The organism is Pseudomonas sp. FW215-R2 (assembly GCF_058789255.1).
This window is the reverse complement of record NZ_JBYTBO010000002.1, coordinates 283,561-339,326: the sequence shown is the minus strand read 5'-3', so window position 1 is coordinate 339,326 and position 55,766 is coordinate 283,561. Positions and strand designations below refer to the sequence as shown.

Below are 55,766 nucleotides of genomic sequence, written 5' to 3'. Positions count from 1 at the left end.
ACCGCCTCGTACTACTACGGCGAACTGAAAGAGTTCTACTCGCAGAACTTCCTGGGTCTGGTACACAACTGGGCAATCGGTCCAGGCGTACTGAAAAGCGACCTGCGTTACTACCGCAGCCGTGACAACGGCAACAACGGCGACACTCCTGCCTACTACACCAGCGGTTTCTACGGCGGCAAAACCGTCAAGGGCAAGGTCGACAACGATCTGTACAGCTACCTGGCTCTGTACTCGGTTCAAGGTCACACTTTCGGTGCTGGCTATCAGTACACCAAGGGTGACAGCGACTTCCCTTGGCTGAACCAGGGTGACGGCTCGTCCAACAGCACCATCACCGACATGCAGATCCAGAAGTTTGCCCGTGCCGGCGAACGTACCTGGCAAGCTCGCTACGCTTATGACTTCGCGAAAGTCGGCGTGCCTGGCCTGACCGCCGGTGTGATCTACCTGCGTGGCGATAACATCGACACTCCGGTCGGCGAAAAAACCGAGTGGGAACGTGACATCACCGTTGGCTACGTGATTCCGGAAGGCCCGCTGAAGAACCTCGGCGTTGCCTGGAAGAACGCCATGTGGCGTACCGATCTGGCGAGCACTCGCTCCCAGGACGAAAACCGCTTGATCGTCAGCTACTCGATCCCGCTGCTGTAATAGCGCTCAAGTAACCGACGTAAAAAAGCCCCGTCCGGCATCGCGCCGGACGGGGCTTTTGTGTTTTCGGGTCAGGCCCACCCCCGTAGACCTTTCCCGACATTTCCCTCTTTGCAGCAACTCAAGGCCTTCTCGAACCTTGGGGCCGATGTTCGGCGCGTTGCCGGCAGGCGTCCAGTGAACAGATGTTTAATATTCTTAAACGATATAAATATCTCGTTATTTATTCTTTTTCAGGTAGGCAAATCCCGAGCTACAGTTGAGGTCTCCAACAACTCATCAGGAGCAGCACCATGAGCCTCAGACTCGGCGATATCGCCCCCGATTTCGAACAGGATTCCAGCGCCGGCAAGATTCGTTTTCACGAGTGGCTGGGCGATAGCTGGGGCGTGCTGTTTTCCCACCCGGCGGACTTCACCCCGGTCTGCACCACCGAGCTGGGCTTCACCGCCAAGCTCAAGGATGAGTTCACCAAACGCGGCGTGAAGGCCATTGCCCTGTCGGTCGATCCGGTGGACTCGCACCACAAGTGGATCGAGGACATCAACGAAACCCAGCACACCATTGTCAACTTCCCGATCCTGGCCGATGCCGATCGCAAGGTGTCCGATCTCTATGACCTGATCCACCCGAACGCCAGCGATACTCTGACTGTGCGTTCGCTGTTCGTGATCGATCCGAACAAGAAGATCCGCCTGACCATCACCTACCCGGCGAGCACCGGGCGCAACTTCCACGAGATCCTGCGGGTGATCGATTCGCTGCAGCTTACCGACAACTACAAGGTGGCCACCCCGGCCAACTGGCAGGACGGTGATGAAGTGGTGATCGTGCCCTCGCTCAAGGATGAAGACGAAATCAAGCAACGCTTTCCGAAGGGCTACCGCGCGGTGAAGCCGTACCTGCGCCTCACGCCACAGCCGAACAAGTGATCTGACCGGGCACATCTCGTTGCAGATCGTTCCCACGCTCCGCGTGGGAATGCCGCCCGTGACGCTCTGCGTCACAGTGGACGCGGAGCGTCCATGGATTCATTCCCACGCAGAGCGTGGGAACGATCATCAGTGCTAGGGGGCGATCAGCAAAAACCACGATGCAGGGTTTCAGGCCGTTTTCACGGCCTGTTTTTTTGCCCGGAAGAACGTGAAACGTATATCTCCATAAAGAATAACCAAATGAATAAATATGATTTATGGATATATGAATCAGCTGGTAAGGTCAGTGTCATTGAAGCGAGATCGCAACCCGCGAATCGCCGGTAACGCTCAAGGAATTGTCTGAATGCTGGTCGTCTCACTCGGTGGCAGTCCCAGTCAACGCTCCCGTTCCGGGGTGTTGCTGGAGCGCTCGCAACGCTGGTTGCAGCAGCAAGGGGTGGAAGTGGTGAGTTATCAGGTGCGGGACTTCCCGGCCGAAGACCTGCTCCACGCCCGCTTCGACAGCCCGAAGGTGCTCGACCTGCTGCAACAGATTGAAAACGCCGATGGCCTGCTGATCGCGACTCCGGTCTACAAGGCGTCGTTCTCCGGCGCACTGAAGACCGTACTGGATCTGCTGCCCGAGCGCGCCCTGAACCACAAGATTGTCTTGCCGATGGCCACGGGCGGCAGCATCGCCCACATGCTGGTCGTCGATTACGCACTCAAACCAGTGCTGTCGGCGTTGAAGGCCCAGGAAATGCTGCAAGGGATTTTTGCCGAGGACAGCCAGATCGCCTACGGCGAAGGCAGTGCCGCGGCGCAGTTGGCGCCGGCTCTGGAGCAGCGACTGCATGAAGCGCTGGACCAGTTTGTCAGCGCCATGGCCCGTCGGCCGAAGCCGCTGGAGCCGGGGTTGTTGAACGAACGTTTGTTGAGTGCTCGCTGGAGCATTTGAGCCACATCGAAACTTGAAGTACTGGCCTTACTCGCCCGCCAACGGGCAAGCAGGTGCAGCCAAAACCCAACAGCAAAAAGGAGAGCGCTATGCGCACTGTATTTTTGCGTCGTGGTCTGGTCGCTCTGTTTGCTGCGGCTGTGTCCTTCGGCGCCATCACTCAAGCTCAAGCCGAGACGCTTCGTATCGGTTATCAGAAATACGGCACGCTGGTGCTGCTCAAAGCCAAGGGCACCCTGGAAAAACGCCTCGCTGCCCAAGGCGTCGACGTGCAATGGACTGAATTCCCCGGCGGCCCGCAACTGCTGGAAGGCCTGAACGTTGGCTCGATCGACTTCGGCGTCACCGGCGAAACCCCGCCGGTCTTCGCTCAGGCGGCCGGTGCCGACCTGCTCTACGTCGCTTACGAGCCGCCAGCGCCGAACAGCGAAGCGATCCTCGTGCCGAAAGATTCGCCAATCAAATCGGTGGCGGATCTGAAGGGCAAGAAAGTCGCCCTGAACAAAGGCTCCAACGTCCACTACCTGTTGGTGCGTGCGCTGGAAGACGCCGGCCTCAAGTACACCGACATTCAAACCGTATTCCTGCCGCCGGCCGATGCCCGCGCTGCGTTCGAACGTGGCAGCGTCGACGCCTGGGTCATCTGGGATCCGTACCAGGCCGCCGCCGAGAAGCAACTGCAAGCGCACACCCTGCGTGACGGTAAAGGCATCGTCGACAACCACCAGTTCTATCTGGCGACCAAACCCTACGCACAGAAAAATCCCGAGGTGATCAAGACCCTGGTGGAAGAAGTGCGCGCCGTCGGCGAATGGTCCAAGGCCAATCCTGAAGACGTGACTCAACAGGTGTCGCCGCTGCTCGGTCTGCCGGCAGACATCACCCTGACCTCGGTGAAGCGCCAGGGCTACGGCGCGCTGTTCCTGACCCCGGAAGTGGTCGCCGCGCAACAGAAAATCGCCGACACCTTCTACCAGCTCAAGCTGATTCCCAAGCCGTTGAGCATCAAGGATGTGATCTGGACACCACCGGCCGCTGTGGCCCAAAGCTCGGCGACCCAAGCTCAGTAAATCGAATTCCCAAGGAGACCACTCCATGAGCCTCAACATCTTCTGGTTCCTGCCTACCCACGGTGACGGCCATTACCTTGGCACCGCCGAAGGCGCCCGCGCCGTCGACCACGGCTATCTGCAACAGGTCGCGCAAGCGGCGGATCGACTGGGTTTCGGCGGCGTGCTGATTCCTACCGGCCGCTCCTGCGAGGATTCATGGCTGGTGGCGGCGTCGTTGATTCCAGTGACCCAGCGCCTGAAGTTTCTGGTCGCCCTGCGCCCCGGGATCATTTCCCCGACGGTGGCAGCGCGTCAGGCCGCGACCCTGGATCGGTTGTCTGGTGGTCGTGCGCTGTTCAACCTGGTGACCGGTGGCGATCCGGAAGAGTTGGCCGGCGACGGTCTGTTCCTCGATCACGAAGCGCGCTATCAGGCCTCGGTGGAGTTCACCCGGATCTGGCGTCGTGTACTGGAAGGCGAAACCGTGGATTACGACGGCGAGCACATCAGCGTGAAGGGCGCCAAATTGCTCTATCCGCCGATCCAGCAACCGCGTCCGCCGTTGTACTTCGGTGGCTCTTCGGAAGCGGCGCAGGATCTGGCCGCCGAGCAAGTGGAAATGGTCCTGACCTGGGGCGAGCCGCCAGCAGCGGTGGCTGAGAAGATCGAACAGGTTCGCGCCAAGGCCGCCAAACTCGGGCGCACCGTGCGCTTCGGCATCCGTCTGCATGTGATCGTGCGGGAAACCAACGCCGAAGCCTGGCAGGCAGCGGATCGCCTGATCTCGCATCTGGACGACGACACCATCAAACGTGCCCAGGCCTCGCTGGCACGCTTCGATTCGGTCGGCCAGCAACGCATGGCCGCGCTGCACGGTGGCAGCCGTGACAACCTCGAAGTCAGCCCGAACCTGTGGGCCGGCGTCGGTCTGGTGCGCGGCGGTGCCGGTACGGCGCTGGTCGGCGACGGTCCGACCGTGGCGGCGCGCGTGAAGGAATACGCGGCGCTGGGCATCGATACCTTCATCTTCTCCGGTTACCCGCACCTCGAAGAGTCGTATCGGGTGGCCGAGCTGCTGTTCCCGCACCTCGACGTCGAACGTCCTGAACTGCCGAAAAGCGCCGGTTACGTCAGCCCGTTCGGCGAAATGGTGGCCAACGACATCCTTCCCAAAGCCGCGTCCCAGAGCTGAGGCGCCGCCATGAAGAAATTTATCCACAGCCTCGCGCCCTGGGCGTTGCCGGTGTTGTTGCTGGCGGTGTGGCAGTTGTCGGTGTCGGCCGGTTGGTTGTCGACGCGGATTCTGCCGGCGCCGGTGGCGGTGATCGAGGCCGGCGTGAGCCTGGTGCGTAGCGGCGAAATCTGGACGCATCTGGCAATCAGTGGCTGGCGCGCGGCGCTGGGCTTCACCATCGGTGGCAGCATCGGCCTGGTGCTGGGCTTCATCACCGGCCTGTCGAAGTGGGGCGAACGCCTGCTCGACAGCTCAGTGCAGATGATCCGCAACGTGCCGCATCTGGCGCTGATTCCGTTGGTGATCCTGTGGTTCGGCATCGACGAGTCGGCGAAGATTTTCCTGGTGGCGCTGGGGACGCTGTTCCCGATCTACCTCAACACCTATCACGGCATCCGCAACGTCGATCCGGCGCTGGTGGAAATGGCCCGCAGTTATGGCTTGTCCGGTTTCAGCCTGTTCTGGCAGGTGATTCTGCCGGGGGCGTTGCCTTCGATTCTGGTCGGCGTGCGTTTTGCGCTGGGCTTCATGTGGCTGACGCTGATCGTGGCGGAAACCATCTCCGCCAGCTCGGGCATCGGTTACCTGGCGATGAATGCCCGTGAGTTTTTGCAGACCGACGTGGTGGTGCTGGCGATTCTGCTTTACGCGGTGCTCGGCAAACTGGCCGACCTCGCAGCCCGTGGACTTGAGCGTGTGTGGCTGCGCTGGCATCCGGCGTATCAAGTGGCGAAAGGAGGTGCGGCATGACCGCTCAACAACCTCCACGCCTGCTGCGCGGCATTCCGCTGGCGGTGCGCAATCTGCAAAAGACCTTCGGTTCGCGGCAGGTGCTGCGGGGTATCGACCTGCACATTCCGGCGGGACAGTTCGTCGCCGTGGTCGGACGCAGCGGATGCGGCAAAAGCACGTTGCTGCGCTTGCTTGCTGGTCTTGATCAACCCACCGGCGGCGACCTGCTGGCCGGTGCTGCACCGCTGAGCGACGCGCAGGAAGACACCCGATTGATGTTCCAGGAAGCACGGTTGCTGCCATGGAAAAAGATCATCGACAACGTCGGTCTCGGCCTTAAAGGCAACTGGCGTCCGCAAGCCCTGGAAGCGCTGGATGCGGTCGGTCTCGCCGATCGCGCCAATGAATGGCCGGCGGCCTTGTCCGGCGGGCAGAAGCAGCGTGTGGCGCTGGCTCGAGCGCTGATCCATCAACCGCGCCTGTTGCTGCTCGACGAACCGCTGGGCGCACTGGATGCACTGACCCGGATCGAGATGCAGCAACTGATCGAACGTCTCTGGCAACAGCATGGTTTCACCGTGTTGCTGGTGACCCACGATGTCAGCGAAGCGGTGGCGATTGCCGATCGGGTGATTCTGATCGAGGACGGCGAAGTCGGTCTCGATCTGCAGGTGGAGCTGCCGCGCCCTCGGGTGCGTGGCTCCCATCGACTGGCAGCGCTGGAAACCGAAGTACTCAACCGTGTGTTGTCCCTGCCCGGCGAGCCGCCGGCGCCGGAACCCGTTTCACCCTTGCCTACGCAACTGCGTTGGGCTCAATAACTCAAGCAAACGACAGGAATCAATGCCATGACTATCAAAGCCATCAACGTACGCAACCAGTTCAAAGGCGCGATCAAGGAGATCGTTCTCGGCGACGTGCTGTCGGAAATCGACGTGCAGACCGCCTCCGGCATCGTCACGTCGGTGATCACCACCCGTTCGGTCAAGGAGCTGGAACTGGAGGTCGGCAGCGAAGTGATCGCCTTCGTGAAATCCACCGAGGTGTCCATCGCCAAGTTGTAAGCCTGTGAGTAAAAAACAACCCCGAAGGGTGTGAGCCCTTCGGGGTTTTTTGTGTCTGTCGTGCGGCGCTAGAGAACCCGCTTGGGCAGGTACGGCGGCAGATACAGCCCGATATAGGCATCGAACACGCGCATCCCTTCCTCGGCCATGCGTGGCGTGATTTGCCCGTGCTGCTGCACCGAGCGGGCGTAGACGCGGTCGCCCAGTTCCATCGCCAGTGCGAACACGTCGACGTCATCCGGCAGCTTCGGCAGTTCGAAGTGATGATCGAACAGCTTGTGCATCAGGTCGCCCAGTTCCAGATCGTGCTGGCGGTCGGCCTGGGTGACTTCGGTGAGGCCGTGTTGCGCGAGGATCAGTTGCCGGGCGGCGGCGTCTTCGTCGTAGATCTCCAGCATCCGTTGCTCGACCAGTCGTGACAGGTCGCGCCAGTCGCGCAGGGCGTCGTGGTCGATCGGCGCTTGCAGGCAGGCGCGGAAGGCTGCATGGACATCCGCCGTCAGACCTTCCAGCAAGGCCGGGACGCTGGCGAAGAAATGGTAGACCGAGGAGGGTGGGATCTGCGCGCGCTCGGCGACGCTGTAGACCGACAGGCTCGCCACGCCCTCGGCGGCCAGCAGCGTGCGCGCGGCGTCGAGTATCGAATCGATCCGCGCCTGGCTGCGGGCACGGGGTTTGCGGACGGGGGCGGGACGCGTCATGAAAGTCTCCTGCGGGGCATCGGGCATTGTACGCAGAGCTTGGCCATGTGCCACAGGGGCCAATAAAAAACGCCGCGGGCTGAGAAGCCAACGGCGTTTTCTTTTTGCTGCAATCCGCTTAAACGGTATGCAGGTACCAGTTGTACTCAAGGTCGGAGATGGAGTGTTCGAACTCCTCCAGCTCGCTTTCCTTACAGGCGACGAAGATATCGATGTATTTAGGATCGATGTACTTGGCCATCACCTCGCTGTCGTCCAGCTCGCGCAGGGCATCGCGCAAGTTGTTCGGCAGGCTCTGCTCGTTCTGCTCGTAGCTGTTGCCTTCGACCGGAGCGCCCGGTTCGATCTTGTTGACCAGACCGTGGTGCACGCCCGCCAGGACCGAAGCCATCAGCAGGTACGGGTTGGCGTCGGCGCCGGCAACGCGGTGTTCCAGACGGACCGCGTCGGCGGAGCCGGTCGGTACGCGCAGGGCCACGGTGCGGTTGTCCAGGCCCCAGCTCGGCGAGTTCGGCACGTAGAACTGTGCGCCGAAACGACGGTAGGAGTTGACGTTCGGGCAGAGGAAAGCCATCTGCGCGGGCAGGGTCTCGAGCACACCGCCGATCGCGTGACGCAGTGCGGCGTTCTGCTCGGGATCCTCGCTGGCAAAAATGTTTTTGCCTTGTTTATCCAGAATCGAAATGTGGACGTGCAGACCGTTGCCGGCCTGACCCGGGTACGGCTTGGCCATGAAGGTGGTGTCCATTTCATGGTCGTAGGCGATGTTCTTGATCAGACGCTTGAGCAGCACCGCGTAGTCGCACGCCTTGATCGGGTCGGCGACGTGGTGCAGGTTCACTTCGAACTGCGCCGGGGCACTTTCCTTGACGATGGCGTCGGCCGGGATGCCTTGCTCTTTTGCACCTTCCAGAATGTCCTGGAGGCAGTCGACGTATTCGTCGAGGTCGTCGATCAGGTAAACCTGGGTCGAATGCGGGCGTTTGCCGGAGATCGGCGAGCGTGGCGGCTGAGGGCGGCCGTTCACGTTTTCCTGGTCGATCAGGTAGAACTCGAGTTCGAATGCGGCGCAGATGGTCAAGCCCAGCTCGTCAAACTTTGCAACAACTTGACGGAGCACTTCGCGCGGATCGGCGAAGAAAGGGTCACCTTCGAGTTCGTGCATGGTCATCAACAGTTGCGCGGTAGGGCGCTTCTGCCATGGCTCGTTGCACAGGGTGTCGGGGATTGGATAGCAGATACGGTCGGCGTCGCCGATGTCCAGGCCCAGACCGGTGCTTTCCACCGTCGAACCATTGATATCCAGAGCAAATAGAGAGGCCGGCAGGTTGATGCCTTTCTCGTAAACCTTGTGGAGGCTGGTGCGTTCGATGCGCTTGCCGCGCACCACACCATTCATATCCGCAATCAGAAGGTCAACGTACAGAACCTCAGGATGTTCCTTAAGGAACGCGTTCGCTTCGTTAAGCTGAACGGCACGCGGGGGTACCGACATGATGCAACACCTTTGTTGTTAAAAATATCAATCATTGATCTTTTCTGGTTTCAGTCAACCCGAACGGCCTGCCGAAGTCAAGCGAGGCCTTTTTTGCCCTGAAAAAGCGCCATGAGGGCATTTATGGGGCACTTTGGGGCACTTTTTTATCCATGGAGGACGCGCCACCCGCAGGCTTGAGCAGGCCGTGTTGTATTTTTTACGGGGGTGTTGTGTAAAAAAATGAACAAGGCTAAGCTCGGGTCAAACCCATAACAGCAATAATACCGGGGTGCTTCATGTCTCGCCTGCCGTTAATCGGCGTCACCGACTGCTCCTTGCAGTCCGGTCTGCATGCTTATCACATCAGTGGCGACACGTCCGTCCGCAGCGCAGCCAGCAAGGCTCGCAGCCTGCCAGCGGTGTCTCTGTCCACGGCAGATCAGGCGACAGCGTCCGATATTCTGGACGCATGCGGGGGCATCCTCTTTAGCGGTTCTCCTTTCAATATAGATCTCTTTCCTTCTTCCGGCCTGCACCGCGCCCGTCGCCGTGCCCGTGATTCTGCACGCCCGGGATGTGCACAGGAAATGCAACGCCAGCGTAAAGGGCAGGTAAGCTCCTCCTTCATTGTCTATGCGCGGTGCCAGGCGTAAGCCGGTACTGCGCGCAAGCAAGCCCCCTTAACGCGACGCCCCGTGCGTCAAACTTGCCTGACACGCGTCAGGAGACTCAGCCCAGAGGCATTTATGAGTAACAACCTCGACCAGCTCACCGATTGGTTGAAAGACCACAAGATCACAGAAGTCGAATGCATGATCGGCGACTTGACCGGTATCACCCGGGGCAAGATCTCGCCGACCAACAAGTTCATCGCCGAAAAAGGCATGCGCCTGCCAGAGAGCGTTCTGTTGCAGACCGTGACCGGCGACTACGTCGAAGACGACATCTATTACGAACTGCTCGACCCGGCCGACATCGACATGATCTGCCGCCCCGACCAGAACGCCGTGTACCTGGTGCCATGGGCCATCGAGCCGACCGCCCAGGTGATCCACGACACCTACGACAAGCAAGGCAACCCGATCGAGCTGTCGCCGCGCAACGTCCTCAAGAAAGTCCTGAAACTCTATGCCGACAAGGGCTGGCAGCCGATCGTGGCGCCGGAAATGGAGTTCTACCTGACCAAGCGCAGCGACGACCCCGACTATCCGTTGCAGCCGCCAGTCGGCCGTTCCGGGCGTCCGGAAATCGGTCGTCAGTCGTTCTCCATCGAAGCGGCGAACGAATTCGATCCGCTGTTCGAAGACGTCTACGACTGGTGCGAATTGCAGGAGCTGGACCTCGACACGCTGATCCACGAGGACGGCACCGCGCAGATGGAAATCAACTTCCGTCACGGCGATGCCTTGTCCCTCGCCGACCAGATCCTGGTGTTCAAACGCACCATGCGTGAGGCCGCCCTCAAGCACAACGTGGCCGCCACCTTCATGGCCAAGCCGATGACCGGTGAGCCGGGCAGTGCGATGCACTTGCACCAGAGCATCATCGACATCGAGACCGGCAAGAACGTGTTCTCCAATGAAGACGGGACCATGAGCCAGTTGTTCCTGCACCACATCGGTGGCCTGCAGAAACTGATCCCGGAATTGCTGCCGCTGTTCGCACCGAACGTCAACTCGTTCCGCCGCTTCCTGCCGGACACCTCCGCGCCAGTAAACGTGGAGTGGGGCGAAGAAAACCGCACCGTGGGCCTGCGCGTACCGGATGCCGGCCCGCAGAACCGTCGGGTGGAAAACCGCCTGCCGGGCGCCGACGCCAACCCGTACCTGGCGATTGCCGCGAGCCTGCTCTGCGGCTACATCGGCATGGTCGAGGGCCTCAACCCGAGCGCGCCGGTCGTGGGTCGTGGCTACGAGCGCCGCAACCTGCGCCTGCCGCTGACCATCGAAGACGCGCTGGAGCGTATGGAAAACAGCGCAACCATCGAGAAATACCTGGGCAAGACTTTCATCACCGGCTACGTCGCGGTCAAGCGGGCCGAGCATGAAAACTTCAAGCGCGTGATCAGTTCCTGGGAGCGTGAGTACCTGCTCTTCGCCGTCTGATACGCCGGGCGCGGTGGCCAGCCGCCGCGCCTTCACCGATAACAAGGAGAATTGGCATGACCAGCAACAACCCGCAAACCCGTGAGTGGCAAGCCCTCAGCAGCGATCACCACCTGGCCCCGTTCAGCGACTTCAAGCAGCTGAAAGAAAAGGGTCCACGGATCATCACCAACGCCAAGGGCGTGTACCTGTGGGACAGCGAGGGCAACAAGATCCTCGATGGCATGGCGGGTCTGTGGTGTGTGGCGATCGGTTATGGGCGCGATGAACTGGCCGATGCGGCCGCCAAGCAAATGCGCGAACTGCCTTACTACAACCTGTTCTTCCAGACCGCGCACCCACCGGCACTGGAACTGGCCAAGGCCATCGCCGACGTGGCGCCGGAAGGCATGAACCATGTGTTCTTCACCGGTTCCGGCTCCGAAGGCAACGACACTATGCTGCGCATGGTTCGCCACTACTGGGCGATCAAGGGCCAGCCGAACAAGAAAGTCATCATCAGCCGCAAGAACGGCTACCACGGTTCCACTGTGGCCGGCGCCAGCCTGGGCGGCATGACGTATATGCACGAGCAGGGCGACTTGCCGATTCCGGGCATCGTCCATATCGCCCAGCCGTACTGGTTCGCCGAAGGCGGCGACATGACCCCGGAAGAATTCGGGATCTGGGCAGCCAATCAGCTGGAAGAGAAGATTCTGGAAGTCGGCGTCGACAACGTCGGTGCCTTCATTGCCGAGCCGATCCAGGGTGCCGGCGGCGTGATCATTCCGCCTGACACCTACTGGCCGCGCATCAAGGAAATCCTCGCCAAGTACGACATCCTGTTCGTGGCGGACGAAGTGATCTGCGGTTTCGGTCGTACCGGCCAATGGTTCGGCAGCGATTTCTACGATCTCAAGCCCCACATGATGACCATCGCCAAAGGCCTGACGTCCGGCTACATCCCGATGGGTGGCCTGATCGTGCGCGACGAAGTGGTGGCGGTGCTCAACGAGGGCGGCGATTTCAACCACGGCTTCACCTACTCCGGTCACCCGGTGGCAGCGGCGGTGGGTCTGGAAAACATCCGGATTCTGCGCGAAGAGAAAATCATCGAACGCGCCCATGAAGAAACGGCACCGTATTTGCAGAAACGTCTGCGCGAGCTGAACGATCACCCGTTGGTGGGGGAAGTGCGCGGAGTCGGTCTGCTGGGGGCCATCGAGCTGGTGCAGGACAAGGCCACTCGCAAGCGTTACGAAGGCAAGGGTGTGGGCATGATCTGCCGCCAGTTCTGCTTCGACAACGGGCTGATCATGCGCGCCGTGGGCGACACCATGATCATCGCGCCGCCGCTGGTGATCAGCAAGGCGGAGATCGATGAGCTGGTGACCAAGGCGCGCAAGTGCCTGGACCTGACCCTCAGTGCATTGCAGGGCTAAGTGCTAGGCTCTGAGCGATGGAGCTGTTGCGCTGTCGCTCGGAGCTGTCAGAAAGGCTGGTCTTTTCTTGAAAGACCGCCTCGTATCTTGCCAGACTAGCCGCGGTTCCAGTTGTCCGGGTTCGGCCGCTGAACAAAGTGGTTCAAAAAAGAAAAATTTGGAGCATGACGCATGAAGGCATTAGGTAAAAAGCTTGCTGGCAAGACTCTTCTGGCCCTGTCCGTCGCGGGCATGATGGCGGGCGCGGTTCACGCGGACGACAAAGTGCTGCACGTCTACAACTGGTCCGACTACATTGCTCCGGACACCATCGCGAACTTCGAGAAAGAGTCGGGGATCAAGGTCGTCTATGACGTGTTCGACTCCAACGAAACCCTGGAAGCCAAGCTGCTGGCGGGCAAGTCCGGCTACGACGTGGTCGTGCCGTCGAACAACTTCCTGGCCAAGCAGATCAAGGCCGGTGTCTACCAGGAGCTGGATCAGTCCAAGCTGCCTAACTGGAAGAACCTGAACCAGGACCTGCTCAAGGCCGTGTCGGTCAGCGACCCGGGCAACAAGCACGCCTTCCCGTACATGTGGGGTTCGATCGGCATCGGCTACAATCCGGAGAAGGTCAAGGCTGCGCTGGGCGTCGACAAGATCGATTCCTGGGACGTACTGCTGAAGCCGGAAAACATCGCCAAGCTCAAGGGCTGCGGCGTGAGCTTCCTCGATTCGCCGACCGAAATGCTCCCGGTCGCGTTGCACTACCTGGGCCTGCCAACCGACTCCCAGAAAAAAGAAGACATCAAGAAAGCCGAGGACCTGTTCCTCAAGATTCGTCCTTCGATCACCTACTTCCACTCGTCCAAGTACATCTCGGACCTGGCCAACGGCAACATCTGCGTAGCGGTCGGCTACTCGGGTGACGTGCAGCAGGCCAAGTCCCGTGCCGCCGAGGCCGGTGACAAGGTGAAAGTCAGCTATGCGATTCCGAAAGAAGGCGCTGGCAGCTTCTTCGACATGGTCGCCATTCCGAAGGATGCCGAAAACGTTGAAGGCGCCTACAAGTTCATGACCTTCCTGCAGAAGCCTGAAGTCATGGCCGGCATCACCAACGCCGTACGATTCCCGAACGGTAACGCCGCTGCAACGGCACTGGTGGAAAAAGACATCACCAGCGATCCAGGCATCTACCCGCCAGCCGACGTGCAGGCCAAGCTGTATGCCATCGCCGATCTGCCGGCGGCGACCCAGCGTGAAATGACTCGCAGCTGGACCAAGATCAAATCCGGTAAATAAGCCGGTTTGACGCAGCAACCGCTGGCCGTCGCGTTCGCAAGGACGGCCAGCGGTGCAATTAAATGACAGAAAGTTTTGCTGGAACGGTTTTTCGAGGGTAAGTTGCGCGCCGGTTTTGTTGCCGGGCAACCGTGACTGTCATGCAGCGCGGGGCAACTTGGGCCCAACTAAATTAGAGGACCTCCACTTGCCTATTTTTTCTTCTTTGCGCAATGCCCTGCTGGCCGCTGCCGGCCTGACGTTCGCTGTCGGTGCCCAAGCCGCCGGTACTGTGCATATTTATAACTGGTCGGATTACATCGGCGAGACCACCCTGGCCGATTTCCAGAAAGAAACCGGGATCAAGCCGGTCTACGACGTGTTCGACTCCAACGAGACCCTGGAAGGCAAACTGCTTGCCGGGCGTACCGGTTACGACGTGGTCGTGCCGTCGAACCACTTCCTTGGCAAGCAGATCAAGGCGGGCGCGTTCCAGAAGCTCGACAAGGCGCAGCTGCCGAACTATTCCAACCTCGACCCGGTGCTGCTCAAGCGTCTGGAACAGAACGATCCGGGCAACCTGTACGCCGTGCCGTACCTGTGGGGCACCAACGGCATCGGCTACAACGTCGATAAAGTGAAAGCCGTGCTCGGCGTCGACAAGATCGACTCCTGGAGCGTGCTGTTCGAGCCCGAGAACATCAAGAAACTGCACAGCTGCGGCGTGGCGTTCCTCGATTCGGCCGATGAAATGATGCCGACCGTGCTCAACTACATGGGCCTGAACGCCAACAGCACCGATCCCAAGGACTACGAGAAGGCCACGGCCAAGTTGCTGGCGGTGCGTCCTTACGTGACCTACTTCCACTCCTCGAAATACATCGGCGATCTGGCCAACGGCGACATCTGCGTGGCCATCGGTTTCTCCGGCGACATCTTCCAGGCCAAGCACCGTGCCGAAGAAGCCAAGAAAGGCGTGAACATCGCCTACGCCATCCCGAAAGAGGGCGGCGCGCTCTGGTTCGACATGCTGGCGATTCCGAAGGACTCGTCCAACGTCAAGGAAGCCCACGCCTTCATCAACTATTTGCTGAAACCTGAGGTGATCGCCCAGGTCAGTGATTACGTCGGTTACGCCAACCCCAATCCGGGTTCGGACAAGCTGATGGAGCAGTCCATTCGCACCGACGAAGCGGTTTATCCACCGCAGGCCGTTCTCGACAAGACTTACGTGTCGATCGAGTTGCCGCCGAATATTCAGCGTTTGATGACCCGCAGCTGGACCAAGGTCAAGTCGGGTAAATAGCTTCAACGTACAAACTATCCTGGGTTCGTCTTGCGTGGGCGAACTGCACTCTTTTTTTCTGGGAGTTTCGTAAATGGCAGTTGCCTCCGGCGCCTATAAGAAAGCCCTCGAGGGCGACCAGACACCTAAGCAGGTGCTGGTTAAAATCGACCGGGTCACGAAGAAGTTCGACGAGACGGTTGCCGTGGACGATGTGTCCCTGGAAATCAAGAAGGGCGAGATCTTCGCCCTGCTCGGCGGTTCGGGATCGGGCAAATCCACTCTGCTGCGGATGCTGGCAGGGTTTGAACGGCCCACGGAGGGGCGCATTTTCCTCGACGGCGTCGACATCACCGACATGCCGCCGTACGAGCGACCGATCAACATGATGTTCCAGTCGTACGCTCTGTTCCCGCACATGACCGTGGCGCAGAACATCGCGTTCGGCCTGCAACAGGACAAGATCCCCAAGGCCGAGATCGACGCCCGCGTGGCCGAGATGCTCAAGCTGGTGCAGATGAGCCAGTATGCCAAGCGCAAGCCGCACCAGTTGTCCGGCGGCCAGCGTCAGCGTGTGGCGCTGGCGCGTTCGCTGGCCAAGCGGCCGAAGCTGTTGCTGCTCGACGAACCGATGGGCGCACTGGACAAGAAACTGCGTTCGCAGATGCAGCTGGAACTGGTGGAAATCATCGAGCGCGTGGGTGTGACCTGCGTGATGGTGACCCACGACCAGGAAGAGGCCATGACCATGGCCGAGCGCATCGCGATCATGCACCTGGGCTGGATCGCCCAGATCGGCAGCCCGATCGACATCTACGAAACCCCGACCAGCCGCCTGGTCTGCGAATTCATCGGCAACGTGAACATCTTCGAAGGTGAAGTGATCGACGACGCCGAAGGCCACGCGACCATCACCTGCAAGGACCTCGACCGGCAGATCTACGTCGGCCACGGCATCAGCACCTCGGTGCAGGACAAGTCCGTGACCTACGCGATCCGCCCGGAAAAACTGCTGGTCACCGCCGAAATGCCGACCTGCGAATACAACTGGTCCAGCGGCAAGGTGCACGACATCGCCTACCTCGGCGGCCACTCGGTGTTCTACGTCGAATTGCCGAGCGGCAAACTGGTGCAGTCGTTCGTGGCCAACGCCGAGCGTCGTGGCGCACGTCCGACCTGGGGCGATCAGGTGTACGTGTACTGGGAAGATGACAGCGGCGTGGTACTTCGCTCATGAACATGCGCAAATTCAAACGCCGGCTCAATCGAATAATTCCCGGTGGCCGCCAACTGGTCATCGGGGTTCCGTTCATCTGGCTGTTCCTGTTCTTCATGCTGCCGTTCTTCATCGTTCTGAAGATCAGCTTTGCCGAAGCAGACGTGGCCATCCCGCCGTACACCGAGATCTACAGCTTCGTTGACCAGAAGCTGCAAGTGCTGCTGAACCTGGGCAACTACGCGATGCTCGGCGACGACGAACTCTACATCTCGGCGTACCTCGGTTCGCTGAAGATGGCGTTCTTCAGCACGCTGTTGTGCCTGCTGATCGGCTACCCGATGGCCTATGCCATCGCCAGTGCCCGCAAGGAAGTGCAGACGGTGCTGGTGCTGCTGATCATGATGCCGACCTGGACCGCGATCCTGATCCGCGTCTATGCGTGGATGGGCATCCTCAGCAACAACGGCCTGCTCAACGGTTTCCTGATGAGCATGGGCTTCATCGACGAGCCGCTGCAGATCCTCAACACCAACCTCGCGGTGTACATCGGCATCGTCTACTCGTACCTGCCGTTCATGATCCTGCCGCTGTACGCCAACCTGGTGAAGCACGACAACAGCTTGCTGGAAGCGGCGTCCGATCTGGGTTCGAGCACCTTTAACAGCTTCTGGAAAATCACTATTCCGCTGTCCAAGAACGGGATCATCGCCGGCTGCATGCTGGTGTTCATCCCGGTGGTGGGCGAGTTCGTGATCCCGGAACTGCTCGGCGGTCCGGAAACCCTGATGATCGGTAAAGTGCTCTGGCAAGAGTTCTTCAATAACCGTGACTGGCCGGTGGCGTCCGCCCTGGCGGTGGTGATGCTGGCGATCCTGATCGTGCCGATCATCCTGTTCAACCGCAGTCAGGCCAAGGAAATGGAGGGTAAAGAATGAAGCGCTTCCGTTTCTCCAGCCTGATGCTGGTGCTCGGCCTGTTGTTCATCTATCTGCCGATGCTGATCCTGGTGATCTACTCGTTCAACGCCTCGAAACTGGTGACGGTGTGGGGCGGCTGGTCGATCAAGTGGTACGTCGGCCTGCTCGACAACACCCAACTGATGGGCTCGGTGGTGCGCTCGCTGGAAATCGCCTGCTACACCGCCGTCGCGGCAGTGGCGCTGGGCACGCTGGCGGCGTTCGTCCTGACCCGTATCACGCGCTTCAAGGGCCGTACGCTGTTCGGCGGCCTGGTCACTGCGCCGCTGGTAATGCCTGAGGTGATCACCGGTCTGTCGCTGTTGCTGCTGTTCGTGGCCATGGCGCAGATGATCGGCTGGCCACAGGAGCGTGGCATCGTCACCATCTGGATCGCTCACACCACGTTCTGTGCGGCGTATGTGGCGGTGGTGGTGTCGGCGCGTCTGCGTGAGCTGGATCTGTCCATCGAAGAAGCAGCGATGGACCTGGGCGCACGGCCGTGGAAGGTGTTCTTCCTGATCACCATCCCGATGATCGCGCCGTCGCTGGCGGCGGGCGGCATGATGTCGTTCGCCCTGTCGCTGGACGACCTGGTGCTGGCGAGCTTCGTCTCCGGCCCGGGTTCGACGACCCTGCCGATGGAAGTGTTCTCGGCGGTGCGTCTGGGCGTGAAGCCTGAGATCAACGCCGTAGCCAGCCTGATTCTGCTGGCGGTGTCGCTGGTGACCTTCATGGTCTGGTTCTTCAGCCGCCGTGCCGAAGAGTCGCGCCGCAAGGCGATCCAGCAAGCCATCGAAGAAGGCGCTGCCGATTCGTGGAAACAACCGGACGTGCGCCGGGCGCAGACGCCGGAAGCGGCTTAAGTCTTCCGACACAAAAAAACCTCGCGACCGTTACCGGCCGCGAGGTTTTTTTATGCCCGGTCAGGACGCCCAGGGCGATTGGCGGATGACTTCGACAAAGTTCATCGGCTTGAACCCCGGCGCCTGATCCTTCAGCACATCGGTCTTCACATTGCCGAACGTCGTCTGCGGGCGATGACGCAAGCCATCGGCGAACGCGCAGATGATGCACTCCTTGAAACCCTCGCCCCGTGGATGCGCATGCACCACTGCCTCGCGCTGCACGGTGGTGAACGCGGCGTAATCCATGCCCAGCACATCCATCTCGACGCCTGCCGTCACCAGCGCCACGGTCGGACGCAGATGCTTCGGTACGCCCGGCGTGGTGTGCAGGGCGATCGACAGCCAGACCTGTTCGATGTCGTCGTCGCTCAACCCGTAAGGCTTGAGAAACGCCGCCGCCGCGTTGGCGCCATCAACTTCGAAACGTTCGTTATCGCTGCGGTGCCCTTCGACCAGACCCAGGTCGTGAAACATCGCGCCGACGTACAACAGCTCCGGATCGTAGGCCAGTTGTTTGCGTTCGCCGCTCAAGGCACCGAACAGAAACACCCGGCGCGAGTGGTGGTAGAGCAGGTCGGATTCGATGTCGCGGATGTATTCGGTGGTGGCCCGGGCGAGGGCGCTGTCGGGGATCTGGATACCGGCGATGGTCGTGGTCATGTTGAGCTTCCTCGTCGAAAACGCCGTCACGGCGCTGATGGAGAAAGTCTGTTCCCGGCGGCAAAACCGGACAATCGATCCATGGCTGCGATCCTTGCCATTCCACCTGCAAATCGTGCCAGCTCGCTTCTGCGGCGTGGATTGGCTAGGGTTGGCGCTGATCCGCTATTCCCCGGGAGCCGATATCGCCATGAACAGAACCGTTGCCATCGTGGTGTTCCCCGGCGTGCAGGCGCTGGACGTCAGCGGGCCCATGGATGTGTTCGCCGAGGCCAACCGTTTTCTGGCGCCGGAGGATCATTACCGGCTCGAAGTGATCGGCGTCGAGCGCGGACCGATGCCATGTTCCAACGGGTTGACCCTGAGTGCTCACCGGCATTTCAGCGACGTGCAGGAAGCCTGCGATTTGCTGCTGGTGGCCGGCGGGCCGCAGTTGCCGTTCCTGGATTTCGGCAGCACGTTCGATGCCTGGTTGCGTGAGGCCTGCGGGCGGGCGCGGCGGTTCGGTTCGATCTGCAACGGCGCGTTCATGCTGGCCCGCGCGGGGTTACTGGAAGGGCGCACGGTGACCACCCACTGGAACGACGCCGAGGCGCTGGCGCAGTTGTGCCCGTCGAGCCGGGTCGAGGCCGATCGGCTGTACGTCGAGGATGGTCAGCTCTACACCTCGGCGGGGGTGACGGCGGGGATCGATCTGTCGCTGTACCTGCTGGCGCGTGACTACGGTGCCGAGGTGGCGCTGAGCGTGGCCAAGCGGCTGGTGGTATTTACCCAGCGCTCGGGCGGGCAGTCGCAGTTCAGCCCGTTTCTCACACCTCACGCCGAGCCGACGTCGGCGGTGGCGATGGTGCAACTGTACGTGCTGGCCAATCTCACCGGCGACCTGACCATCGCCGACCTGGCGATTGCCGCCAACATGAGCGCGCGGAATTTCTCCCGGGTGTTTGCTCGCGAAGCCAAGGTCACCCCGGCAGAATTCGTCGAGCGGGCGCGGGTGGATGCGGCGCGGGTGATGCTCGAAAGCACCACGGCGCCGCTGAAGACGGTGGCGTATCAATGCGGGTTTCGCGATGCGCAACACATGCGCAGCGTGTTCAACCGCCGGCTGGGGGTGACGCCGCAGCAGTTTCGGCTGAACTTTGCGGCGATGGTTTGAACTTCGCTTATTGCGACGCCCGTGCCGGTAACAGCTTCAAGGTACTGCGCGTATTCGCCGTCACCTCTTCATCACTGAAATGCGCCTGCACATACATCCCGTCCACATACGCCTCCGCCTGATCGTCATAGTGACTGTCGAACGGCACGCCGCTCTGGCCGACCGGGTTGATGGTCAGGCTGTGGGCAGGGTCGGCGAAGTCCACCAGTCGTCGCGTCGACGGGCCGTAGGTCACCGGCCATGGCGCCGGGCCGATCTTCGCCGAGAGGTTGTTCGGCACTTCATGGGTGCCCGGTGCGGCAAACGGGCCGACATTGAAGATGCGATCCAGCGGTTTCTGCTGACCCAACGGATGACCATGGGTCAGCGTGTGCGCCTTGCCCCATTGCCAGCCGGAAGCATCGTCGCCGAGGATCTGTTTCAGGTGCGCCATGCTCGCCTGCCACGCGGTGTGCACGGTGTCGGCGCGGGTCTCCTTGCCTGGCGTGTTGCGGTTGTCCCACCACGGTGAATCGGCGTTGGCTGCCAGTCGCGGCAACGCTGCATCGAGCACGCGGGTCGACAGCAAGGTCTCGAACATGTCATTGCCCAGCTCATCGCGCATCGCCGCGTCGGCCAGGTCATAGAGGAACTGGTTGAACACCGTCGCGCTGACCGAATCCAGCGGATAGTCGCCTTGCCACTGGGCCAGTTGCTCGACCAGTTTCAGCTGCGCCGGGTCAGTCACCACTTCACGCAATACCGGCAGCAATGGCGCCAGCACTCGCGGGCCGTAACCGGTGGTGGTGCCCAGTTGCAGCTTCTGGTTGGCTTCGTTGTCCCACTTCACGTTCTTGTCGGCGAGCTGGCGGTTGAGCTGCTGGCCACGGTCAGCGAGGTTGTAGTAACCGGGAATCTCCATGCCGGTCGGCGACACGGGCTGGAAGTTGGCCGAGACGATATAGCCCCGCGCCGGGTTCTCTTCCTGCGGGTTGGCGCTGAACGGGAAGTAGCCGTCCTTGTCCGCCTGATTGCCGCTGCCGTCGAGGATGAACTCGGGTTTGACCCCGGCCGGACGCTTGGGCAACAGCGCCGAGGCCCACCAGGCGATATCGCCCTTGGCGTTGGCATAGACAATGTTCAGCCCCGGCGCCTGCACCTTGGCAGCAGCGGCGCGAGCCTTGGCCAGGGTGTCGGCGCGGTTGAGCTGGTAGAAACCTTCGAGGATCGGGTTCGGCGTTTCGAGGAATGCCCACCACATCGCAATCGGGGTTTTCCCGGCGGCGGTGCCGAGGGCGTCGTTGACGATCGGCCCGTGGGGGGACTGGCGCAGGGTGATGGTCACCGGCGCCTGGCCTTTCACCGCAATCTGCTGCTCGGTGCTGACCATGTCGGTCCACTGACCGTGATACCAGACCTGATTCGGGTTGTCCGGATTGACCTTCTCGGCGATCAGGTCCAGGTCATCGTTCTGGAACATGGTCAGGCTCCAGCCGAAGTCCAGGTTGTGCCCCAGGAACGCAAATGGCACCAGCGCCTGATGATGGCCGTAGAGTTCAAAACCTGGCGCTGACAACTGCGCTTCGTACCACACCGACGGTACCGAGAAGCGGATGTGCGGGTCGCCGGCCAGTAATGCCTTACCACCCTTGCTACGGCTGCCGGCAATCACCCAGGCGTTGCTGCCTTCGTACTGCGGCAGGCCGTTTTCGATCAGCGCCTGTTCGCTGAGGCGGGCGAGGGCGTTCAGGTCTTTCCAGTCTTCGGCGGCGAGTGCCGGTGCTTTGCCAGCGTGGCCCTTGGCGAGCACGCCCTTGGGCTGCCAGTCGAGGTCGAAGACGTTGAGGTAATCGGCGCCGAGCTGATCGCGCACGTAGGTCAGCAACGGTTCGGTGCGAAACGCGGCGGCGAAGCTGTAGGCCATGTAGCCGGCGACGCTGATGGTGTCTTCGGCGGTGAACGGCCGCTTGGGGATGCCCAGCACGTCGAACTCGACGGGGGCGGCGTGCGAGTCCTGATACTGATTGATGCCGTCCAGATAGGCTTGCAGGGCCTTCCAGGCCGGCGACTGCTTGTCGAGGCTGGCCACGTAAGTGGCAGCGCGTTCGCGAATGCGCAGGCTGCGGAACAGTTTGTCGGTATCGAGCAGTTTCGGCCCGAGCACTTCGGCCAGTTCGCCCCGAGCCAGGCGGCGCATGGCTTCCATCTGGAACAGCCGGTCCTGGGCGTGCACGTAACCGAGGGCACGATAGAGGTCAGTTTCGTTTTCAGCACGGATGTGCGGCACGCCGCGTTCGTCGTAACGCACGGTCACCGAGCCTTGCAGGTTGCGCAACTCCACCTGGCCCTGACGCGTCGGTTGCTTGCTGTACACGTACCAGCCGCCGGCGGCGAGCAGTGCAACGATGAGCAAGGCAAGAACGGTAAAGACGCGTTTCATGGTGACTCCTTGTGCATTCGGGGTTGCCGCCCGTGCGGGCTGCAAACAATTAGCACACGCCTCGTGTGCCGCGCATCGCTGTCCTTGAAATGTCCGGAATGCCTTACTTCGTTTCTACCGGCCACGGGCAGTAGCAACCGACCGCCAGCGTGTGGGTGGCATTCACCGGACGATCATCACTCAATGCCTGCAGGATCGGCTCGATAAAACTGTTGCTGGAGTTGCACGTCAGGCCTTCGCTGTACGGGCCGAAGTACGCCAGTCTGCCGCTGCGGTCCCAGATCGCCACGGCCGGGCTGGCGGGGATCTGTTCGGAGCCGGGCAGCACCGCGATGGTCTTGAGATTGCTGAGCGTGGCGGGCAACTGGCCGTGGCTGCCGGCCTTCTGCACGGCATAGAACTCCACACCTTTGGGGCCGAACTGTTCGACCATCTCGGTCAGGTGCTGTTGGTTACCGACGTTGCACGGGCAGGCCGGGTCCCAGAAATGCACCAGGCGGATGTTGCCGGGGCCGGCGAGGTCGTCGGGCAGTCGCAGCGGATCGCCGGAAAACACCGCCGTGTGTTCGCTGAAGGCCCGCAGGTAGCGGCCCTGAAACCAGTCGTACGCGGCCCACAGCACGCCGGCACACACGATGGCGAGCAGGCTGGCAAACAGTGCGGTGCGGTAGGGCGAGCGCATGGATTTGGTTCCTCGAGAGCGCGCTAGCTTGCCATGCTTGCCGCGACAGATGAATATCGCAGGCCGATAAAGTCCGTTTACCGTTTTGGAATTGCCCATGTCTGCTGCCTTCAATCCCGATCATCTGCGCGCGAGCCTCAAGCCTTTGGCCGAGTGGCAGCCGTTGTCCGAGGAGGCGAAGGCGTATCAGCGGTTCTACAAGACCGACTTCCCGGAACGCGATGTCTGGCGCGGCATGGGCCGGTTCGACGTCGATGGTTATGAGTTGGTCAGTCATTGCTGGTGGCCGGCGGAAACGGCCAAGGCCACGCTGTTTCTGGTGCACGGCTTTTATGATCACACCGGTCTTTACCGGCATGTGATCGAGTGGGCGCTGGATCAGGGGTTCGCGGTGATTGCCTGCGATCTGCCGGGGCATGGTCTGTCGAGCGGCGAGCGGGCGAGCATCCGCGATTTCTCCGAGTATCAGGATGCGCTGCAAGGTCTGTTCGCCGAGGCGCATTCGATCGCGCTGCCGCAGCCGTGGCACTTGTGCGGGCAAAGTACCGGCGGTGCGATCATTGTCGATCACGTGCTCAACCATGGCGAAAACAGCCCGGCGCAAGGCCAGCTGATTCTGCTGGCGCCGCTGGTGCGTCCGCGGGCCTGGGGCTGGTCGCAGTTCAGTTATTACCTGCTCCGGCCCTTCGTCCGGGGCATCGCCCGGCGTTTCAGCGAGAACTCCAATGATCCGGATTTCCTGCCATTCCTGCAGGCCGATCCATTGCAGCCAAAACGCTTGCCGACGGCGTGGGTCGGGGCGTTGTCACGCTGGATCAACCGCGTGGAATACGCGAAGAAAAGTCCGCGTCGGCCGCTGATCATTCAGGGCCAGGCGGACATGACGGTGGATTGGCCGCACAACCTGCAAGTGCTGAAGTGGAAGTTCGACCGGCCGCAGATTCTGTTGCTGGCGGAGGCGCGGCATCACCTGGCCAATGAGACGGCGGAAATGCGCGAGGAGTATTTCGAGTTCCTGAACAAGCGGATCAAGGGCCGCAATCCCTAGATCACTGATTGAGGTTCGAGGTGCTTTGCCCCACGGCCAGCCCGGCGCGGATCGCCGCCAGCGCTGCCTGATAGTAGGCCTTGCCTTCGGTGGATTCGGCGAAGGTCGCGAATTCTTCCAGTTCTTCATCCGACAAATCGCGATAGACGTACAGCAGCGTGTTGTTCAGGTCGGCGCCGATCTGATCCATCAGTCGCTGGCGTTGACCGTTCAACATGCCCTGGGCCTGACCGCCGCCGAGCAGGCCAGGGATCATCGAACTCAGGCTGTCCGCCGCCACGCCGGCAATCGCCAGGCTGACTTCGGCGCCGGCTTCGCGGGCGGGCAGGGCCTGGGCGAGGTGGCCGATGATCAGCAGACGACTGTCGCTGGCCGGCATCTTCGGCAGGCCCTTGGCGTTTTTGGCCAATTGATCGCGGCGGGTCGCCAGCAGTTCGGCGGCGACGATCTTCTTGCCCAGCGGTGACTGAAAGAACGACAGGGCCGGTTTCGGGTCGGCGAGATTCTTGCGCAATTGCGCTTCGGCCCGTTGATCCACGGCCTGGGGGGCGAAGCGCTGATTGCTGTTGTTCACCAGCGCCTGAAACACCGCCGGCGGCAGGCTGTTCTGGTAGCGCTGTTGCGCGGCACTCAGGGCGTCATTGAAATGCGCGCGTTGTTCCGGCCAGCCGGCGACCTTGTACAACTGGTCGTGGCCGTCTGCCCAGGCGGGCAAAACGCAGAACATCAACAGTGAAAAAAGCAAACGGCGCATAGGGACTCCTGTCAGCAGCGGACTATTCTCCGTGCGGTGCCAGTACTTGTCGAGAATTCGTATCAAGCCGCCGCGTGGCTCTGTCGGAATTCCCGGCGCAGGCATACTATGCGCGCCATGCAAATATCCTCTGAACACCCGCTGCTGTTACGTATCGTCGACGACCTGGCCGAGCGTGGCTGGTCGCAGCAGAACATTTTCCTGCCTGCGGATCTGACCCGCGCGCTGGCCGCCGAGTGCCGCAAACGTGACGCCGAAGGTGAACTGGCGCCGGCGGGGGTCGGACGTGGCCCGTTGTCGGAGGTCCGCGAGGGTATTCGTGGTGACCATATCCAGTGGATCGATCCCGGCCAGGCCGAGGCCAGTGACCGTTATCTGAACCTGATGGACAGCCTGCGCGAGGCGCTCAATCGCGGCTTGTTCCTGGGCCTGGAAGATTTCGAGTGCCATTTCGCCCTGTACCCGCCGGGTGCGTTCTATCGCAGGCATGTCGACCGTTTTCGCGACGATGACCGGCGTATGGTCTCGGCGGTGATCTACCTCAATGACGGCTGGCTGCCGGAGGATGGCGGGCAACTGCGCATGTACCTGGAGAACGACCGCGTCCATGACGTGCAACCTACCGGCGGTTGTCTGGTGGTGTTTCTCTCCGGTGAAGTGCCCCACGAAGTGTTGCCGGCCCATCGTGAGCGCCTGTCGCTGACAGGCTGGTTCCGCCGCCGTGGCAACGAGCCGTTCTGAGATGCAGAAGATCCTCGTGAGCCGCTGCCTGTTGGGCCATCGCGTGCGTTATGACGGTGGCGCCAGCGGGCCGTTCGATCTGCTGGAACAGTGGATTGTCGAAGGGCGTGTCGTGCCGCTGTGCCCGGAAGTGGCCGGTGGTCTGCCGACGCCTCGGGCGGCGGCGGAGATTCCGGGTGGGCAGGGCAGTGAAGTGCTCGATGGCCTCGCGGCGGTGATCACCACGGAAGGCGAAGATGTCAGTGCGCAGTTTCTCGACGGTGCCCGTCAGGCGCTGGAGCTGGTGCAGACACACGGGATTCGTGTGGCGGTGCTCAAGGCCAAAAGTCCTTCCTGCGGGAACCTGCTGACCTATGACGGGACGTTCAGTGGGGTGAAGGTGAGTGGCGAAGGTGTCACGGCAGCCTTGCTCAAGCGCCATGGCGTGCAGGTCTTCAGCGAACTGGAACTGCCGCAGGCCGCACAGGCGCTCAAGGCACTCGACTAGACACCGTCACTTCAGGTGTTCAGTGGCCTGCGCGTTCAACCACTTCTGCGACAACGCCTCCAGCCGCCCATCCGTCCTGATCCGCTGCAACGCATTCTCAAGACTCGCGTGAAACGCCGGGTTGCCCTTCTGAAACGGAATCGCCAGATCTACCGGCGGCCCGACCTTCGGTTTTTCCTCAGTCAGCGTCTGTACCAGCACCAATGGGCGGGGCTGCTCATCCTTTTTCGCCAATAACTGCGCATTGACCTGTGTGTAAGGTTCGCTGAAGTCGAAACGATCCTTGAGTTCCGGGGTCAGTGCTATGTGGTTGAGCGCGACGTCGTACTTGCCGCTTTCGACGCCCTGGAGCAGATCGGCTTCGTCGGTGACGATGAAGTCGGCGCGCACATCCAGCTCGTTGGCCAGCAGTTGCCCAAGCTCGACCTCGAACCCCGTGAGTGTGTCGCCGTCCTTGAAATTGAAGGGCGGTGTATTAGCCTCAAGGGCAATGCGCAACTCGCCACGGTCGTTGATGTCATCAATCAGTTCGGCATGAGCCAGCGGGCTCAGAAGGGGAAGCAGGCAGATCAGGCCAGGCAGAAAGCGCATGGTCACTCCTTTGAAATCATTGTCGCGGCCTGTTGGTCAGGCTCGCTTTGCTATGGTTGTCGAGTGCCTTCGACAACGAATGGTCATGAAGTTGTCATGACCGCGCGGATTTTACGGAAAAACTGGAGAAGAGAATGAAAACATTCATGTCACGCGCCGCTTTGGCAGGGCTTCTGTTAAGTGCTTCGATGATGGCCAGCGCCGCTACACCGGCACCGGCCGGTGCTTCAGTGAGTATTGTCGAGCCGAGCAGCGGTGCCGTTGTGGACAAGACATTCAAGGTCAAGTTTGAAGTCAAAGGTATTGCTCTGGCGCCGGCCGGCGACCCGACCGCGAACACCGGGCACCATCACCTGCTGGTCGATGCCAAGGAAATCGTCCCGGCGGGCAGCGTGATCCCGACCGATGCCAACCACCTCCACTTCGGCAAGGCCCAGACCGAAACCGAACTGACCCTGGCGCCGGGCAAGCACACCTTGCAGCTGGAGCTGGGCGACAAGGGCCACATGGCCTTCGATCCGCCAATCGTTTCGGAAAAGATCACCGTGACGGTGAAATGACTTTTCCACCGGCATGAAAAAGGGAGCCCCGAGGGGCTCCCTTTTTTGTTGCTCAGCGCTTGATCAGAACAACACGCGGCTACGGATGGTGCCGTTGACGTGTTGCAGCTTCTCTTGCGCCAGCTCCGAGTACTCGGCGTCGACGTCGATCACCACGTAGCCGACCTTCTCGTTGGTCTGCAGGAACTGACCGGAGATGTTGATGCCGTTTTCGGCGAAGACCTTGTTGATCTCGCTCATCACACCCGGGATGTTCTCGTGGATGTGCAGCAGGCGGTGCTTGCCAGGGTGAGCCGGCAGGGCCACTTCCGGGAAGTTCACGGACGATACCGAAGTACCGTTGTCGCTGTACTTGACCAGTTTCTCTGCCACTTCCAGACCGATGTTGGCCTGCGCTTCAGCGGTGGAACCGCCGATGTGCGGGGTCAGGATCACGTTGTCCAGGCCGCGCAGCGGGCTTTCGAACTCTTCGTCGTTGGAGCGCGGCTCGACCGGGAACACGTCGATGGCGGCGCCGATCAGGTGCTTGTCCTTGATCGCTGCGGCCAGGTGATCCAGCTCGACCACGGTGCCGCGTGCTGCGTTGATCAGGATGCCGCCCTTCTTGATGGCGCGGATTTCCTTCTCGCCGATCATCCACTGGGTCGCAGCGGTTTCCGGAACGTGCAGGGTGACGATGTCGGACATGCCCAGCAGCTCGTGCAGGTTGCCGACCTGGGTCGCGTTGCCCAGCGGCAGCTTGGTCACGGTGTCGTAGAAGAACACCTGCATGCCCAGACCTTCAGCCAGGACCGACAGCTGAGTACCGATCGAGCCGTAGCCGACGATGCCCAGTTTCTTGCCGCGGATCTCGAAGGAGTTGGCCGCCGACTTGATCCAGCCGCCACGGTGGCAGGAAGCGTTTTTCTCAGGGATGCCGCGCAGCAGCAGGATCGCTTCGGCCAGCACCAGCTCGGCAACGGAGCGGGTGTTGGAGTACGGCGCGTTGAACACGGCGATGCCGCGCTCGCGGGCCGCTTCCAGGTCAACCTGGTTGGTGCCGATGCAGAAACAGCCGACTGCCACCAGCTTCTTCGCGTGATCGAAGATCTCTTCGGTCAGTTGGGTGCGCGAACGAATGCCGATGAAGTGAGCGTCAGCGATCTTTTCCTTGAGCTGGGCTTCCGGCAGGGAGCCTGTCAGGTATTCGATGCTGGTGTAGCCCGCCGCCTTGAGGACGTCGACAGCCGATTGGTGGACGCCTTCGAGAAGAAGGAACTTGATCTTGCTCTTATCGAGAGAAGTCTTGCTCATCTGCGTAAACCTGTATCCCGGAGAAAAATGGCAGGAAATGGTCAACAGACATTGACCTTGACGACAAGAATGCCGTCACCGCAGAACCGCCGTTGGGCACTGGCCTGCGGGGTCGGTATGCTAGCATAGCCGCCCCGCTAATCACTCATTCCTGCGACGTGAAGCGTTCTCAGGATGACCATGAATTGTTCGAGAGTTCCGTCGATGACCAATCCTGCCCTGATTGATGAACTGAAGACCCTGGTCGAGCCTGGCAAGGTCCTGACCGATGCCGACTCCCTGAACGCTTACGGCAAGGATTGGACCAAGCACTTCGCCCCGGCGCCCAGCGCCATCGTGTTCCCCAAGACCATCGAGCAGGTGCAGGCCATCGTCCGCTGGGCCAACGAACATAAAGTGGCGCTGGTGCCATCGGGCGGGCGTACCGGTCTTTCCGCCGCTGCCGTGGCCGCCAATGGCGAAGTGGTGGTGTCGTTCGACTACATGAACCAGATTCTCGACATCAACCTCACCGACCGCACCGCCGTGTGCCAGCCGGGCGTGGTCACCGAGCAATTGCAGAACGCGGCCGAAGAACATGATCTGTACTACCCGGTGGACTTCGCGTCGGCCGGTTCCAGCCAGATTGGCGGCAATATCGGCACCAATGCCGGCGGGATCAAGGTCATTCGCTACGGCATGACTCGCAACTGGGTGGCGGGCATGAAAGTGGTCACCGGCAAGGGCGATGTGCTGGAACTGAACCGGGACCTGATCAAGAACGCCACCGGTTACGACCTGCGCCAGCTGTTCATCGGCGCCGAAGGCACCCTCGGGTTCGTGGTCGAGGCCACCATGCGCCTGGATCGCGCACCGAAAAACCTGACCGCAATGGTGCTCGGCACCGCGGATTTCGACTCGATCATGCCGGTGCTGCACGCCTTTCAGGGCAAGCTCGACCTGACCGCGTTCGAATTCTTCTCCGACAAGGCCCTGACCAAGGTCATGGGCCGTGGCGACGTCCCGGCACCGTTCGAAACCGACTGCCCGTTCTATGCGTTGCTGGAATTTGAAGCGACCACCGAGGAAGTGGCCAACAGCGCCCTGGAAACCTTCGAGCATTGCGTGGAGCAGGGCTGGGTGCTGGACGGCGTGATGAGCCAGAGCGAAACCCAATTGCAGAACCTGTGGAAGCTGCGCGAGTACATCTCCGAAACCATCTCCCACTGGACGCCGTACAAGAACGACATTTCGGTTACCGTCTCGAAAGTCCCTGCCTTTCTGCGGGAAATCGACGCGATCGTCGGCAAACATTATCCAGACTTCGAAATCGTCTGGTTCGGCCACATCGGCGACGGCAACTTGCACTTGAACATCCTCAAGCCGGACAACCTGAGCAAGGACGAGTTTTTCGCCAAGTGCGCCACCGTCAACAAGTGGGTGTTCGAAACCGTCGAGAAGTACAACGGTTCGATTTCCGCCGAGCACGGCGTGGGCATGACCAAGCGCGACTACTTGACCTACAGCCGCTCGCCGGTGGAAATCGAATACATGAAAGCGGTCAAGGCGGTGTTCGACCCGAACGGCATCATGAACCCGGGCAAGATCTTCGCGGTTTGATTGGCAATCCCTGATGAATCAATGAAGGCAGGAGTCGGTAATGAGCTATCAGCACCAGTATGTCGACGGTACGCGGATTCATTTTCCGCTGGGGAAAGTGGTGTGCATCGGCCGCAACTACGCCGAACACGCCAAGGAACTGGACAACCCGGTCCCTACCGAGCCGTTGCTGTTCATCAAGCCGGGCAGTTGCGTGGTGCCGCTGGAAGGTGGTTTCAGCATTCCGACCGAGCGTGGCTCCGTGCATTACGAAGCGGAAATCGCCGTGTTGATCGGCAAGCCGCTGTCGACCAAGCCCAGCCGTGAAGAAGTGCTGGACGCGATCTCCGGATTCGCCCCGGCGCTGGACCTGACCCTGCGCGACAAGCAGGCCGAGCTCAAGTCCAAGGGCCTGCCGTGGGAAATCGCCAAGTCGTTCGACGGCGCGGCGGTGATTGCACCGTTCGTGGTCGGCAGCACCTTTGCTGATCTGACCGACATCGGCATCCGCCTGACCATCAATGGCGAAGTGCGCCAGGACGGCAACAGCAGCGCGATGCTCAACCCGATCGTGCCGATGATCCAGCACATGGCCGGCTGCTTCTCGCTGCAGGCCGGTGACGTGATCCTGACCGGCACGCCGGTGGGTGTCGGTCCGCTGAACGTTGGCGATGACATTGTGCTGGAACTGCCGGGCGCCAGTCGCTTCACCAGCAGCGTTCGCTGATCCGGGCAACGCGTTCCCGAGTGGGAGATTGCGGGTTTGAGGTGTGCCCTCAAGCCGGCAATCTCCCATTTCTGTTTTGTGATCCCGCCTGCAAAGGCGCAGGGCAATCCGGCCATTTGCCGTTTTTTTCACATCCTGTCCGGATAATTCCGGTCATTCTGGCGTCTGAGCCGGCCTCTTTGTGCTATTACCCATAGCCTGAATTTTTCGGAACGCGTCCACTGATGTCATCTCAAACTCAGCTCAACACTGCTCGCCGTTCACGTTTCGCCCTGCGCTGGTATTACTGGCTGTTGCTGGTGGTCGCGGCCGGTTACGGTCTGGCGTATGCGATGCATTGGGATGACCGTGGCCTGTTGTGGGTGCACGAGCGCTTCGAAAGCCCGGCTGAACGCACGGCGAGTGTCTGGTTGCCGGACTATCGGGTGGTGATCGACGCCAAGCTGTTGCCGGGGATGGAAAAGGACGAGGCCTCGGACCTGTCCTACGACCCGCAGAGCAAGACCCTGTTTTCGGTGATGGGCAAGAACCCGTTCCTGGTCGAGCTGACCTTGCAGGGCGATGTGCTGCGCAAAATGCCGCTGGTGGGCTGGATCAACCCGGAAGGCGTGACCGTCATGGGCAATGGCTTGCTGGCTATTGTCGATGAGCGTGAGCACATGCTGTCGATCGTCAAGGTCGATGCCAATACCCGCGAGCTGAAGCGCGACGATTTCCCGAAATACGACCTCGGCCCCTCGAAAAACCAGAACAAGGCCTTCGAAGCCATCACCTGGGATGCCCGCAACCAGCGATTGTTGCTGGGCGAAGAACGTCCGCCAGCGCTGTTCACCTGGAAAAGCGACGGCAGCCAGACCCTCACCGGCGACAAGCAGAAACTGCCGAACGATGAACTGGACATCCGCAACCTCTCGGCCTTGGCCATCGATCCGCGCACCGGTCATACCCTGGTGCTGTCTGCCGATTCGCACCTGCTGCTGGAGCTGGACGAGAAGGGCGAACAGGTCAGTTTCATGACCCTGCTGGGCGGTTTCAACGGTCTGAAGCAGACCATCCCCCGCGCCGAAGGCGTGACCATGGACGAGGCGGGCACGCTGTACATGGTCAGTGAGCCGAACCTGTTCTACCGCTTCGAAAAACAGAAATAACCCGCCTGCCGCCGCAAGGTTGTCGTCCGGGGCAAGTGGCCTTTAAGCTTCGATTCAGACAGGCGTGATATTTCATCCGCCTGTTTTGATCCCGAGCCCAGCCCGCATGCGTCGATTTGCCCGTCCCAAGCCCCTTCTGATCATCCTCTCGGTGATTGCCCTGATCGCATTGATTGCGATCGGCCAATACCTGCGTCTGTTCGAGCGCGCCTGGTTCAACCTGCAAAGTCACTGGCAGCCCCACAGCATTGAGGCGATCAATCTGGATCAGTACCGCGTGGGCATCGAGGCTCGGGTCATCGAGGGGCTGAACGATGACGTCTCCGCGCTGACTTACGATCCGGTGCGCAAAAGCCTGTTCACCGTCACCAACAAGAATGCCGAGCTGATCGAATTGTCGCTGGAGGGCCGGATCCTGCGCCGTGTCGCGCTGATCGGTTTCGGCGATCCGGAGGCGGTCGAGTTCATCAGTGCCGACACTTACGTGATCACCGACGAGCGTCAGCAGCGCCTGATCAAGATCCATCTGGAGCACGACACTACGTTCCTCGATGCGGCGGACGCCGAGCAGATGACGCTCGGTGTGCACATGAGCGGCAACAAGGGTTTCGAAGGTCTGGCTTACGATTCAGTGGGCAAGCGTCTGTTCGTGGCCAAGGAGCGCGATCCGATGCTGATCTACGAAGTGCACGGATTTCCGCACTTCAACCCGGAAAAGTCCTACGCGGTGCATGTCATCAACAACCCCAAGCGCGACGCCGGGATGTTCGTGCGTGACCTGTCGAGCCTGCAATACGACGAGCGCAGCGGCCATCTACTGGCGCTGTCGGACGAATCGCGGCTGATTCTGGAACTGGATGTGGACGGGCGCCCGATGAGCACGATGTCGTTGAGCAGTGGCCGGCAAGGGCTGAAGAAAACCGTGCCGCAGGCGGAAGGTATCGCGATGGATGATGACGGGACGTTGTATCTGGTGAGCGAGCCGAATCTGTTTTATGTTTTCAGAAAGCCAGACCGGAACTGACATTCTTCAATGAACCCCTGTGGGAGCGGACAGGCTCCCACAGGTTCTTCAGGCTTACTCGGCCTTCAGTGTCTTCACGCCTTCGCTGGTGCCCAGCAACAGCAGATCCGCCGGACGCGCCGCGAACAGGCCGTTGGTGACGACGCCGACGATTGCATTGATCTGCGCTTCCAACTCCACCGGGTTGGTGATCTGCAGGTTGTGCACGTCGAGGATGATGTTGCCGTTGTCGGTCAGCACGCCTTCGCGGTAGACCGGGTCGCCGCCCAGTTTCACCAGTTGGCGGGCCACGTGGCTGCGAGCCATCGGGATCACTTCCACCGGCAGCGGGAACGCGCCGAGCACCGGCACCAGTTTGCTGCCGTCGGCGATGCAGATGAAGGTCTTGGCCACGGCCGCGACGATCTTCTCGCGGGTCAGGGCTGCGCCACCGCCCTTGATCAGGTTCAGGTGCTCGTCGCTTTCGTCGGCGCCGTCGATGTAGAACTCCAGGTCGCTGACCGTGTTCAGTTCGTACACCGGAATCCCGTGGCCCTTGAGGCGCGCGGCGGTGGCTTCGGAACTGGCGACCGCGCCATCGAACGCGCCCTTGTGCTGGGCCAGGGCGTCGATGAAGCAGTTGGCGGTGGAGCCGGTGCCGACCCCGACGATGCTTTTGTCGTCAAGTTTCGGAAGGATGAAGTCGACGGCGGCCTGGGCCACGGCCTGTTTGAGTTGATCCTGGGTCATGCGGGCTCCGGAAGCGGGCAAGGTAAGAACGGAAAGGCCGGCATTATAGCCTCAAGCCGGGCTAAAACCTCTGGATTCGTGTGGTCGTGCGCCCGAAAGCCGGGTTAGACTCGTTGGCCCTGCCCAACCCGCTCAGTGATGCTTTCCGATGCTCGAACAGTACGTCAAGAAGATCCTCACCTCGCGCGTTTATGACGTTGCCGTAGAAACCCCGCTGCAGAACGCCCGCCAGCTCTCCGAGCGGCTGGGCAACGACATCTGGCTCAAGCGCGAAGACTTGCAGCCGGTGTTCTCGTTCAAGATTCGCGGCGCCTACAACAAGCTGACCCAGTTGAGCGACGAAGAACGCGCTCGCGGCGTGGTCACCGCGTCGGCGGGCAACCACGCGCAGGGCCTGGCCCTGGCGGCGAAAGTGCTGGGCGTGAAGGCAACCATCGTGATGCCCAAGACCACCCCGGAGATCAAGGTTGAAGGCGTGCGCTCCCGTGGCGGCAAAGTGGTGCTGCACGGTGATTCGTTCCCGGAAGCCCTGGCCTACTCGCTGAAACTGGTCGATGAAAAAGGCTACGTCTACATCCACCCGTACGACGATCCGCACACCATTGCCGGGCAGGGCACCGTGGCGATGGAAATCCTGCGCCAGCACCCGCAGCCACTGGACGCGATCTTCGTTCCAGTGGGCGGTGGCGGATTGATCGCCGGCATTGCGGCGTACGTGAAATACCTGCGGCCGGACATCAAGGTCATCGGCGTCGAGCCCGACGACTCCAACTGCCTGCAAGCGGCGATGGCGGCGGGCGAGCGCGTCGTGCTGCCGACCGTGGGCATCTTCGCCGACGGCGTGGCGGTGGCGCAGATCGGCCAGCATACGTTCGACATATGCAAGGATTACGTCGATGAAGTGATCACCGTCAGCACCGACGAGATCTGTGCGGCGATCAAGGACATCTACGACGACACCCGTTCGATCACCGAACCGGCCGGCGCCCTGGGCGTGGCCGGGATCAAGAAGTATGTCGAGCAGCGCGGCGTCAGCGGCCAGACTTTCGTCGCCATCGACTCCGGGGCCAACGTCAACTTCGACCGCCTGCGCCACGTCGCCGAGCGCGCCGAGCTGGGCGAGGGTCGCGAAGCGATCATCGCCGTGACCATCCCGGAGAAGGCCGGCAGCTTTAAGGCGTTCTGCGAAGCCATCGGCAAACGCCAGATCACCGAATTCAACTATCGCTACAACACCGGCAGCGAAGCGCACATCTTCGTCGGCGTGCAGACTCACCCGGAAAACGACCCGCGCAGCGCCTTGCTGTCGAGCCTGACCGAACAGGGTTTCCCGGTACTCGACCTCACCGACAACGAACTGGCCAAACTGCATATTCGCCACATGGTCGGCGGGCGCGCGGCGCAGGTGGTCGATGAAGTGGTGTTGCGCTTCGAGTTCCCGGAGCGTCCGGGCGCGCTGTTCAACTTCCTCAACAAGCTCGGCGGGCGCTGGAACATTTCGATGTTCCACTACCGCAACCACGGCGCGGCCGATGGCCGTGTGGTCGCCGGGCTGCAAGTGCCTCACGAGGAGCGTCACCTGGTTCCCGCAGCGCTGGCGGAAATCGGCTACCCGTACTGGGACGAAAGCGACAACCCGGCCTATCAGCTGTTTCTTGGCTGAGCGGCTACGCTGATGGGCAGGCCTTAAGGAAATCGGACAATGGAAACGTTAACTGCCCTGAAAACGGCGCACATGGTCGCCACCGTGGTTCTGCTGGCGAGTGCGCTGGGACTGGGCGTCTGGGTTTTACTGGCCCGGCGCAAAGGTGATGCGACGGCGGGCAGCCGCACGTTGCAGCGGCCACGGGTGTTTGTCTGGCTGCTGATGGGCCTGGCGCTGCTGAGCATGCCGTTTACGGGTTGGTGGATGGTGCATCTGGTGGGCTGGCCGTTGTGGCAGACGTGGATTCTGGCCTCCAGCGTGCTGTACACCGTGGCGGCGCTGGCGTGGTTCTGGCTGCTGGTGCGCTTGAACCGCTTGCGCAAGGCGCCGGGCGGCGTCGGCCGGTTCAGCTTTGCCCTGGCGCTGTTCAGTTTTGTCTGCTTTGTCGCGATTGCCGGGTTGATGGGCGCCAAGCCGGTTTAAGGCCCGGCACCCGATCTCGAGATCAATCGCGCAGCGAGATGACCGACCAGCCGCGTTTCTCGGCTTCGGCCCGCAGATTCGGGTCCGGATCAACAGCGACCGGGTTCACCACCTGCTCCAGCAGCGGCAAGTCGTTCATCGAGTCGCTGTAGAAATAGCTGTCTTGCAGCGAATGCCCGGTCTCTTCCAGCCAGCGGTTCAGGCGCGTCACCTTGCCTTCACGGAAGCACGGCACGTCGGTGCTGCGACCGGTGTAGCGACCGTCCTGCATCTCGCACTCGGTGGCGATCAGGGTTTCAACGCCCAGGCGCTCGGCAATCGGTGCGGTGACGAAGCGGTTGGTGGCGGTGATGATCACCAGTTTGTCGCCGGCGTCGCGGTGCTTTTTCAGCAGCTCGACCGCTTTTGGCAACATCAGCGGCTCGATGCAGTCACGCATGAAGTCGCTGTGCCATTGCTCGAGCACGGCCATGTCGGTGCGGCCGAGAATTTCCAGGCAGAAGTTCAGGTACGCGGCGTTATCCAGTTTGCCCGCCAGGTAGTCCTGATAGAACTCGTCGTTGCGTGCCTTGTAAGCGATCGGGTCGAGGAAGCCGCGTTCACACAGATAATCGCCCCAGGCGTGATCGCTGTCGCCGCCCAGAAGGGTGTTGTCCAAATCGAATAAAGCCAGGCGCATTGCAGTTACCCGCTGAAAAGTCAGTAAAAAGGCCACAAGAATACGGTCTTTTCACAAGAGTGCACATAAGGTAGGAAGCTTCATTGCTGCCTTCACAATCTTTGTGGAACAATGCGGCGACATGCGTTTGCGAGGTTGTTGCCGTGATCGACCCCGATGGTTTCCGTCCTAATGTCGGGATCATTCTGACGAATGACGCCGGACAGGTGCTATGGGCTCGCCGTATCAATCAAGATGCCTGGCAGTTTCCGCAAGGAGGGATCAATCCCGAGGAGACGCCGGAAGACGCCTTGTACCGCGAGTTGAACGAAGAAGTGGGCCTGGAACGCGAGGATGTTGAAATTCTCGCCTGTACCCGGGGCTGGTTGCGCTATCGTTTGCCGCAACGTCTGGTGCGAACCCACAGCCAACCGCTGTGCATCGGCCAGAAACAGAAGTGGTTTCTCCTGCGCCTGATCTCCAACGAGCAGCGGGTGCGGATGGATTTGACCGGTAAACCGGAGTTCGATGGCTGGCGCTGGGTCAGCTATTGGTATCCGTTGGGCCAGGTGGTGACATTCAAGCGCGAGGTGTATCGCCGCGCTCTCAAAGAGCTTGCCCCGCGCCTTTTAGCGCGCGACTGACGACGGAGTTCGACCCCGAGCCATGCTCAATACGCTGCGCAAGATCGTCCAGGAAGTTAACTCCGCCAAGGATCTCAAGGCGGCGTTGGGGATTATTGTATTGCGCGTCAAAGAGGCCATGGGCAGCCAGGTCTGCTCGGTCTACCTGCTTGATCCCGAGACCAACCGCTTCGTCCTGATGGCCACCGAGGGCTTGAACAAGCGCTCGATCGGCAAGGTCAGCATGGCACCCAACGAAGGTCTGGTCGGCCTGGTCGGCACGCGTGAAGAACCCCTGAACCTCGAAAACGCCGCGGATCACCCGCGCTACCGCTACTTCGCCGAAACCGGCGAGGAGCGTTACGCCTCGTTCCTCGGGGCGCCGATCATTCACCACCGCCGCGTCGTCGGCGTGTTGGTCATCCAGCAGAAAGAACGTCGCCAGTTCGATGAAGGTGAAGAAGCCTTCCTCGTGACCATGAGCGCGCAGCTCGCTGGCGTAATCGCTCACGCCGAGGCCACCGGTTCGATCCGAGGTCTGGGCCGTCAGGGCAAGGGCATCCAGGAAGCCAAGTTCGTCGGTGTGCCGGGTTCGCCTGGCGCAGCGGTCGGTACGGCGGTGGTCATGTTGCCGCCGGCGGATCTGGACGTGGTGCCGGACAAGCACATCGACGACATCGATGCCGAGCTGGAGCTGTTCAAGACCGCCATCGAAGGCGTGCGCGCCGACATGCGTGCCTTGTCGGCCAAACTGGCGACCCAGTTGCGTCCGGAAGAGCGCGCGCTGTTCGACGTCTACCTGATGATGCTCGACGATGCCTCGCTGGGCAGCGAAATCACCACCGTGATCAAGACCGGCCAGTGGGCCCAGGGCGCGTTGCGTCAGGTGGTCACCGATCACGTCAACCGTTTCGAATTGATGGACGATGAATACCTGCGTGAGCGGGCGTCGGACGTCAAGGACCTGGGCCGTCGCCTGCTCGCCTACTTGCAGGAAGAGCGTCAGCAGAACCTGGTCTACCCGGAAAAAACCATTCTGGTCAGCGAAGAACTGACGCCGGCAATGCTCGGCGAGGTGCCGGAAGGCACGCTGGTCGGTCTGGTCTCGGTACTCGGTTCGGGCAACTCCCACGTCGCAATCCTGGCCCGGGCCATGGGCATCCCGACGGTCATGGGTCTGGTCGACCTGCCGTATGCCAAGGTCGACGGCATCGACATGATCGTCGATGGCACCAAGGGCGATGTCTACACCAACCCCAGCGAAGTGTTGCGCAAGCAATTCGCCGACGTGGTGGAAGAAGAGAAGCAACTGGCGCTGGGCCTCGATACCCTGCGCGACCTGCCGTGCGTGACCCTCGATGGCCACCGCATGCCGCTGTGGGTCAACACCGGCCTGCTGGCGGACGTGGCGCGGGCGCAGAAACGTGGCGCCGAAGGCGTCGGTCTGTACCGCACCGAAGTGCCGTTCATGATCAACCAGCGTTTCCCGAGCGAGAAGGAACAACTGGCGATCTACCGCGAGCAGCTCGCCGCGTTCCACCCGCAACCGGTGACCATGCGCAGCCTGGACATCGGCGGCGACAAGTCGCTGTCGTACTTCCCGATCAAGGAAGACAACCCGTTCCTCGGCTGGCGCGGGATTCGCGTCACCCTCGACCACCCGGAAATCTTCCTGGTGCAGACCCGCGCGATGCTCAAGGCCAGCGAAGGCCTGAACAACCTGCGGATCCTGCTGCCGATGATCTCCGGCATCCACGAGCTCGAAGAGGCGCTGCACCTGATTCACCGTGCCTGGGGCGAAGTGCGCGACGAAGGCACCGACGTGCCGATGCCGCCGGTGGGCGTGATGATTGAAATTCCTGCGGCGGTCTACCAGACCAAGGAACTGGCGCGGATGGTGGACTTCCTGTCGGTCGGCTCCAACGACCTGACCCAGTACCTGCTGGCCGTGGACCGCAACAACCCACGGGTGGCCGATCTCTACGACTACCTGCACCCGGCGGTGCTGCAAGCCCTGCAAACCGTGGTGCGCGACGCCCATGCCGAAGGCAAGCCGGTGAGCATCTGCGGCGAGATGGCCGGTGACCCGGCGGCCGCGGTGCTGTTGATGGCGATGGGTTTCGACAGCCTGTCGATGAACGCCACCAACCTGCCGAAGGTGAAGTGGATGCTGCGTCAGATCAACCTGAGCAAGGCCAGGGATCTGCTGGCGGAATTGATGACCATCGACAACCCGCAAGTTATCCACAGCTCGCTGCAGTTGGCGCTGAAGAACCTCGGATTGGCGAAGATGGTCAGTCCAGCGGCGGCCAAACCTCTCTGAGCACAGGATCGCAGCCTTCGGGCTGCGATCTTCAGAGGTTGATTTCCACTTCCCCCAAGTGCCCGCCATACGGCCCGAAACTGCGCTCCACCATCCGCCGCGTCCCGTCGGCCTGCACAATCAGCGCCGTACTCGCTCGGGTTCCATAGCTCTGGCTGGCAATAAACACACTCGACAGCAACGACTCGGTCGCCAGGCCCACGCCGGTGTCCGGCAGTTCGGCAAACGGCGCCGTCTGCGCATCGCCCAGCAGCGCGAGCAACTGCTCGGGTTGTGGATCATCCAGCACCGCATTCAATGCAGCCTTGGCCTTGAGCAGTTTCGGCCACGGCGTATCCAGCCCGGCGTTTGAAAGCCCGTAGAGGCCCGGCTGCAACATCACCGGTTCCGAAGACCGGGCGTTGAAATGCCACAGTTCATGAGCATTGCCCAGCAGCAGATTGAACCCGGCATACTCCGGCGAACGGGCGACAACGTCGGACAAATAGTCATCGATCGACAGGTTTCCGGTCAGAAACCCCGCCACCAACTCGCCCCGAGAACGTCGGGCCGGTGGCTGATGCGGATCGCGGATGTTGGTCAGTGCGGCAAAACGTCCATCGGCGCCGAGGCCGAGCCAGGTGCCTCCGGCCTCCAGATCCCGTCCGGCATGGACGTGCGGCGCTTCCGGCCACTGGGCCAGCGGCAGGCTGGGCCGGGCGTAGAACTCGTCACGGTTGGCCGCGACGATCAGCGGCTGGGCATGCCCCGGCCGCCAGGCGAAAACGATCAGGCACATAAGGTGGTCCTTGTGTGTTTTCTGCCCACTCTACGCAGACATCGTCCGTGCATCCATCGCCAGTGGAGCCGAAGGCCATGCATCCGTTACCATGCCGCTCCGGTTTTGGGGATGCGCCTTGGAGGCAGCATGGAATTTCTGCTCTATCTGGCGCTGGGTGCCTGTGCAGGCGTGCTGGCCGGGCTGTTCGGGGTTGGCGGCGGGATCATCATCGTTCCGGTGCTGGTGTTCAGTTTCACCTTGCAGGGCTTCGATCCGTCGATCCTGACCCACCTGGCCGTCGGCACGTCGCTGGCGACGATCATCTTCACCTCGGTCAACGCCGTGCGTGAACATCATCGACGTGGGGCGGTGCGTTGGCCGATCTTCAAGTGGATGACCGTCGGGATTCTGCTCGGCGCCGGTTTCGGGGCGCTGACGGCCGAAGCGATCTCCGGGCCCAATCTGCAGAAAATCATCGGTGTATTTGCCCTGGTGATCGCCGCGCAGCTGGCGCTGGACGTCAAACCCAAGGCCAGCCGAACGGTGCCCGGCAAGCTCGGTCTGACCATGGCCGGCAGTGTGATCGGCTGGGCGTCGGCGATTTTCGGGATTGGCGGTGGCTCGCTGACCGTGCCGTTCCTGACCTGGCGCAGCGTGCCGATGCAGCAGGCGGTGGCGACATCGTCGGCCTGTGGCCTGCCGATTGCCGTGGCAAGTGCAATAAGTTTCATGATTCTGGGCTGGCATGATCCGTTGCTGCCGGCCCATAGTCTCGGGTTTGTGTATCTGCCGGCGCTGCTGGGCATTGCGTTGACCAGCATGGTGTTCGCCCGTCTCGGCGCGCGGCTGGCGCACAAGTTGTCGCCGAAGTTGCTGAAACGGCTGTTCGCCGCTTTGCTGTTCTGCGTGGGGCTGAGCTTTTTGTTCTGAGCAGGCCACAATCCTGGCTTAATCCTGAGGTGGCAGCGTCGCCCGGGAATTTTGAAGATTTGAACTCTAACGAGGAGTCGCAATGCTGCCTTACCCGCAGATCGACCCGGTGGCCCTGGCCATCGGTCCGCTGAAAATCCATTGGTACGGCCTGATGTATCTGGTCGGCATTGGCGGTGCGTGGTTGCTGGCGTCGCGCCGGCTCAACCGTTTCGACCCGACCTGGACCAAGGAGAAACTCTCCGATCTGGTGTTCTGGCTGTCGATGGGCGTGATTGTCGGCGGGCGACTGGGCTATGTGCTGTTCTACGATCTGAGCGCCTACATCGCCAACCCGACGCTGATTTTCGAGGTGTGGAAGGGCGGCATGTCGTTCCACGGCGGCTTCATCGGCGTGATGCTGGCGGCGTTGTGGTTCGGCAAGCGTAACGGCAAGTCGTTCTTCCAGTTGATGGACTTCGTCGCGCCGATGGTGCCGATCGGTCTGGGCGCCGGGCGTATCGGCAACTTCATCAACGCCGAGCTGTGGGGCAAGGCCACCGACGTGCCGTGGGCCATGGTGTTCCCGCCATTCAGCGACCCGGCGCAACTGCCGCGTCACCCGTCGCAGCTGTATCAGTTCGCGCTCGAAGGCGTGGCATTGTTCCTGATCCTCTGGCTGTTCTCGCGCAAGCCGCGTCCAACCATGGCGGTCTCGGGCATGTTCGCGCTGTTCTATGGCATCTTCCGTTTCATCGTCGAATTCGTCCGCGTTCCGGACGCGCAACTGGGCTACCTCGCCTGGAACTGGCTGACCATGGGTCAGGTACTGTGTGTACCGATGATCATCGGCGGGCTGTTCCTGATCTGGCTGGCCTACCGTCGTGCCCCGGCGGCACCGGTTGCACCGACGGCTTAAATATTCGAACCCCGGCGCGGTTGGCCGGGGCTCAAGGACACAGGTAACTCATGAAGCAATATCTCGATCTGGTGTCGCACGTCATCAACAACGGCACCAAACAGGCCAACCGTACCGGCGTGAACACCATCAGCTTTCCGGGCGCGATGCTGCGCTTCGATCTGCAGGAAGGTTTCCCGGCGATCACCACCCGCAAGATGGCCTTCAAATCGGCCATCGGCGAGATGTGCGGCTTTCTGCGTGGCGTGAACAACGCCGCCGAATTCCGTGCGCTGGGCTGCAAGGTCTGGGATCAGAACGCCAACGAAAACGCCCAGTGGCTGGCCAACCCGTTCCGCCAGGGCGAAGACGACCTCGGCGAAATCTACGGCGTCCAATGGCGCAAATGGCCGGCGTACAAGCAGATCCCGCTGAGCAACACCGCCGCCATTGAACAAACGTTGAGCAATGGCTACAAGCAGATTGCCCAGGGCGAAGAAGACGGCCAGGCCTACGTGGTGCTGTACAAAGCCATCGATCAGGTGCGCCAGTGCGTCGACACGATCATCAAGGACCCGGGCAGCCGCCGCATCCTGTTCCACGGCTGGAACTGCGCCCAGCTCGATGAAATGGCTTTGCCGCCGTGCCATCTGCTGTACCAGTTCCACCCGAATGTCGAGACCAAAGAGATTTCTCTGACCCTCTACATCCGCTCCAACGACCTGGGTCTGGGCACACCGTTCAACCTCACCGAAGGCGCTGCACTGCTGAGCCTGATCGGTCGCCTGACCGGTTATACGCCGCGCTGGTTCACCTATTTCATCGGCGACGCCCACGTCTACGAGAACCACCTCGACATGCTCAACGAACAGCTCAAGCGCGAGCCGTTCGCCATGCCGAAGCTGAAGATTTCGGATCGTGTGCCGGAGTTTGCCAAGACCGGCGTTTATCAGCCGGAATGGCTGGAGCTGGTGGAGCCTAGCGACTTCTCGCTGGAAGGCTACGAGCACCATGCGCCGATGACCGCGCCGATGGCGGTCTGAAGCACGAGTGACTAAACACTGAGGGAGCCAAATGGCTCCCTCAGTCGTTTCTGGTGTTCTTAATGGCCGTGACTGCGGCCCACATGCGAATGCTCGACCTCCGCTGCCACAACTCCGCCACTCACTTCCAGCCGTTGCAGGATCCCGCACTGATCCGCTTCCGGCCCTTCGCCACAACGCTGGCGCAGGTCGAGCAATTGCGTCTGCAGCGCCAACAACCCATCGATTCGCGCCTTGACGTGCTGGATGTGCTCGTCGATCAGCGCATTCACGCTTTCGCACTGATCCTGCGGGCTGTCGCGCAAGGCGAGCAGGCTGCGGATCTCTTCGAGGGTCATGTCGAGGGTGCGGCAGTTGCGGATGAACGTCAGGCGCTCGGCGTGGGCCTGGGTGTAGACGCGGTAGTTGCCGTCACTGCGGGCCGGCTCCGGCAGCAGGTTTTCGCGCTCGTAGTAGCGGATGGTTTCCACGGCGCAATCGGTCTGTTTCGCCAGTTCTCCGATCTTCATGACAGCGATCTCCAAAAGGGTGCTTGACCCTATAGTGGCTACAGGGTCTTTACTTGGCAACAGGCACCTTCATGGACGCGACCAATGAGCGATTCCCAGCACACCCACCCTCACACCCACAAACCGGGCGACGGGCACGATCACAGTCATAAATTGCAGCCTGTGCATAAGCATTCCCACGGCGGCGATTCCTGCTGTTCATCGAAAGCCGCTGCGCCGGCGCTGGTACAACTGAGCGAGGCGAAAAGCGCCGACGCCCGGCTGAGCAGTTTCCGCATCGAGGCGATGGACTGCCCGACCGAGCAGAGGCTGATCCAGAACAAGCTCGGCAAACTCGCCGGGATCCAGCAGCTGGAATTCAACCTGATCAACCGCGTGCTCGGCGTGACCCACAATCTGCCGGACACCGCGCCGATCATCGACGCGATCAAATCCCTCGGCATGCAGGCCGAGCCGCTCGAGGCGGGCGTTGATTCCCCGGCCGCCGCCCCGGTGAAAAAACACTGGTGGCCGCTGGCGCTGTCCGGCGTCGGGGCGCTCGCTGCCGAAGTGATCCACTTCACCAGCGCCGCGCCGACCTGGGTGGTGGCGATCATCGCGCTGATCTCGATCCTCAGCGGCGGCCTCACCACCTACAAGAAGGGTTGGATCGCCCTGAAGAACCGCAACCTCAACATCAACGCCCTGATGAGCATCGCCGTGACCGGCGCCGTGTTGATCGGCCAATGGCCGGAAGCGGCGATGGTGATGTTCCTGTTCACCGTGGCCGAGCTGATCGAAGCGCGCTCGCTGGATCGCGCACGCAACGCCATCAGCGGTTTGATGCAGATGACACCGGAGCAGGCGACTGTGTTGCAGGCTGACGGCAACTGGATCGAACTGGATGTGAAAAGCATCGATCTCGGCGCCCGTGTGCGGGTAAAACCCGGCGAGCGCATCGCGCTGGACGGTGAAGTCGTGAGCGGCAGTTCGACTATCGATCAGGCGCCGATCACCGGTGAAAGCCTGCCGGTGGAAAAAAACGTTGGCGACAAAGTCTTTGCGGGCACCATCAACCAGGCCGGTTCGCTGGAGTATGCGGTGACGGCAGCGGCGAACAATTCCACCTTGGCGCGAATCATCCACGCCGTGGAACAGGCGCAAGGCGCGCGGGCGCCCACCCAGCGCTTTGTCGATCAGTTCTCGAAAATCTACACCCCGGTGGTCTTCGTCCTGGCCCTGGCCGTGGCGATCATCCCGCCGCTGTTCATGGGCGCCGTGTGGTTCGACTGGATCTACCGCGCGCTGGTGCTGTTGGTGGTTGCGTGCCCGTGCGCACTGGTGATTTCCACCCCGGTGACCATCGTCAGCGGCCTCGCCGCAGCGGCGCGCAAAGGCATTCTGGTCAAGGGCGGCGTGTACCTGGAGGGCGGTTTCAAACTCGACTATCTGGCCCTCGACAAGACCGGCACCATCACCCACGGCAAACCGGTGCAGACCGACTACCTGTCCCTCGATCCGACCGCCGACGCCACGGCGCCGGCGATTGCCGCCGCGCTGGCCGGGCGTTCCGATCACCCGGTGTCGCTGGCTATCGCCAATGCCGCTGTGGATAAAGGTTTCGCCACGCTGGTTGTGGATAACTTCGAAGCGCTGGCCGGGCGTGGTGTGAAGGGTGAGGTCAACGGCCAGGCCTACCACCTGGGCAACCATCGTTTGGTGGAAGAACTGGGCCTTTGCTCGCTGCAACTGGAAGAAAAACTGTTCGCGCTGGAAAAACAGGGCAAGTCCGTGGTGCTGCTGCTCGACCGTTCCGGCCCGCTGGCATTGTTTGCCGTGGCCGACACAGTCAAGGAAACCAGCCGCGAAGCGATTCGCCAGCTGCACGATCTGGGCGTGAAAACCCTGATGCTCACCGGCGACAACGTCCACACCGCGCAGGCCATTGCGGCGCAGGTCGGGATCGATCAGGCCAAGGGCGACTTGTTGCCGACTGACAAACTGCAAGCCATCGAAGACCTTTACGCGCAGGGCCGTCGGGTCGGCATGGTCGGCGACGGCATCAACGATGCGCCGGCACTGGCTCGGGCGGAGATCGGTTTTGCGATGGCGGCGGCTGGCACCGATACGGCGATTGAAACCGCCGATGTCGCCCTGATGGACGACGATCTGCGCAAGATTCCGGCCTTCATCAGCTTGTCCCGCAACACGGCCAGCATCCTGAAACAGAACATTGCGTTGGCATTGGTGATCAAGGCTATCTTTCTTGGGGTAACCTTCGCCGGGCTCGCCACCATGTGGATGGCGGTGTTTGCCGACATGGGCGTGAGCCTGCTGGTGGTGTTCAACGGTTTGCGCCTGTTGCGCAAATAGAGGAAGAGGGGCGGTTGTGCTGAGTGCCGAGCTGAAAGCGTTTTACATGGTGGCCCGCCTGGGCAGCATCACGCTGGCGGCGAAAAAGCTCGGCCTCAGCCAACCGACCGTGACCACCCAGATCCGTAATCTGGAAAGTCAGTACTCGGTGGAGCTGTTCTACCGTGGCGGCCGGCGCCTGAGTGTCAGCGATGAAGGTGCGCGGCTGTTGCCGATGGTCAAGGCGCTGTTGCAGCAGGAGGCCGATATCGAGTTCTTCCTGCGTAACAGTGGTCAGGTTCAGGGCACCCTGCGCATCGCCGCCACCGCGCCGTATTACATCCTCGATCTGGTGAAGACCTTCCGCGAACGGCTGCCGCAGGTGGAAGTGTCGGTGGAAATCGGCAACTCGCAGCAAGTGCTCGAAGCGCTGGAGGATTACCGGGTGGATGTCGCGGCATCGTCGCAATTGCTCGACGATGCGCGGCTGATCCGCCGGGTGCTTGGAAGCGATCCGCTGGTGCTGGCGGTGCATCGTAATCATCCGCTGGCGGCGCATGACCATGTGACGCTGAGCGCGCTGGCCGGGCATACCCTGTTGATGCGTGAGCCGGGCTCGACCACCCGTCGCCTGACCGAAGAATTGCTGGCCGGTGCCGGGGTCAGTTTCGGCCCGTTGCTGGAGATCGGCAGCCGTGAATCGATCCGCGAAGCGGTGCTGCGCAACATCGGCATCAGCATCATCGCCCGCCAGGAAGTGCCGCATGATCCGCAGTTGCGGGTGCTGACCCTGGAGAATGCGCCGCAGATCCCCGAATACCTCTACTGCCTCAAGGAACGCAAGAACGCCCGGTTGCCGGCGGCGTTTCTCGGGCTGGCGCAGGAAATGTCCCCGGCCTGATCGTAATGATCGTTCCCACGCTCTGCGTGGGAATGCCTCATTGGACGCTCTGCGTCCGCTCTTGGGACGCGGAGCGTGCCGGGCTGCATTCCCACGCAGAGCGTGGGAACGATCCGCGGCGAACCCAAATCCCTGAATACCACTATCGGTCGATTTTGCCTTACTGCCATATGACCGACGCATTACAACTCTAGGATTTGCCTCATCTGCTTGATGAGGTCTGTCCATGAACCCTGCAATCGCAACTGCCCTGACCAACCCCGGCGCCCCGATGAAAGTGCGCGGCGTGCAGAAGCGCTTCGGCGCCTTCACCGCGCTGGATAACGTCTCCCTCGATGTCGCGGCCGGTGAGCTGGTGTGCCTGCTCGGCCCGTCGGGCTGTGGCAAGACCACGCTGTTGCGCTGCATCGCCGGTCTGGAGAAGCAGGACAGCGGCGAGTTGTACCTCGGCGAGCGCGACGTTTCCCACCTCGCCCCGCAGGCCCGGGACTACGGCATCCTGTTCCAGTCCTACGCGCTGTTCCCCAATCTGACCGTCGAAGCGAACATTGCCTACGGCCTCGCCGGCAGCGGCCGTGATGAAGTGCGCCGTCGCGTCGGTCAGATGCTGGAACTGGTCGGCCTCACCGGCAGTGAGAAAAAGTACCCGGGCCAGTTGTCCGGCGGCCAGCAGCAACGTGTGGCACTGGCCCGGGCTCTGGCACCGGCGCCGTCGCTGCTGTTGCTCGACGAACCGATGTCGGCCCTCGACGCCCGGGTTCGCGAGCATCTGTGCACCGAGTTGCGCCAACTGCAACGCAACCTCGGCATCACCACCCTGATGGTTACTCACAATCAGGACGAAGCCATGCTGATGGCCGACCGCATCGCCGTGATGAACAACGGTAAAGTCGAGCAGTACGCCACCCCGCAGGAAATCTACAACCGCCCGGCCACGCCATTCGTGGCCGAGTTCGTCGGCCAGGGCAACTGGCTGCCGTTCCAGCGCAGCAGCGACAGCCACGCCAAGGTCGGCGGGATGAACCTGCGCCTGGCCGACGGCAGCGTCCATAGTCCGTCGGGCCGACTGTTCTGCCGTCCGGAAGCGATCAACGTCAATCCGCTGGTGCACGAAGAAAACCTGTTCCCGGCCAAGGTCCGCGAGATCACTTTCCTCGGCAACCGCTGCCGCATGAGCTTCGAGCTCGATCAATTGCCCGGCCACGCCTTGCTCGCCGAACTGGCACCGGAAGCCATGCCGCGCCTCGGCGCCCAGCAAATCATGGTCGCCTTGCCGCCACGCAGCCTGCAGGTGTTTGCCTGATGAACAGCAACCTCGCACTGCCGCTACCGCAAAAGCAGGCGCGGCAGGTGTCCGGGGCCGAGGTCGGCGACCGGATCTTCGTCCTCGGCGGCAAACTCCTGCTGCTGGTGCTGCTCGGTGTGGCGGTGCTGTTGCCGTTGCTGGCGATCTTCTGGCGCGGTTTCAGCAGCGAAGCCGGGCAGGGTGGTGGCTGGCTGGCGGCGAAGGAACTGGTGACCAGCGACAATTTTCACTGGTTGCTCGGTAACAGCCTGAAGGTTTCCCTCAGCGTCGCGGCCATCGTCGTACCGCTGGCCTACCTGTTTGCCTACGCCTTGCAACGCACGTTGATTCCCGCCAAAGGCATCTGGCGCGGGATTTCGCTGCTGCCGCTGATGGCGCCGTCGATGTTGCCGGGGATTGCCCTGGTCTATCTGTTCGGCAATCAGGGCATGTTGCGCGGGCTGCTGTCGGACAACATCTACGGTTTCTGGGGGATTGTTCTGGGTGAGGTGATCTACACCTTCCCACACGCCTTGATGATTTTGCTGTCAGCCCTGTCGCTGGCGGATGCGCGACTGTTCGACGCCGCGTCGAGCATGGGCGCGAGCCCGGCGAAAGCCTTTCGTAGCATCACCTGGCCGGCGACTCGCCAGGCTGTGTTCGCCGCGTTCTGTCTGGTGTTCACCCTGACCATCACTGATTTCGGTGTGCCGGTGGTGGTCGGTGGCGACTATCAGGTGCTGGCGCTGGAAGCCTACAAAGCGGTGGTCGGCCAACAGCAATTCGGTCGCGGCGCATTGATCGGCATGGTTCTGCTGCTGCCGGCGCTGTTCAGCTTTGGCGTCGATGCCTGGCTGCGTCGGCGTCACGGCGACTCCATGAGCGGCCGCGCCCAGGTGTTCAAACCGGCGCCGTCGAAGAAGCGCGACGCCTGTTATCTGGCCATCGTCCTGTTGATCAGTGCGGCGTTGCTACTGGTGTTCGGCATGGCGGTGTTCTCGTCGCTGGTGAAGTTCTGGCCGTACAACCTGTCGCTGTCACTCAACCACTATCAGTTCAACGAGACCGCCGGCGGTGGCTGGCTGGCCTACGGCAACAGTTTGAAAATGGCGCTGGGCACGGCGTTGATCGGCAGCGTACTGATCTTCACCGGCGCCTACCTGATGGAAAAGACCCGCAGCCAGCGCGGGCTGAATCTGACCTTGCGCATGCTCAGTTTCGTACCGATGGCGGTGCCGGGGCTGGTGCTGGGGTTGGGTTACGTCTTCTTCTTCAACCTCACCGGCAACCCGCTGCACGTGCTGTACGGGACCATGACCCTGCTGATCGTCTGCACCATTGCTCACTATTTGACCACCGCGCAGATGACCGCCACCACCGCGCTGCGCCAGCTCGATGCCGAGTTCGAAGCCGCCGCGCTGTCGCTCAAGGCGCTGCTGTACCGGCATTACCTGAAGGTCACCGTGCCGATCTGCCTGCCGGCGCTGCTGGACATCGTGCGCTACCTGTTCGTCTCGGCCATGACCACTGTGTCGGCGGCGATCTTCCTCTACAGCCCCGACACCATTCTCGCGGCGGTGGCGGTGCTGAACATGGATGACGCCGGCAACGTCGGCGGCGCGGCAGCGATGTCGACCCTGATTCTGTTCACCTCGGCGGGCGTGTCCTTGCTGCTGGCGTGGGCTTCGCGCGGCTTGCTGCGCCGTTCCCAGGCCTGGCGGCAAACGGCGCCCGGTCACTGATTCACGACTTATCCCTATCGCCTCAACTCACCTACAGGAAAACGATCATGTTCAAGCCTATGGCCCTGGCCGCTGCTGTGCTCGCTACTTTCAGCCTGAATGCCTTCGCGGCAAAAACCGAGTTGACGGTGTACACCGCCCTCGAAGCCGAACAGCTTAAGAGCTATAAGGAAGCGTTCGAAAAGGCCAACCCGGACGTCGAGATCAAGTGGGTGCGCGATTCCACCGGGATCATCACCGCCAAACTGCTGGCCGAAAAAGAGCGTCCACAGGCTGACGCGGTGTGGGGCCTGGCAGCATCGAGCCTGGCGATCCTCGATCAGCAAGGCATGCTGCAAAGCTATGCGCCGAAGGATCTGGGCAAGATCGGTGCGAACTACCGCGACGCCGCCAACCCGCCAGCCTGGGTCGGCATGGACGTCTGGGCCGCAACCATTTGCTTCAACACTGTCGAGGCCGAGAAACAAGGCCTGACCAAACCGGTGAGCTGGCAGGACCTGACCAAGCCTGAGTACAAAGGCAAGATCGTGATGCCGAACCCGGCCTCGTCCGGCACCGGTTTCCTCGACGTCAGCGCCTGGCTGCAAACCTTCGGCGAGAAGCAGGGCTGGGCTTACATGGACGGTCTGCACCAGAACATCGGCCAATACGTTCACTCCGGTTCCAAGCCTTGCAAACTGGCGGCCGCTGGCGAATTCCCGATCGGGATTTCCTTCGAATACCCGGCCGTACAGTTGAAACGCCAGGGTGCACCGCTGGACATCATCCTGCCGAAGGAAGGCCTGGGCTGGGAGATCGAAGCGACTGCCGTGATCAAAGGCACGCCGCACGAAGAGGCTGCGAAGAAACTGGCTGACTTCTCCGCCAGCGCCCCGGCGATGGATCTGTACAAGGAAAACTTCGCCGTCCTCGCCCAGCCGGGCATCGCCAAGCCGCAGACCGAACTGCCGGCCGACTACGAGCAGCGCCTGATCAAGAACGACTTTGCCTGGGCCTCGAAGAACCGCGACGAGATCCTGACCGAATGGCGCAAGCGCTATGACGGCAAGTCCGAGAAAGTCGCTGCCAAGTAACCAGACGTTTGACCGATCGTTCCCACGCGGAGCGTGGGAACGATCATTGGGGGCTTCATGACACAACACAAAGACTTGCTGATCGTCGGCGCCGGCATCCTGGGCCTGTCCCACGCCTATGCCGCCGCCCGGCGTGGTCTCAAAGTCACGGTTTTCGAGCGCACCGCTACGCCACTCGGCGCGTCGGTTCGCAACTTCGGCCAGGCACTGGTCACCGGTCAGCCACCGGGCCTGATGCTCGAACTGGCCAAGGCCAGCCGCGAGATCTGGGGTCAGTGGGCGCAGCTCGCCGGCCTGCAACTCAAGCGCAACGGCTCGTACCTGTTCGCCCGTACCGAGGCCGAAGAGCACTTGCTCGATGCCTTCTGCGTCGGGCGCGCCGTGGAGCACGACTATCGCGTCAACCTGTTGCGCGGTGCCGCATTACGAGATCTGTACGGCGGCCAGTTCAGCCATCACCGCGCCGCGCTGCACGGGATGGACGATCAACAACTGTATTCCCGGGAAGCGATTCCGGCGCTGATCGATTACCTGCGTCGCGAACTCAACGTCGAGTTCCACTTCTCGACGCTGGTGCGCGACGTCGAGCCGGGGAGGCTGCAAAGCACTGCCGGCACTTTTACCGCCGAGCAGATCATTGTCTGTTCCGGCCACGATTATCAGACCTTGCTGGCCGAGCCGATTGCCGCCCTCGACCCGCAGATCTGCCGCCTGCAAATGCTCCGCGCCCGGCCGCAGATCGACCTGAACTTGCAACATGCCTTGCTCACTGGCCTCAGCTGCGTGCACTACGGCGCCTTCGCCGACTTGCCGGAAGCCGCAGCGGTGCAGGCGCAAATCCTGCACGAGCAACCGCACCTGCAGGAAAACGGCATTCACCTGCTGATCAGCCCGACGCCGTATGGCGAACTGATCATCGGCGACTCGCACCATTACGGCAGCGATCCGTCGCCGTTCAACGCCGAGCAGGTCGACAACTGGATGCTCGAACTGGCCGAACAGACCCTCGGCTGCAAGGTGCAAGTGGTCGAGCGCTGGCAGGGTGTCTATGGTTCTCGGGGGCCGGGGCCGTTTTCGTTCCTGCGTCCGGCGCCGGGGCTGAGTGTGGCGTTGATGCACAGTGGCGTCGGCATGAGCGTCGGCCCGGCCATGGCCGAGCGCAACATCGCAACCTTGCTGGGAGAGGTTTGATGACGGGGCACGAACAGGTGATCGCCCGGGTCTTCGGGCTCTATGAGCGGTTCGGCGCCAGCGACTACATCGGCGAACCGGTGTCACAGATCGAGCACATGTCCCAGGCTGCGCAACTGGCCATCGCCGAAGGTTTTGACGATGAAGTGGTGCTCGCCGCGTTTTTCCATGACATCGGTCATTTGTGTGCCGAAGGTGCGGAGAACATGGGTGGTTACGGCGTCGTCAGTCACGAGCGCCTCGGTGCCGATTATTTGCGTGAGGCCGGATTCAGCGAACGCATGGCGCGTCTGGTGGAGTATCACGTCCAGGCCAAGCGTTATCTGACGCTCAGGGAATCGGGTTATTGCGACCGGTTGAGCGAAGCCAGCCGCCGCACCCTGGAATATCAGGGTGGGGTGATGACCGAGGCTGAAGCGGATGCGTTCGAGCAGGATCCGTTGTGCGCTGTGAGTCTTCGGATGCGCCAGTGGGATGAACTGGCGAAGGAAATGGCCGTGCCGGTGATGGATCTGGGCGTGCTGAAAGACAAAGCAGCTCGGTTGCTTGCTGCGTAAGTCTTTGAACTGACCTGACCCCATCGCTGGCAAGCCAGCGATGGGGTCAGGTCAGGCACTAGAGCTCTGTGGCCAAAGACTCAATCTGCTCCTGCCGCTCAGCCTGATTCAGCTTCGGATGCGGATTGAGCGACGACCACTGTGGATGCGCCCGGGCCTTGCCCAATGCTTCGGGCAGCTTGCCTTCGCGCCAGGTCTTGTCCTGTGGCGTCGCCACCTGAATGCTGTCCAGCGCCGCATGGCCACGGGCATTCAACGCTTGCAGCAGTTGCCGTTGACGCAGTGCCAGCAGGCGCAACACGTTGTCGTCGACCGTCAGCTCCCTTTGTCCCTTGATCTTGCCCAGCAGGCGATTGCCGTAGCTGCGGGCGGTTTGCAGGGCGCCGCCGGCAATTGCGCCGGCCAGGGCGGCGGCGCCGAGGGTGATGCCGCCCACCAGCAGATCCACCCCGGCGCCGGCCGCCGCACCGGCCGCAATCCCGCCGCCGACCCGCACGCCCAGTTGCTTGAGGGTTTCCGGATTGAACAGGTCATCGCCCCAACGCCCGTCGAGCAGCGGCAAATCACTGGCCGCGGCGTCTTGCGGTCGGAAGGCGTAGAGCTTGAGCAGCGCTTCGACGCATTTCTGCTCGCGTTGGCGCACGGCCTTGCGCAGTTCGCTGATGGCCTGTTGTTCCTGTTCGGCGTTGCTCGCCACACTGCGCCGGCACGCGGCGCAGTCGATCAACAATTCGGCGATCAGGCGTGCGGCACTTTGTTCGCGGGCGAGGCGTTGGGCCTGTTGATCGGCGATCAGGCGTTCAAGTTGTGGGCGGGCATTTTCCAGCAACAGTGCGAGGCTTTCATACAACCGCCGCTCGCCGTCCTCGGGCGGGGCGACGCTGTCGAAACGCACCAGCGCATGCAGGCCGAGACGCGCCAGCGCTTCACGCCAGTCCGGTTCGCGGTGATTGGCGCTGCTGACGAAATTCAACACCGGTAGCAACGGCTTGCCGCAACTGGCCAGCACCTCCAGTTCATCGCGGTACTTGGCCAGCACCGGCTCGCGAGCATCGATCACATACAGGCCGGCGTCGGAGTCGAGCAGTTGCCGCAACACTTTGGCTTCCTGTTCGAAACGCTGGCGCGCTTCGCTACCGTCAAGAAACCGCGCCAGTCGCGCCGGGCCGTCGAGGCGTTCGCCGGGGCGTTCCAGGCGCTCGAGAAAATCCAGCAGGGCGATGGCGTCTTCCAGGCCCGGCGTGTCGTAGAGGTCAAGCAATGGTTCGCCATCCACCGACAACCGCGCGCCTTCGACATGCCGCGTGGTGCTCGGGCGATGGGAGACTTCGCCGAAACCGACATCGCGGGTCAGAGTGCGCAGCAGCGAAGTCTTGCCGACGTTGGTGTGACCGACCACGGCCAGTTTCAGCGGTGCTTTCCAGGCATCAGTCATGTCCGTGCTCCAGCCAGTTCAACGGGGCGCAATCGGCGAACGGCAGTTCGAGTTGTTGCAGCGCCACGTGCCAGTCGCCGAGGCGTTCGGCGTCCAGTCCTTGTCCCGGCGGCGCCTGCAACAGCCAGATTCGGGTCGCGGCGGCATTGCGCGCCAGCTCGGCGATCAGCGCCAGACTGCCGCGATCCGGCGAGCGCCGTGGATCGCAGGCAATCGCGAGACGCGCCGGCGGGAAACGGCTGAGCTGTTCAAGCAGTTTGTTGCGTGATTCACGACTGTCGAGGATGCCGGCGTTGCTGACGTTTTTCGGCAGCGTCGGTGGCCATGGGTGTTGATCGTCGAGTTCGATTGCTACGAGTAATGCGCCTTCGCTGGCGTGTTCGCCGACTGAGCTTTCGACGCGGTGCAGTTGCGCAGGCTCAGGGTCGGTAATGCCCAGGCGTTCGCTGGTCGGCATCAGGCGTTCGCGCAGTTGGGCGTAGCCGGGCAGGTTCAGGTCCAGACGCAACGCAGCGTTGCCGCTGTTCCAGCGCCAGAAGCAAAACAGCGCCAATAGCAGGCGCGGCAGCACGCCGTACACCACCAGCACGCCGACCAGCCAGGTTGCCCAGGCTTGACGGGCGTTTTCGATGTTCAGCGCGGTGTCGCCGCTGGCGCGGATCATTTCGACGGTCGGTACGTTGAAGCCCAGCAGCGCCGGCAACGCGCCTAGGGTCTGGGTCATGTTGATGAAGGTGTCGGCACTGAGAATCGTGGTTTCCCAGACGAAGCCGTAGCGCCGGGTCGCCATCAGCGTCAGCAGCAAAACCAGCGCGCTGAACATCGCCAGCAGCCACAGGCCATTGACCAGCGAGCCGAGCGCCCAGCGATTGAGCTTCTTGCGTTGCAGCATCAACAGCAGGGCCGGCGCCAGTTGCGCAGCCTTGGCATCGCGGGCGAGTTTTTCACTGAGCCACAGCCACAAGCGGCCAAGGGTGGCACCGTGTTCGCCAGCGAAGATCAGCCCCAGGGCCCAGCTCAACAGCAAAATCAGGTTCAGCCCGAGCAGGCTGCCCAGCGCCCAGAACACATTGACCGGCGTCTGGCCCAGTGCGGCGAAAGCCAGGCCGGCGCCGCTCAGTACCGCGAAGATCGCCAGCAGCACCAGCGCCAGACGGGCGCCTTGCAGCCAGTGCTTGAGCGCAGAGGTCAGGCCATCGCGCTCGGCCAGCCACAAGGCCCGGCGTTGAATGCGGCTCGGCAGATCGCCGCCGGCCGCGCGGGCCAGGCGATTGGCTTCCAGATCGTCCAGCGGGCCTGCGTGTTCTTCGCGCAGGCGCACGGTTTCGGTGAGCCAGAGGTTTTGCAGTGGAGTCAGTTCAGTCACGCGGCATCCCGTTGCTTGATTGAGCCGTGAGCATAACCGCTGTGGCGCTTATCGGGGTAAGGGCGGCTCTGGTATCCTCGCCGGCATGACTAAATCACTCCCCCTCAGCCTGATCGCAGCCCTCGGTGAAAACCGCGTGATCGGCGTCGACAACAGCATGCCCTGGCACCTGCCGGGGGACTTCAAATACTTCAAGGCCACGACGCTCGGCAAGCCGATCATCATGGGCCGCAAGACCTGGGATTCGCTGGGTCGTCCGTTGCCGGGCCGTTTGAATATCGTGGTCAGCCGTCAGGCCGATCTGGTGCTGGAAGGGGCGGAAGTCTATCCGTCGCTGGAAGCTGCCGTGGTTCGCGCCGAAGAGTGGGCGAAAGAGCAGGGCGTCGACGAATTGATGCTGATTGGCGGGGCGCAACTGTATGCGCAGGGGCTGGCGCAGGCGGATCGCTTGTATCTGACCCGTGTGGCACTGAGCCCGGAAGGCGATGCGTGGT

General features: G+C 61.7%; 54 protein-coding genes (2 of these 54 only partly in view). 40 read left to right on the top strand and 14 right to left on the bottom strand.

Annotated features, from left to right (window positions below; genetic code table 11):
* From AC3WRD_RS04085 to AC3WRD_RS04050, 8 genes are all read left to right on the top strand, one after another.
* Positions 1–654: the end of an OprD family porin gene (locus AC3WRD_RS04085; protein WP_102619649.1), read on the top strand. 672 nt of this gene lie to the left of the window's left edge; the window shows 654 of its 1,326 coding nt (coding positions 673–1,326); its start codon lies off the left edge, out of view; the stop codon is at positions 652–654.
* 293 nt (positions 655–947) lie between these two features.
* The gene (locus tag AC3WRD_RS04080; RefSeq protein ID WP_102619650.1) at positions 948–1,586 is read left to right on the top strand and encodes a peroxiredoxin; all 639 of its coding nucleotides are present in this window, start codon (positions 948–950) and stop codon (positions 1,584–1,586) included.
* 349 nt (positions 1,587–1,935) lie between these two features.
* A complete protein-coding gene (gene ssuE / locus AC3WRD_RS04075) occupies positions 1,936–2,529 on the top strand; it encodes an NADPH-dependent FMN reductase (RefSeq protein ID WP_085731495.1) in 594 nt (197 codons plus the stop codon).
* Between the two features lie 89 nt (positions 2,530–2,618).
* The gene (locus AC3WRD_RS04070; RefSeq protein WP_096817451.1) at positions 2,619–3,599 is read left to right on the top strand and encodes a sulfonate ABC transporter substrate-binding protein; all 981 of its coding nucleotides are present in this window, start codon (positions 2,619–2,621) and stop codon (positions 3,597–3,599) included.
* A 25-nt stretch (positions 3,600–3,624) separates the two neighbouring features.
* Positions 3,625–4,773: an FMNH2-dependent alkanesulfonate monooxygenase gene (gene ssuD / locus AC3WRD_RS04065; RefSeq protein ID WP_102619651.1), complete on the top strand. Its 1,149-nt coding sequence runs from the start codon at positions 3,625–3,627 to the stop codon at positions 4,771–4,773.
* 9 nt (positions 4,774–4,782) lie between these two features.
* Complete coding sequence (gene ssuC, locus AC3WRD_RS04060) at positions 4,783–5,565, top strand: aliphatic sulfonate ABC transporter permease SsuC (protein WP_011336451.1); 783 nt, start codon at positions 4,783–4,785, stop codon at positions 5,563–5,565.
* Complete coding sequence (gene ssuB / locus AC3WRD_RS04055; protein WP_096817453.1) at positions 5,562–6,368, top strand: aliphatic sulfonates ABC transporter ATP-binding protein; 807 nt, start codon at positions 5,562–5,564, stop codon at positions 6,366–6,368. Before ssuC ends, ssuB begins: the two co-directional genes overlap by 4 nt.
* Positions 6,369–6,395: 27 nt before the next feature.
* Positions 6,396–6,611 (top strand): TOBE domain-containing protein, encoded by a 216-nt coding sequence (locus tag AC3WRD_RS04050; RefSeq protein ID WP_007953520.1) that lies wholly within the window; start codon positions 6,396–6,398, stop codon positions 6,609–6,611.
* A gap of 68 nt (positions 6,612–6,679) precedes the next feature.
* On the opposite strand, the gene AC3WRD_RS04045 is transcribed toward AC3WRD_RS04050, so the two are convergent.
* A complete protein-coding gene (locus tag AC3WRD_RS04045) occupies positions 6,680–7,312 on the bottom strand; it encodes a TetR/AcrR family transcriptional regulator (RefSeq protein ID WP_102619652.1) in 633 nt (210 codons plus the stop codon).
* A gap of 118 nt (positions 7,313–7,430) precedes the next feature.
* Positions 7,431–8,807 (bottom strand): glutamine synthetase family protein, encoded by a 1,377-nt coding sequence (locus tag AC3WRD_RS04040; RefSeq protein ID WP_096817455.1) that lies wholly within the window; start codon positions 8,805–8,807, stop codon positions 7,431–7,433.
* A 278-nt stretch (positions 8,808–9,085) separates the two neighbouring features.
* Here AC3WRD_RS04040 and AC3WRD_RS04035 point away from each other — a divergent pair, with 278 nt between their 5' ends.
* The 8 genes from AC3WRD_RS04035 (at position 9,086) to AC3WRD_RS04000 (ending at position 17,901) form a co-directional block, all read left to right on the top strand.
* Positions 9,086–9,442: a gamma-glutamyl-gamma-aminobutyrate hydrolase family protein gene (locus AC3WRD_RS04035; protein ID WP_146013068.1), complete on the top strand. Its 357-nt coding sequence runs from the start codon at positions 9,086–9,088 to the stop codon at positions 9,440–9,442.
* 93 nt (positions 9,443–9,535) lie between these two features.
* Complete coding sequence (locus AC3WRD_RS04030; protein ID WP_096817456.1) at positions 9,536–10,894, top strand: glutamine synthetase family protein; 1,359 nt, start codon at positions 9,536–9,538, stop codon at positions 10,892–10,894.
* A 56-nt stretch (positions 10,895–10,950) separates the two neighbouring features.
* Complete coding sequence (locus AC3WRD_RS04025; protein ID WP_011336447.1) at positions 10,951–12,315, top strand: aspartate aminotransferase family protein; 1,365 nt, start codon at positions 10,951–10,953, stop codon at positions 12,313–12,315.
* Positions 12,316–12,486: 171 nt separating this feature from the next.
* The gene (locus tag AC3WRD_RS04020) at positions 12,487–13,596 is read left to right on the top strand and encodes a polyamine ABC transporter substrate-binding protein (protein ID WP_096817458.1); all 1,110 of its coding nucleotides are present in this window, start codon (positions 12,487–12,489) and stop codon (positions 13,594–13,596) included.
* A gap of 187 nt (positions 13,597–13,783) precedes the next feature.
* Positions 13,784–14,881, top strand: a complete 1,098-nt coding sequence (locus AC3WRD_RS04015; RefSeq protein ID WP_096817460.1) for a polyamine ABC transporter substrate-binding protein — start codon at positions 13,784–13,786, stop codon at positions 14,879–14,881.
* Positions 14,882–14,954: 73 nt separating this feature from the next.
* Positions 14,955–16,097 carry an ABC transporter ATP-binding protein gene (locus tag AC3WRD_RS04010; protein WP_096817462.1) on the top strand — a complete coding sequence of 381 codons (1,143 nt, stop codon included), beginning with the start codon at positions 14,955–14,957 and terminating at the stop codon, positions 16,095–16,097.
* Between the two features lie 35 nt (positions 16,098–16,132).
* The gene (locus AC3WRD_RS04005) at positions 16,133–17,014 is read left to right on the top strand and encodes an ABC transporter permease subunit (RefSeq protein WP_371858305.1); all 882 of its coding nucleotides are present in this window, start codon (positions 16,133–16,135) and stop codon (positions 17,012–17,014) included.
* The gene (locus tag AC3WRD_RS04000; protein WP_085709000.1) at positions 17,011–17,901 is read left to right on the top strand and encodes an ABC transporter permease subunit; all 891 of its coding nucleotides are present in this window, start codon (positions 17,011–17,013) and stop codon (positions 17,899–17,901) included. Before AC3WRD_RS04005 ends, AC3WRD_RS04000 begins: the two co-directional genes overlap by 4 nt.
* A 60-nt stretch (positions 17,902–17,961) precedes the next feature.
* Here the strand turns inward: AC3WRD_RS04000 and AC3WRD_RS03995 are convergent, their stop codons facing one another.
* Complete coding sequence (locus tag AC3WRD_RS03995; protein ID WP_102619654.1) at positions 17,962–18,603, bottom strand: HD domain-containing protein; 642 nt, start codon at positions 18,601–18,603, stop codon at positions 17,962–17,964.
* A 190-nt stretch (positions 18,604–18,793) separates the two neighbouring features.
* Here AC3WRD_RS03995 and AC3WRD_RS03990 point away from each other — a divergent pair, with 190 nt between their 5' ends.
* Positions 18,794–19,759 carry a GlxA family transcriptional regulator gene (locus AC3WRD_RS03990; protein ID WP_102619805.1) on the top strand — a complete coding sequence of 322 codons (966 nt, stop codon included), beginning with the start codon at positions 18,794–18,796 and terminating at the stop codon, positions 19,757–19,759.
* 7 nt (positions 19,760–19,766) lie between these two features.
* On the opposite strand, the gene AC3WRD_RS03985 is transcribed toward AC3WRD_RS03990, so the two are convergent.
* Together AC3WRD_RS03985 and AC3WRD_RS03980 are read right to left on the bottom strand one after the other, a co-directional pair.
* On the bottom strand, positions 19,767–22,178 hold the full coding sequence (locus AC3WRD_RS03985; protein WP_102619655.1) for a penicillin acylase family protein: 2,412 nt from the start codon (positions 22,176–22,178) through the stop codon (positions 19,767–19,769).
* Between the two features lie 103 nt (positions 22,179–22,281).
* Entirely contained in the window at positions 22,282–22,860 is a 579-nt protein-coding gene (locus AC3WRD_RS03980) for a DUF6436 domain-containing protein (RefSeq protein WP_102619656.1), read from the bottom strand.
* 97 nt (positions 22,861–22,957) lie between these two features.
* Between AC3WRD_RS03980 and bipL the strand changes: the two genes are divergently transcribed.
* Positions 22,958–23,908, top strand: coding sequence for a phospholipase BipL (gene bipL / locus AC3WRD_RS03975; RefSeq protein WP_096817472.1), 951 nt, complete (start codon positions 22,958–22,960; stop codon positions 23,906–23,908).
* A 1-nt stretch (position 23,909) separates the two neighbouring features.
* On the opposite strand, the gene AC3WRD_RS03970 is transcribed toward bipL, so the two are convergent.
* Positions 23,910–24,662 carry a DUF2059 domain-containing protein gene (locus AC3WRD_RS03970; protein WP_007953496.1) on the bottom strand — a complete coding sequence of 251 codons (753 nt, stop codon included), beginning with the start codon at positions 24,660–24,662 and terminating at the stop codon, positions 23,910–23,912.
* A gap of 108 nt (positions 24,663–24,770) precedes the next feature.
* On the opposite strand from AC3WRD_RS03970, the gene AC3WRD_RS03965 reads away from it, so the two are divergent.
* Both AC3WRD_RS03965 and AC3WRD_RS03960 read left to right on the top strand, forming a co-directional pair.
* Positions 24,771–25,403, top strand: coding sequence for a 2OG-Fe(II) oxygenase (locus AC3WRD_RS03965; protein ID WP_096817474.1), 633 nt, complete (start codon positions 24,771–24,773; stop codon positions 25,401–25,403).
* A 1-nt stretch (position 25,404) separates the two neighbouring features.
* Positions 25,405–25,890, top strand: coding sequence for a 2-thiouracil desulfurase family protein (locus tag AC3WRD_RS03960; protein ID WP_102619657.1), 486 nt, complete (start codon positions 25,405–25,407; stop codon positions 25,888–25,890).
* A 6-nt stretch (positions 25,891–25,896) separates the two neighbouring features.
* Here the strand turns inward: AC3WRD_RS03960 and AC3WRD_RS03955 are convergent, their stop codons facing one another.
* Positions 25,897–26,481: a transporter substrate-binding domain-containing protein gene (locus AC3WRD_RS03955; RefSeq protein WP_102619658.1), complete on the bottom strand. Its 585-nt coding sequence runs from the start codon at positions 26,479–26,481 to the stop codon at positions 25,897–25,899.
* A 134-nt stretch (positions 26,482–26,615) separates the two neighbouring features.
* Between AC3WRD_RS03955 and AC3WRD_RS03950 the strand changes: the two genes are divergently transcribed.
* Positions 26,616–27,041: a DUF4399 domain-containing protein gene (locus AC3WRD_RS03950; protein WP_102619659.1), complete on the top strand. Its 426-nt coding sequence runs from the start codon at positions 26,616–26,618 to the stop codon at positions 27,039–27,041.
* Between the two features lie 63 nt (positions 27,042–27,104).
* Here AC3WRD_RS03950 and serA read toward each other — a convergent pair whose 3' ends face one another.
* A complete protein-coding gene (gene serA, locus AC3WRD_RS03945; protein ID WP_007953487.1) occupies positions 27,105–28,334 on the bottom strand; it encodes a phosphoglycerate dehydrogenase in 1,230 nt (409 codons plus the stop codon).
* Positions 28,335–28,538: 204 nt separating this feature from the next.
* Between serA and AC3WRD_RS03940 the strand changes: the two genes are divergently transcribed.
* The 4 genes from AC3WRD_RS03940 to AC3WRD_RS03925 all read left to right on the top strand — a co-directional run bounded on the left by AC3WRD_RS03940 (position 28,539) and on the right by AC3WRD_RS03925 (position 32,811).
* Positions 28,539–29,933 (top strand): FAD-binding oxidoreductase, encoded by a 1,395-nt coding sequence (locus AC3WRD_RS03940; protein WP_102619660.1) that lies wholly within the window; start codon positions 28,539–28,541, stop codon positions 29,931–29,933.
* Between the two features lie 40 nt (positions 29,934–29,973).
* Positions 29,974–30,639, top strand: a complete 666-nt coding sequence (locus tag AC3WRD_RS03935) for a fumarylacetoacetate hydrolase family protein (protein ID WP_096817485.1) — start codon at positions 29,974–29,976, stop codon at positions 30,637–30,639.
* A 224-nt stretch (positions 30,640–30,863) separates the two neighbouring features.
* On the top strand, positions 30,864–31,787 hold the full coding sequence (locus tag AC3WRD_RS03930; protein WP_102619661.1) for an SdiA-regulated domain-containing protein: 924 nt from the start codon (positions 30,864–30,866) through the stop codon (positions 31,785–31,787).
* 106 nt (positions 31,788–31,893) lie between these two features.
* The gene (locus AC3WRD_RS03925) at positions 31,894–32,811 is read left to right on the top strand and encodes an SdiA-regulated domain-containing protein (protein WP_102619662.1); all 918 of its coding nucleotides are present in this window, start codon (positions 31,894–31,896) and stop codon (positions 32,809–32,811) included.
* A 54-nt stretch (positions 32,812–32,865) separates the two neighbouring features.
* On the opposite strand, the gene rpiA is transcribed toward AC3WRD_RS03925, so the two are convergent.
* Complete coding sequence (gene rpiA / locus AC3WRD_RS03920; RefSeq protein ID WP_096817491.1) at positions 32,866–33,540, bottom strand: ribose-5-phosphate isomerase RpiA; 675 nt, start codon at positions 33,538–33,540, stop codon at positions 32,866–32,868.
* A gap of 148 nt (positions 33,541–33,688) precedes the next feature.
* Here rpiA and ilvA point away from each other — a divergent pair, with 148 nt between their 5' ends.
* Entirely contained in the window at positions 33,689–35,203 is a 1,515-nt protein-coding gene (ilvA, locus tag AC3WRD_RS03915) for a threonine ammonia-lyase, biosynthetic (protein WP_096817493.1), read from the top strand.
* 39 nt (positions 35,204–35,242) lie between these two features.
* Complete coding sequence (locus AC3WRD_RS03910) at positions 35,243–35,668, top strand: DUF2269 domain-containing protein (protein ID WP_102619663.1); 426 nt, start codon at positions 35,243–35,245, stop codon at positions 35,666–35,668.
* Between the two features lie 22 nt (positions 35,669–35,690).
* Here the strand turns inward: AC3WRD_RS03910 and AC3WRD_RS03905 are convergent, their stop codons facing one another.
* Positions 35,691–36,347, bottom strand: coding sequence for a histidinol-phosphatase (locus AC3WRD_RS03905; RefSeq protein ID WP_096817495.1), 657 nt, complete (start codon positions 36,345–36,347; stop codon positions 35,691–35,693).
* A gap of 143 nt (positions 36,348–36,490) precedes the next feature.
* Between AC3WRD_RS03905 and AC3WRD_RS03900 the strand changes: the two genes are divergently transcribed.
* Together AC3WRD_RS03900 and ptsP are read left to right on the top strand one after the other, a co-directional pair.
* The gene (locus AC3WRD_RS03900; RefSeq protein WP_003229203.1) at positions 36,491–36,970 is read left to right on the top strand and encodes an RNA pyrophosphohydrolase; all 480 of its coding nucleotides are present in this window, start codon (positions 36,491–36,493) and stop codon (positions 36,968–36,970) included.
* A 22-nt stretch (positions 36,971–36,992) separates the two neighbouring features.
* The gene (gene ptsP, locus AC3WRD_RS03895; RefSeq protein WP_096817498.1) at positions 36,993–39,272 is read left to right on the top strand and encodes a phosphoenolpyruvate--protein phosphotransferase; all 2,280 of its coding nucleotides are present in this window, start codon (positions 36,993–36,995) and stop codon (positions 39,270–39,272) included.
* A gap of 31 nt (positions 39,273–39,303) precedes the next feature.
* Here ptsP and AC3WRD_RS03890 read toward each other — a convergent pair whose 3' ends face one another.
* Positions 39,304–40,050 carry an NRDE family protein gene (locus tag AC3WRD_RS03890; RefSeq protein ID WP_102619664.1) on the bottom strand — a complete coding sequence of 249 codons (747 nt, stop codon included), beginning with the start codon at positions 40,048–40,050 and terminating at the stop codon, positions 39,304–39,306.
* Positions 40,051–40,179: 129 nt separating this feature from the next.
* On the opposite strand from AC3WRD_RS03890, the gene AC3WRD_RS03885 reads away from it, so the two are divergent.
* The 3 genes from AC3WRD_RS03885 (at position 40,180) to AC3WRD_RS03875 (ending at position 42,882) form a co-directional block, all read left to right on the top strand.
* The gene (locus tag AC3WRD_RS03885; RefSeq protein ID WP_096817504.1) at positions 40,180–40,962 is read left to right on the top strand and encodes a sulfite exporter TauE/SafE family protein; all 783 of its coding nucleotides are present in this window, start codon (positions 40,180–40,182) and stop codon (positions 40,960–40,962) included.
* 82 nt (positions 40,963–41,044) lie between these two features.
* Positions 41,045–41,860 (top strand): prolipoprotein diacylglyceryl transferase, encoded by an 816-nt coding sequence (gene lgt, locus AC3WRD_RS03880; RefSeq protein WP_096817506.1) that lies wholly within the window; start codon positions 41,045–41,047, stop codon positions 41,858–41,860.
* Between the two features lie 50 nt (positions 41,861–41,910).
* Positions 41,911–42,882: a thymidylate synthase gene (locus AC3WRD_RS03875; RefSeq protein WP_011336420.1), complete on the top strand. Its 972-nt coding sequence runs from the start codon at positions 41,911–41,913 to the stop codon at positions 42,880–42,882.
* A 59-nt stretch (positions 42,883–42,941) separates the two neighbouring features.
* On the opposite strand, the gene cadR is transcribed toward AC3WRD_RS03875, so the two are convergent.
* Entirely contained in the window at positions 42,942–43,391 is a 450-nt protein-coding gene (cadR, locus tag AC3WRD_RS03870; protein ID WP_007953454.1) for a Cd(II)/Pb(II)-responsive transcriptional regulator, read from the bottom strand.
* Positions 43,392–43,475: 84 nt separating this feature from the next.
* Between cadR and AC3WRD_RS03865 the strand changes: the two genes are divergently transcribed.
* The 7 genes from AC3WRD_RS03865 (at position 43,476) to AC3WRD_RS03835 (ending at position 52,471) form a co-directional block, all read left to right on the top strand.
* Positions 43,476–45,743, top strand: a complete 2,268-nt coding sequence (locus tag AC3WRD_RS03865; protein ID WP_102619665.1) for a heavy metal translocating P-type ATPase — start codon at positions 43,476–43,478, stop codon at positions 45,741–45,743.
* 16 nt (positions 45,744–45,759) lie between these two features.
* Positions 45,760–46,623 (top strand): LysR family transcriptional regulator, encoded by an 864-nt coding sequence (locus AC3WRD_RS03860; RefSeq protein WP_102619666.1) that lies wholly within the window; start codon positions 45,760–45,762, stop codon positions 46,621–46,623.
* A 226-nt stretch (positions 46,624–46,849) separates the two neighbouring features.
* The gene (locus AC3WRD_RS03855) at positions 46,850–47,926 is read left to right on the top strand and encodes a putative 2-aminoethylphosphonate ABC transporter ATP-binding protein (protein WP_007953451.1); all 1,077 of its coding nucleotides are present in this window, start codon (positions 46,850–46,852) and stop codon (positions 47,924–47,926) included.
* Positions 47,926–49,650 carry a putative 2-aminoethylphosphonate ABC transporter permease subunit gene (locus AC3WRD_RS03850; protein WP_102619668.1) on the top strand — a complete coding sequence of 575 codons (1,725 nt, stop codon included), beginning with the start codon at positions 47,926–47,928 and terminating at the stop codon, positions 49,648–49,650. Before AC3WRD_RS03855 ends, AC3WRD_RS03850 begins: the two co-directional genes overlap by 1 nt.
* Positions 49,651–49,697: 47 nt before the next feature.
* Positions 49,698–50,723: a putative 2-aminoethylphosphonate ABC transporter substrate-binding protein gene (locus AC3WRD_RS03845; RefSeq protein ID WP_102619669.1), complete on the top strand. Its 1,026-nt coding sequence runs from the start codon at positions 49,698–49,700 to the stop codon at positions 50,721–50,723.
* Positions 50,724–50,780: 57 nt separating this feature from the next.
* Positions 50,781–51,914, top strand: coding sequence for a TIGR03364 family FAD-dependent oxidoreductase (locus tag AC3WRD_RS03840; protein WP_102619670.1), 1,134 nt, complete (start codon positions 50,781–50,783; stop codon positions 51,912–51,914).
* Positions 51,914–52,471, top strand: a complete 558-nt coding sequence (locus AC3WRD_RS03835) for a phosphonate degradation HD-domain oxygenase (RefSeq protein WP_102619671.1) — start codon at positions 51,914–51,916, stop codon at positions 52,469–52,471. The genes AC3WRD_RS03840 and AC3WRD_RS03835 overlap by 1 nt, the downstream gene beginning before the upstream one ends.
* Before the next feature lie 58 nt (positions 52,472–52,529).
* Here the strand turns inward: AC3WRD_RS03835 and AC3WRD_RS03830 are convergent, their stop codons facing one another.
* Both AC3WRD_RS03830 and AC3WRD_RS03825 read right to left on the bottom strand, forming a co-directional pair.
* Positions 52,530–53,906, bottom strand: a complete 1,377-nt coding sequence (locus tag AC3WRD_RS03830; RefSeq protein ID WP_102619672.1) for a GTPase/DUF3482 domain-containing protein — start codon at positions 53,904–53,906, stop codon at positions 52,530–52,532.
* Positions 53,899–55,272 (bottom strand): DUF2868 domain-containing protein, encoded by a 1,374-nt coding sequence (locus AC3WRD_RS03825; RefSeq protein ID WP_102619673.1) that lies wholly within the window; start codon positions 55,270–55,272, stop codon positions 53,899–53,901. Before AC3WRD_RS03825 ends, AC3WRD_RS03830 begins: the two co-directional genes overlap by 8 nt.
* An 85-nt stretch (positions 55,273–55,357) precedes the next feature.
* On the opposite strand from AC3WRD_RS03825, the gene AC3WRD_RS03820 reads away from it, so the two are divergent.
* Positions 55,358–55,766, top strand: the 5' portion of a protein-coding gene (locus AC3WRD_RS03820; RefSeq protein WP_102619674.1) for a dihydrofolate reductase. Its footprint extends 104 nt past the window's final position; the window shows 409 of its 513 coding nt (coding positions 1–409); its start codon is at positions 55,358–55,360; its stop codon lies beyond the right edge, outside the window.

Coding starts and splice junctions, on each gene's coding strand:
- AC3WRD_RS03925 (WP_102619662.1), top strand. CDS start 31,894: ATGCGTCGATTTGCCCGTCCCAAGCCCCTTCTGATCATCCTCTCGGTG.
- AC3WRD_RS03995 (WP_102619654.1), bottom strand. CDS start 18,603: ATGACCACGACCATCGCCGGTATCCAGATCCCCGACAGCGCCCTCGCC.
- ptsP (WP_096817498.1), top strand. CDS start 36,993: ATGCTCAATACGCTGCGCAAGATCGTCCAGGAAGTTAACTCCGCCAAG.
- AC3WRD_RS03980 (WP_102619656.1), bottom strand. CDS start 22,860: ATGCGCTCGCCCTACCGCACCGCACTGTTTGCCAGCCTGCTCGCCATC.
- AC3WRD_RS04010 (WP_096817462.1), top strand. CDS start 14,955: ATGGCAGTTGCCTCCGGCGCCTATAAGAAAGCCCTCGAGGGCGACCAG.
- AC3WRD_RS03835 (WP_102619671.1), top strand. CDS start 51,914: ATGACGGGGCACGAACAGGTGATCGCCCGGGTCTTCGGGCTCTATGAG.
- AC3WRD_RS03930 (WP_102619661.1), top strand. CDS start 30,864: ATGTCATCTCAAACTCAGCTCAACACTGCTCGCCGTTCACGTTTCGCC.
- AC3WRD_RS04045 (WP_102619652.1), bottom strand. CDS start 7,312: ATGACGCGTCCCGCCCCCGTCCGCAAACCCCGTGCCCGCAGCCAGGCG.
- ssuD (WP_102619651.1), top strand. CDS start 3,625: ATGAGCCTCAACATCTTCTGGTTCCTGCCTACCCACGGTGACGGCCAT.
- serA (WP_007953487.1), bottom strand. CDS start 28,334: ATGAGCAAGACTTCTCTCGATAAGAGCAAGATCAAGTTCCTTCTTCTC.
- ssuC (WP_011336451.1), top strand. CDS start 4,783: ATGAAGAAATTTATCCACAGCCTCGCGCCCTGGGCGTTGCCGGTGTTG.
- AC3WRD_RS03855 (WP_007953451.1), top strand. CDS start 46,850: ATGAACCCTGCAATCGCAACTGCCCTGACCAACCCCGGCGCCCCGATG.
- AC3WRD_RS03850 (WP_102619668.1), top strand. CDS start 47,926: ATGAACAGCAACCTCGCACTGCCGCTACCGCAAAAGCAGGCGCGGCAG.
- AC3WRD_RS04050 (WP_007953520.1), top strand. CDS start 6,396: ATGACTATCAAAGCCATCAACGTACGCAACCAGTTCAAAGGCGCGATC.
- AC3WRD_RS04030 (WP_096817456.1), top strand. CDS start 9,536: ATGAGTAACAACCTCGACCAGCTCACCGATTGGTTGAAAGACCACAAG.
- AC3WRD_RS03910 (WP_102619663.1), top strand. CDS start 35,243: ATGGAAACGTTAACTGCCCTGAAAACGGCGCACATGGTCGCCACCGTG.
- AC3WRD_RS04070 (WP_096817451.1), top strand. CDS start 2,619: ATGCGCACTGTATTTTTGCGTCGTGGTCTGGTCGCTCTGTTTGCTGCG.
- AC3WRD_RS04020 (WP_096817458.1), top strand. CDS start 12,487: ATGAAGGCATTAGGTAAAAAGCTTGCTGGCAAGACTCTTCTGGCCCTG.
- lgt (WP_096817506.1), top strand. CDS start 41,045: ATGCTGCCTTACCCGCAGATCGACCCGGTGGCCCTGGCCATCGGTCCG.
- AC3WRD_RS03875 (WP_011336420.1), top strand. CDS start 41,911: ATGAAGCAATATCTCGATCTGGTGTCGCACGTCATCAACAACGGCACC.
- ssuE (WP_085731495.1), top strand. CDS start 1,936: ATGCTGGTCGTCTCACTCGGTGGCAGTCCCAGTCAACGCTCCCGTTCC.
- AC3WRD_RS04025 (WP_011336447.1), top strand. CDS start 10,951: ATGACCAGCAACAACCCGCAAACCCGTGAGTGGCAAGCCCTCAGCAGC.
- AC3WRD_RS04040 (WP_096817455.1), bottom strand. CDS start 8,807: ATGTCGGTACCCCCGCGTGCCGTTCAGCTTAACGAAGCGAACGCGTTC.
- AC3WRD_RS03905 (WP_096817495.1), bottom strand. CDS start 36,347: ATGCGCCTGGCTTTATTCGATTTGGACAACACCCTTCTGGGCGGCGAC.
- AC3WRD_RS04000 (WP_085709000.1), top strand. CDS start 17,011: ATGAAGCGCTTCCGTTTCTCCAGCCTGATGCTGGTGCTCGGCCTGTTG.
- AC3WRD_RS03940 (WP_102619660.1), top strand. CDS start 28,539: ATGACCAATCCTGCCCTGATTGATGAACTGAAGACCCTGGTCGAGCCT.
- AC3WRD_RS03950 (WP_102619659.1), top strand. CDS start 26,616: ATGAAAACATTCATGTCACGCGCCGCTTTGGCAGGGCTTCTGTTAAGT.
- AC3WRD_RS03990 (WP_102619805.1), top strand. CDS start 18,794: ATGAACAGAACCGTTGCCATCGTGGTGTTCCCCGGCGTGCAGGCGCTG.
- AC3WRD_RS03965 (WP_096817474.1), top strand. CDS start 24,771: ATGCGCGCCATGCAAATATCCTCTGAACACCCGCTGCTGTTACGTATC.
- cadR (WP_007953454.1), bottom strand. CDS start 43,391: ATGAAGATCGGAGAACTGGCGAAACAGACCGATTGCGCCGTGGAAACC.
- AC3WRD_RS03985 (WP_102619655.1), bottom strand. CDS start 22,178: ATGAAACGCGTCTTTACCGTTCTTGCCTTGCTCATCGTTGCACTGCTC.
- AC3WRD_RS03865 (WP_102619665.1), top strand. CDS start 43,476: ATGAGCGATTCCCAGCACACCCACCCTCACACCCACAAACCGGGCGAC.
- AC3WRD_RS03845 (WP_102619669.1), top strand. CDS start 49,698: ATGTTCAAGCCTATGGCCCTGGCCGCTGCTGTGCTCGCTACTTTCAGC.
- AC3WRD_RS03830 (WP_102619672.1), bottom strand. CDS start 53,906: ATGACTGATGCCTGGAAAGCACCGCTGAAACTGGCCGTGGTCGGTCAC.
- AC3WRD_RS03890 (WP_102619664.1), bottom strand. CDS start 40,050: ATGTGCCTGATCGTTTTCGCCTGGCGGCCGGGGCATGCCCAGCCGCTG.
- AC3WRD_RS04035 (WP_146013068.1), top strand. CDS start 9,086: ATGTCTCGCCTGCCGTTAATCGGCGTCACCGACTGCTCCTTGCAGTCC.
- AC3WRD_RS03935 (WP_096817485.1), top strand. CDS start 29,974: ATGAGCTATCAGCACCAGTATGTCGACGGTACGCGGATTCATTTTCCG.
- AC3WRD_RS03840 (WP_102619670.1), top strand. CDS start 50,781: ATGACACAACACAAAGACTTGCTGATCGTCGGCGCCGGCATCCTGGGC.
- AC3WRD_RS04080 (WP_102619650.1), top strand. CDS start 948: ATGAGCCTCAGACTCGGCGATATCGCCCCCGATTTCGAACAGGATTCC.
- bipL (WP_096817472.1), top strand. CDS start 22,958: ATGTCTGCTGCCTTCAATCCCGATCATCTGCGCGCGAGCCTCAAGCCT.
- ssuB (WP_096817453.1), top strand. CDS start 5,562: ATGACCGCTCAACAACCTCCACGCCTGCTGCGCGGCATTCCGCTGGCG.
- AC3WRD_RS03960 (WP_102619657.1), top strand. CDS start 25,405: ATGCAGAAGATCCTCGTGAGCCGCTGCCTGTTGGGCCATCGCGTGCGT.
- AC3WRD_RS03885 (WP_096817504.1), top strand. CDS start 40,180: ATGGAATTTCTGCTCTATCTGGCGCTGGGTGCCTGTGCAGGCGTGCTG.
- AC3WRD_RS03955 (WP_102619658.1), bottom strand. CDS start 26,481: ATGCGCTTTCTGCCTGGCCTGATCTGCCTGCTTCCCCTTCTGAGCCCG.
- rpiA (WP_096817491.1), bottom strand. CDS start 33,540: ATGACCCAGGATCAACTCAAACAGGCCGTGGCCCAGGCCGCCGTCGAC.
- AC3WRD_RS03970 (WP_007953496.1), bottom strand. CDS start 24,662: ATGCGCCGTTTGCTTTTTTCACTGTTGATGTTCTGCGTTTTGCCCGCC.
- ilvA (WP_096817493.1), top strand. CDS start 33,689: ATGCTCGAACAGTACGTCAAGAAGATCCTCACCTCGCGCGTTTATGAC.